Below are 57,671 nucleotides of genomic sequence, written 5' to 3'. Positions count from 1 at the left end.
TCGCAGCGCTGGGCGATCAAGTTCCTGTGCCTGGGTATAGGCGGGTTATTCGCTTTCGACCTCGTAATTTACGCCAAAGGCATCATGTTCCGCGGGCTGGATCCGGACTTGTGGAGTGCGCGAGGCTACATACATTTGCTGGTGACCCCGCTGATTGGCCTTTCCGTTGCACGGTCAGAGCAGTGGTCGGCGGAATTGATGGTTTCGCGGCAGGTTGCCTTTTACACAACGACGCTGTTCGCCGCTGGAATGTACCTGCTGGCGATGGCGGCAGGCGGATACTACGTACGGATATGGGGTGGTGACTGGGGTGCGGTCGCCCAGGCAATCTTTGTGTTTGGTGCAGTGGTGCTGCTGGCGGTCATGTTTGTGTCCGGTCAGTTCCGTGCCAGGCTCCGGGTATTTCTCAACAAGCACTTCTTCCGTTACAAGTACGACTACCGCGAGGAATGGTTACGACTGACCCGCTTGCTTTCGGCAGCTGATGCCAGCGAGCCGCTGCCTGACCGTGCGATCATCAGCCTGGCCGATCCTGTAGAGAGCCCGGGTGGGGCTTTGTGGCTTAAGAAGGAGCCTGATTCATTCGACCTGGTCGCGCGCTGGAATTTCAAGGCCGGGGATGCTGCCAGCGTCGGTGCAGACGACTCCCTTGTTTTGTTCCTGGCAGAGCGAAACTGGGTCGTCGATATTGGTGAATACCGGCGCAAGCGCAGCTTGTATGGGTTGTTTAAGTTGCCACACTGGCTGGCTGCGCTCGACGATGCCTGGCTGGTGGTGCCATTGATGCAGGCCGAGGAGTTAACAGGTTTCGTGGTCCTGGCAAAGCCACGGGCGCCGCAGGCGCTCACCTGGGAAGACCTGGACTTGCTGAAGACTGTCGGGCAGCAGGTCGCCGGGTATCTGGCGCTGGACCGCGCAGCCGGCATGCTGGCAGAGGCGCGGCAATTTGAAGCATTCAATCGCTTTACCGCGTTTATCATGCATGACCTGAAGAACCTGATAGCGCAGCAAAGCCTGGTAGTAAAAAATGCTGCGCGTCACAAGCACAATCCGGAGTTCATAGAAGACGCGATTTCTACGGTCGACAACTCGGTGCGCCGTATGAGCCGCCTGCTTGAGCAGCTGCGTCAGGGCGGAGCGGTCGACCTGAGCCGGCGTATTGCGATTGCAGATTTGTGTGCCGAAGTGGCCGAACAGTGTTCTGCACGACAGCCACAGGTAAACGTCGAAGTGATCGCACCCGGGTTGCAGGTGCGGGCCAGCCGTGACGGATTGGCGACTGTGCTTGGTCACGTGGTGCGCAACGCTCAGGATGCAGCCGGTGCGCACGGCAACGTCAGCATTCGCGTGGCACAGAAGGGCCAGCAAGCGGTAGTAGATGTGGTTGATGATGGCACGGGCATGGACGAGCAGTTTGTGCGCGAGCGACTCTTCCGACCATTTGAATCAACAAAGGGAAGCAAAGGTATGGGTATTGGCGCTTACCAGGCACGTGAGTTTGTTCGCGCGGCCGGCGGTGACATAGCTGTGGACAGTACACCCGGTCAGGGCACGGTGTTCACCCTGATGATTCCGCTCGCCGAATCGGTATCTGATCAAACCACCCAGAAATCGGGAGCGATGCAGTGAGCGACGAGAAGAGGACCCTGCTTATAGTAGAGGATGACCCTGGTTTGCAGAGCCAGCTCAAGTGGTGTTTCGAGGGCTACGAGGTTGTAATCGCCGAGGACCGCGCCAGTGCCATAAAGGAGCTGCGTCATTGTGAGCCCGCCGTAATCCTGCAGGACCTCGGGTTGCCACCGGACCCTGAAGGGGTTTCGGAGGGTATGGCTACATTGCAGGAGGTGCTGGCAATTGCGCCGGATACAAAGGTAATCGTGGTGACCGGTAATGCCGATACCGATAACGCGGTTCGCGCCGTGGGGCACGGTGCCTACGATTTTTATCAGAAACCACTGGATACGGAAGTGCTGCAGCTCATCGTGCAGCGTGCATTCAGTATGTGGGACCTGGAAGAACAAAATCGCCAGCTGCTGAGTCGTGATTCACATTCCCCGCTTGAGGGGATTATCGCGTCGAGCGACAAGATGCTGCATGTCTGCCGGCTGATCGAGAAAGTTGCGCCGACTACTGCGACAACGCTGCTGCTGGGCGAGAGTGGTACAGGTAAAGAGCTGCTGGCCCGCGCGCTGCACACGCTGAGCCCCCGCGTCAGTAAACCCTTCGTCGCCATCAATTGTGCCGCCATTCCTGAGAACCTGCTGGAAAGCGAATTGTTCGGGTATGAAAAGGGCGCATTTACCGGCGCGACCAAGACGACACCCGGAAAAGTGGAATTTGCCGACAATGGCACACTGTTCCTCGATGAGATCGGTGATATGCCGCTGGCACTGCAGGCAAAGCTGCTGCGATTCCTGCAGGAACGTACTGTCGAGCGCGTTGGTGGGCGCAAGGAAATACCGGTCGATGTGCGGGTGGTCTGCGCGACCAACCAGGACCTGCAGATAGCAATCAAGGAAAGCCGTTTCCGCGAAGATCTCTACTACCGGATTTCAGAGGTAACTGCGGAAATTCCGCCACTACGCGAAAGGCCCGGAGATGCCGTCGTGCTGGCGCGCTCATTCCTGCATGAGTTTGCCGCCCAGCAGGGCAAGGTTTTACGTAACTTTACTCAAGATGCTCTGCGGGCAATCGGAAGTCACGAATGGCCGGGCAACGTGCGCGAACTGGAAAACAAGATCAAGTCAGCGGTGATCATGGCCGAAGGCAAGAGCGTCACGGCGGTTGACCTGGGTCTCGATGAGGTCGCCACCGGCGCCTACCCGATAAACCTGCGGGCGGTGCGGCTGGAGGCAGAGCGGCAGGCTTTGCGTCAGGCCTTGTCGATTACTGACGGCAATATCTCCAAAGCTGCCGAAATGCTCGGAGTCAGCAGGCCCACACTTTACGATTTAATGCAAAAACATGGGGTTACTGAGCCTGCTTAACGCGCTTGCTTGCGCCCGGACGGCGGCACGCGGCAAGATAGCGCGATGACCAGTTCAATCAACAGGCGGTGGGCGGCGGTGCTGCCCGTATTTCTGCTGGGCTGCAATGTGGCGATCGACAACGAGTCGCGGCTGGAACGTGCACAACAGGCTGTGGCCGCTGGCGAGTTGCGACCGGCGGCAATTGAGCTGAAAAATGTGCTGCAGTCAGACCCGACCAATGTCGCGGCCCGCGTACTGCTTGGTCGTGTCTCACTGCAGGCCGGTGATCCGGTAAGCGCCGTCAAGGAGTTGCAGCGTGCACTCGAACTCGGCGCAGCGTATCAGGAAGTAGCGGTACCTCTGGCGCGTTCGTTGCTGGCTACCGGAAACCCGCAACAGGTGCTGGAGATGGAGACGGCTGACCTGGCCGATCTGCGCGACCGGGCAGACCTGCACGCAGCACACGGCAATGCATGGTTGCAGCAATCCGATATGGGGCGCGCCGAAACGAGCTTTCAGCAGGCGCTGCGCGATTACCCGGGTCATGTTGAAGCACTGGTGGGCATGGCGCGGGTACACGTGGATCGTGGCAACAACGCGGCTGCCGAGCGCGCACTCAATCGTGTGATTACACAGCACCCCGACACGCACGCAGCCTACGCTGTGCTGGGGAGACTGCAGCTGAACGCTGCTGAATTTGACGCAGCAGAGGCAAGTTTCCGCAAAGCCATGGAGCATTCGCAGGACGAGTCCCTGGCGTTACGACGCGTCGAACATATGTCCGGCCTTGTTGATGTGCTACTGATACAAAAGCGGGCAGGCGAAGCCCAGGACGTCGCTTCACGGATGCTCGATATCGCCCCGATGCACCCGTTCGCACTGTTTCAGGCTGCCCGGGCCGACTTCGAAGTTGGCGACATGGATGCAGCCATTGAAAAAACCCAGTCGGTAATTGCCGCGTATACGAATTACCAGCCCGCACGGCTGCTGCTGGCCGCTGCCGCAATGTCGAAGGAAAACTTTGCGCTGGCCGAAATGCATCTGCAGTCGCTGGTGGCCAGCGAGCCGGATAACGTCGAGGCACGAAAACTGCTGGCGCAGGCGAAATTGAGCATGGGTAACCCTGACGAAGCGTTTCGTGCGCTGCAGCCATTGCTGGAAAGTGGTGCGGCTGACCCGCGCCTGCTTGCGATGGCCGGTTCAGCGGGGTTGCGCAGCGGCAAACGCGAGCAGGGCCTCGAATATCTGACCCGGGGAGCGCAGGCTGGTCTGGACGACCGGGGCGTGCAGTTGCAAACCGCGCTGAGTTTTATCGAAGCGGGGACCACGGAGCGTGCGCTCGAAGTCCTCAATGCAATGCCTGAATCGATGCATGGCAACGAGCGCAATAACCTGCTGATGCTGGCGATGTTGCGCAGTGGCGATACCGATTCAGCAGGCGAACTGGCGCGCAGTATCGTGGCCAGCCAGCCGGACGACCCGGCAGCGCACAAGCTGCTCGGTAGTTACCAGCTTGCGGTGAAAGACCGGGCGGCGGCCCGGGTGGCGTTTGACAGAGCACTCGAACTGGATCCGGATGATACGGCAGCGGCAATGCATCTGGCACGTATAGACACGCTTGATGGCAATGTGGCCCGCGCCGCGCGTAGATACGAGCAGCTGATCGACAATGACCCGGAAGATATTGCGGCCTATCTCGGGCTAGCCGAAATTGCAGAAAAGGGTGGTGATCAGGAACGAGCGGTAGCATTGCTGGAAACCGCCCTGAAGGAGAACCCTCGCGTGCTGCAGCCGGCATTGCTGCTGGCGCGTTATTACCTCAATAGCGGAAAAAATGCGTTGGCACTCGCCCGTGCCGAACAGGCCGTGGAAATTTCACCAGGCAGCGTCGCGGCGTTGAACATGCTTGGTGCAGTACAGCTTGGAACCAATCGTCACAGTGAAGCGCTGGGAACATTTGAGCGGGCGCTGCAGAACCAGCCAGCGGATACCCTGTCTACATTCAACCTGGCGCAGGCCCAGCTGAAACTGGGAATGGCCGATAGCGGGCGTAAATCGCTGGAGCGGGTGCTGGAGATTCAGCCGGACCATCGCGCCGCGCGTGTCGCGCTTACCAGGATCGAAAGCCTGTCCGGTAACTATGCGGCCGCGCTGCAGATCGTAGAGGGACTGCAGGCTGATGACTCGGAAAATGCAGACCTGCTGGTACTGGAAGGGGATATTCACGTAATGCGGAAGCATTACAACGACGCGATTGCGGCCTACGATACCGCTGGCACGCTCAAACCCAGCGAGTCCATCGCGCTGAAGCGCCACCAGGCCCGCGTCGTTGCCGGCCGCAGGGACGCGGACGAGGTGTTGGAAGAGTGGTTACAGGAACATCCCGGGAGCGTGGCAGTCCGGGTAGCACTTGCCCAGTCATTACAGAACACCGGTCGGAGTGAACAGGCGATCGCAGAGTATGGACGCGCACTGGAAATCGATCCGGCAGATGTCGTGGCGCTCAATAACCTGGCGTGGCTCTACGCGGAGATGGGCGGGCCGGAGAACCTGCAGCAGGGCCTGGCGATAGCCAAACGGGCGCACAGGCAAATGCCGGACCTGGGCCAGGTTACCGATACTTATGGCTGGTTGCTGTTGCTACAGGGAGAAATTGACGAAGCAGCAAGAAAGCTTCGCGAAGCAGCCCGTCAGGCGCCGGAGGATCCGGACATACGCTATCACCTGGCAGTGGCACTGCAGCGGCAGGGCGCCGACGCCGAGGCCAGGGATCTGCTCGATGCAATCCTGCAGGACAACAGCGGCTTCAGCAGTCGTGATGCCGCGCGCAGCTTGCGTGAAAGTCTCTAGCTGCTGCGTTACTCGTTCAGCTGATCCAGCATCTTTCTGACGCTCTCATCGCCGGGATGCGCCGCGAGCCATTGCCGCAGCAGGCGACCCGGTTCTGCTGAACCGGCTTCACGGGCAGCAATAAAGGTCTTCAGGGCAATCACGGGGTCGTCACTGCGTTTCATTGCGCTTTCGTAAGCCGTGAGCGCCTCGCCAAACCTCTGCTGTGCCATGTGCAGGTCGCCGACAGCAGCATAGCCATGCGGCAGGTTTTCGGCGACGCTTTGCAAGTGATCGGCCAGCTGCAAAGCGTCTGCGCGACGCTTGCTGCCGGCCAGCTCCAGCACGATCGCGACAGCCTGTGGCATCAGCGATGCATCGAGCGTGATCGCTTTGCCAACCAGGTCGCGGGCCTGATCGATATCGTCGCGCAGCACCGCGGCACGCGTCATGCCGAGGTAGGCAGCCGCCGATTCGGGAGCCGCACGCAAGGCCTCGGCGAAAGTAATATCGGCCTGTTGCAGCTGACCGAGTGCAAGTTTTTCCATCGCCAGCGCCACGAGTGCATCGGCCTGGTGTGGCCGGATCTGTACTGCCTCAACGGCAATGTCGTGGGCACGCTGGTGATTGTCACGCTCGCCGTAGTACCTGACCAGCAGCAGGCGCGGTTCAATTGCACCCGGGTTGCGGCTGCGCGCCATTTCCAGCCACTCTATGGCCCGTACCGGGTCGTTGCGCGATTCCGCCAGCTCGGCGAGCGCCAGCATGGCATGCAGGCTGGTTGGTGCTGCCTGGCGCAGCTGTTTGGCATACAACAGCGCGCGTTCGCTTTCCGCCTTGCGCATAAGCAGCACCAGTTCAAGCAGCGAGCGTGCCCGGCGCATCGTGTCTGTATCCGGCAGCATTGCAAGGTGGCGTTCAGCAGTCTCGGTCTGGCCGGTTCCGATCAGGGCAACAACAAGGCTGACCCTTATGCTGTCGTCTTCCGGAGCCTTTTCCACGGCACGGTTCAGGTAGGCAGTGGCGCTGCCCGCGTCACCGCTGTAGAGGCTCGCCCGGCCGAGCAGGGCGAGCAGTTTTTCGTCTTCCGGTGCCAGTTCGACCACCGGTAACAGGGCCGCCATTGCGCCTGTCGGGTTGCCCATTTTCAGGTGAGTACGCGCCAGCAGACGACGCATTTCGACGTCGCGCGGGACGGTTGCGAGATACTCCCGCAGTATGAGTTCTGCATCGCTGAAGTTGCCCAGCTCGAACTCGCACGCAGCCAGCAGCTGAAGGGTTGGGCGGTGTTGCGGTACTGACAGCCGCACCTCGCGCAGATAGTCGGCAGCGAGCAGGTATTCGCCGTCATCATAAGCCAGTAGTGCGCGCAGGTAACGTGGCAGCGGGTGCCACGGATAGGCATCCAGCAGATCCTTTACGTTGCCGAGGGCTCGGCCAGTCTCGCCCATACGCCATTGCGATTCGGCCAGGCCGACACGAGCGAGTAACAATTCGTCGGCAGCCGGTCGTACGGCGGTTGCCTCGACGGCGCTTGTGAATGCCTGTTCGGCCTCCTCGTACCGACCCTGTTCATGACGTAATGCGCCAAGAGCGCGAAACGATGAAACAGAGAACGGGTCCCGGTCCAGTGCAGCCTCGATCAGGCGTTCAGCCTTGTCGAGTTCGCCGCGAATCATTGCAACACGCGCCAGACCACTGAGCCCCTGCGCCTTGCTGCCCCGGGTTTCACTGGCGAGTCGGAAGGCCCGTTCAGCGTCGCCGAGTTGGCCCAGACCAATAAGCGCTTCTCCGCGCAGCAGCAGGCCGTCACCGTCGCCGGCCTCGCGCAGTGACTGTTCCGGTAGTTCTTTCAGGAGCCGTTCAAACTCCCCGTTGGCCAGCAGCGCATGTGCCAGTGGGCCGAGCACCCGGGTGTCAGCTGCGCCTTCCTCACGTGCCCGGATCAGGTAGCTGACAGCGTCGGCTGAGCGGCCGACCTGCAGTGACAGGCGGCCGGCGGCCACGAGCGAGGGCAGGTGCTGCGGATCGGATTGCAGAATGTTCTTCAGCTCGAGAATTGCCGCGATCGGTTCACCGCGCCGCTCGTTTTCGAGCGCGATCTGCAGCCGTGTTTCGGTGTCGACTGATGGTGCGCATGCTGTAGCCAGCAAGATCACTGGCAACGCGAATCCGGTGAGAAGTAGACGGGGCATCTTAGGCTATTATTCTGGCTTGAATCCGGTAGGGTACATTACTACAGTCGAGCTGGCGGCGACGGCCAATTTGACGAAATGACAGACGCCATAATGCGACCGGGGCCCGTACGACCCGGAGAGCCTTATGCTACAGTTTGCGCTGATTTTTATGGACCGGAAGGATATGCACCCAGTACGGGCAGCCAGGATTTTTCTTGCCATTGTCGGGACTTGTGTGCTGGCGGGATGCGCCCCATCTGTCGTGCCGTCGACCGGTGCCCCTGGCCCCGTGGCCTCGGCAGCGGATTCGACTACCGACCCGGCCGCAGCCCCGCAGCGGCCTGGCGAGGAGTACCAGATCGGTCCCGGCGACAGTCTGCAGATTTTCGTCTGGCGCCATGGCGATGTCTCGACCACCGTTCCGGTGCGTCCTGACGGCAAGATCTCCACGCCACTGGTCGAGGACATGCAGGCTGCCGGCAAGACACCTACAAGCCTTGCCCGCGATATTGAAGAGGTGCTTGCCGAGTACATCAAGAGCCCGGTTGTAACAGTGATAGTCACCGGTTTCGTCGGTGACCTTACCGAGAAGGTGCGTGTAGTCGGGCAGGCCATGCAGCCACGATCACTGTCGTTTCGGCAGAATCTTACCCTGCTGGACGTGCTGATAGAGGTCGGCGGGCTTACTGACCTGGCGTCAGGTCGTCGCTCGAAGATAATCCGCCGTCAGGGTACCGAGCTGATCGAAATCGACGTTCGGCCCGACATCCTTCTGGACAGGGGAGACCTTCGCGCCAACATCAAGATGATGCCGGGAGACGTGCTGATTATCCCGGAAGTCCGTTTCTAGCCAATTTCCCGGTCCCCGGCCCAGACGTTACAAATCTGTGACCTGTGTCACTGGCAGTGGCGCAGCATTCTGCGATTATCGGAGACTGGGAGTGTATAATTCAAAGACTTAGCGATGCACGACCTCATTACACAGATTCTCAGTCACGCCCGCGGGATGTGGCGCTACCGCTGGCTTTCGCTGCTGGTTTCCTGGCTCATCTGCATGGTGGGCTGGCCGATCGTCTATTCATTGCCCAATGTCTATGAAGCCTCCACCCGTGTCTATGTCGACACCGATTCGGTGCTGCGGCCATTGCTGGCAGGTCTGACCACCGAAACCAACGTGATGGGCCAGGTCAATATCATGACGCGCACGCTGCTAAGCCGGCCACACCTTGAGGAGGTGGCCCGGGAAACCGACCTGGACCTGCGCGCAGCCACTCCGCGCGCGATGGAACGGCTTATCGACAGGCTGCGTGAAAGTATCCAGATTCGTGGCACAAAAGATCAATTCTATACAATAACCTTCACTGACCGTGACCCGCGCATGGCACACGCGATTGTACAAACTCTGCTGGCAAACTTTGTGGGTGACACCCTGCAAACCAATCGCAGTGATTCTGAAGTGGCGATGCGTTTTCTCAACGAGCAGATCGCCGATCATGAAGCCAGGCTCGTGGAGGCCGAGGAGCGGCTCGCGCAATTCAAGAAGGACAATGTCGGTGTGATGCCTAATTCGACGGGCGACTATTATGCGCGCCTGCAGCACGCGACCGCTGCGCTGGAACAGCTCCAGGTCGACCTGAGCCTCGCCGAGCGTGCCAGGAATGAGTTGCGCCGGCAGATTGCCCAGGAAGAGCCTGTACTGCGCGGTGACAGTGTAACTGCCGAATATGATGCAAAAATTGCAGCAGTCGAAGACAATCTGCAAAGCCTGTCGCTTTCGTACACCGACAAACACCCCGACGTAATCGCCACTCGCGACACGCTGGAGCGTTTGAAAGAGCAACGTGACGAAGCGCTGGCATCGGCGCCTGCCGGCGGGACTTCAGATCCGATGGACCTGAATCCGGTTTACCAGAGTATGAAAATTGAGCTGAACGCGACCGAGGTTTCGATTGCGAGGTTGCGTGCACAAATACAGCAGCAGCAGGAAGACGTGCTCGAACTGCAACGCTCGGTCGACACAATCCCGGTTGTCGAAGCCGAGCTTGCAAAGCTCAACCGGGACTATGGTTTAACCAAGGCCCGTTACGAGGCGCTGCTCGAACGACTCGAGTCAGCCAATCTGACCAAGGATGCGGAGCAAAGCAATGAAGACGTGAAGTTTCGCGTACTTGATCCACCCACAATTCCGCTGCAGCCGGTCGGGCCGGATCGGATCTTGTTTCTCGGTGTGACCATGCTTTTTGCGCTCGGCGCCGGCGTGCTTTTTTCCTACGCAATGAACCAGGTCAATCCGGTTTTTGTAGGTCGGTCGAGCTTTCGTGAAGTTACCGCTGTTCCGGTGCTTGGAACAGTTAGCGTGATCCTGACGCCGGGACAGAAGTTTGCTCGTAACGTGCAGATGGGTGTGTTCCTGTTCGGTGTCGGCCTGCTGTTGAGCGCCTATGTCGCGGCAGTGGTTCTTCGGGTGCCGGCAGTTGCCATGGCGTCCAAAATTGCAGCGCGGGTGGCGGCATGAGTATTGTCGAAAAGGCAGTAGACAAGCATCGGCGCGCTGAACCGATACGCTCACCCAAGGAGCAGGCAGCGCAGAATGACGCCCGTGTTGCCAAGGGTCGCCCGCTCAAGACGCCACGCAAGCCCGGGTCAGTGGATATCGAGCTTGATCACGAAAAGCTGTCGCGCGAAGGAATAACACCGTACACCGACATTTCGGAAACGCTTGTCGACGAGTTTCGTCGTATCAAGCGTCCGTTGCTGCGTGCCGCCTTCGAGGAGAAAGCTGAAGGCGTAGCAAGCACGGCGAAGAATATTGTGCTCATCGCCAGCGCGCTGTCGGGCGAGGGCAAGACCTTCACGGCAATGAATTTAGCCATGAGCATCGCGATGGAGCGCGACAGAACAGTAGTGCTGGTGGATGCCGACGTCGCCAAGCCTCATATCAGTCGCATGCTCGGAGTTGCTCACCAACCCGGCCTGATGGACCTGTTGCAGGATCATAGTGTTGATATTGGCGAGGTTCTGTTACAGACAGACATGCCATCACTGAAAATCATACCGGCCGGGGAAAGGCACAGGCAGGCGGCGGAGTTGCTGGCCAGTCAGCGCATGGAAGCGATTATTGAGGAACTTGGTACACGCTACTCGGACCGCATTGTGCTTTTCGATTCACCGCCGGTGCTGCAAACCAGCGAAGCACAGGCTCTGGCTTCGCTTGTCGGGCAGGTATTGCTTGTTGTTCAGGCGGGACAGACCCCGCAACGGGCTGTCCTGAGTGCGCTGGAGCTCATGGCGGAGCAGGATGTGAAAATGGTACTCAACAAGTGCCGCCTGCCAGAAAGTTCTCCTTACTATACTGGTTACTATGGTTACAAATAGAGCATGTTTGCTGCTTGCCGTGGTTGTGATTGGTCAACCGGCACTCGCAGCTGAATGGGATGTGGAGCCTGCAGTCTCGGTTGCGGCTACCTACACCGATAACCTCCGGTTACGTGCGCCCGATGAAAGTGTCGATGAGCTTGTTACGGAAGTGTCTCCGTCAATCTCACTGACCGCAACCGGCGATCGCCTGAAAACCGAATTCAGTTACCGGCTGCAGGCGTTACGCTACTCCGACAGGGAAGACTTTGACGAAGTTCTGGACTATTCAGCTCTGAACGGCACGGCAAATCTGATTGGCAAAAATCTTCTGCTTGATTTCTCCGGCAGTATCAGCCAGCAGACCATCGACGCCAGCCAGAGGAATGCAATAAGCGGCATCAGCCAGGCGGATAACCGGTCTGAAGTGGGCGTGTACTCAATCAGCCCCCGATTCTGGCGTCAAATCGGCAACACCAGCAGCCTTTCTGTCGGTGTTCGTTTTGGCGGGGTCGAATATGACGATCCGGTGCTGACCGACAGCGAGAGTACAGGAATATTTGCAACTGTCTCCGGTGCCCCACCGAGTACGCCGTTGTCCTGGCGTCTGAACTTTAACAAATCAGACATCGATTACGATACTGGCTCCAACGTACAGTTACAGCGGGCCGGCGGGGAGTTCGCCTGGGCGTTCAATCGCAGCCTGTCGGTCGTGGCCAGTATCGGCGATGAGAACAACACGTTCGCGCAGCTGTTCGGTCCACGCAAGATTGATGGCTCTTACTGGTCGATAGGTGGACGCGGCCAACTCGGTCGTCTCACCAGTTACAGCTTTTCTGCGGGTGAGCAACACTTCGGGGATTCCTACGGCTTCAGTCTGCAGCGCACTGCCGGAAAACTGACAACAGATATTTCCTATGCCGAGGAGACGACGACGCGTGGCGCGCAGCAGCTACAGTATGAGGCGTTGTTTCAGTTCCTGACCGAAATAACCGGCGTCGAGTTACCTACGCCAGGCGCTGAAGTCTATGTGCGCAAAAGACTGTCGGCAGTCGCCGCCCTGAAGCTGGCGCAAAGCAATATTAAGCTGAATGCATACAACGAAGATCGCGATTACCTTACTTCAACCAGCTCGGAGTCCGATAGCGTCTTTGGCGTGGCCCTGTCGTATTCGTGGAATGCGCGAGCGAAGACAAAGGTCACCTTTGATGCGGGCTGGCAGCAAATCGAGTCAATCAACAGCCTGGAACAGCCCGAAGACGTTCGTTTGCAGTTGCGTATCAGGCAGGATCTGACTGATACCATCAGCATGAGTCTGCGGGCGTGGCAGAACAGCAGATTTGCCACCACCGCTGACAAGGAATACGAAGTAAATGCAGTCAGCCTTGGCATCAGCAAGGTATTCTGACGCGTGTACCTTGATACTTACAATTTCAGCGCCCGACCGTTTCAGTTAACTCCTGATCTGCGCTTCCTGTTTCCCAGCCGCAGTCACAAGCGAGCGCTAAGCTACCTGCGTTTCGGGCTCGAGCAGGCCGAAGGCTTTGTCGTGATTACCGGCCACATCGGCACCGGCAAGACGATGCTGATCCAGACCCTGCTGGCCGAGATGGCAGACCAGGATATCGCCACGGCCAGGATCGCGGCGGCAAACCTGACCGAGGACAACATTCTTGCCGCCGTGGCAGCGGCTCTTAACCAGCCGTATGAGGGCAAGAGCAAGGTCGCTTTGATGGCCAACATGGAAAAGTCTCTGCGTCACGCGCGCGATCGGCTGGCTGGCGTAATGTTGATTGTCGACGAAGCCCAGACCCTGACTCCGGAGGCGCTCGAAGAGCTGCGTATCCTGTCAAACCTCGAATCGCAGGGGCGCGCCCTGATGCAGATTTTCCTGGTCGGTCAGACAGAGCTGCGGGTGACGCTGCAGTCACGCCGCATGGAGCAGTTGCGCCAGCGCATTGTGGCCTCGTATCACCTGGAGCCGATGTCGCCTGAGGAAACCAAACGCTATATCGGTTTTCGCCTGGTGGCGGTGGGCTGGAACGGTGATCCGTCGTTTGCACCAGAGGTCTACGAGCAAATCTTTAAGTCGACCGGCGGGATACCACGCAAGGTCAATATCGTTATGGATCGCCTGTTACTGTTTGGTTATCTCGAAGATATTCGAGACTTCGACGGCGAACATATCGAACAGGTAATTGGCGAAATGCGCCAGGAGCTTTCCGGCGACCTGGTAACGACCATCGATGAGCAACCGGTCGATTCGGAAGGTCAGCCGGTCAGCCGGGTTGAGCTCGAAGAACGGCTGCGCCTGCTCGAGTCAAAGCTGGATGAGCTGGTAGGCACAGCCGGCACCGGCTAGTCATTGGGCGGGATCTGATCTTGATGCCGGCACCGGACCCGATACCTGCGCACGAAGCGTTTTCCAGCGAGCAACCTGTCAATGCAATGACGGTCGATGTCGAGGACTATTTCCAGGTTTCAGCCTTTGAGGAGCAGGTAAGCCGTGACACCTGGGATCAATGGCCATTACGCGTGGCGCACAATACAGACGCCTTGCTGCAGCTGTTCGATGACACCGGGGCAAAAGCGACGTTTTTTATGCTGGGGTGGGTCGCGGAACGCGAGCCGGGTCTGGTGCGAGCAATAGTGGATGCCGGGCATGAGCTTGCGAGTCACGGCTGGTCGCACCGACGCGTATACAGTCAGCAGCCGGAAGAGTTTCGCGCCGATGTCCGGCGTACCCGGGACGTGCTGCAGGAAATGTCCGGGGTCGTCGTGCGGGGATATCGAGCAGCCAGTTACTCGGTGTCTGTCGACACCCTTTGGGCACTGGATATCCTTCGCGAGGAAGGCTTCGCATATTCCTCGAGTATTTCTCCGATCAAACACGACCATTACGGGATTCCCGGTTTTCCACGTTTTGCTTTTCGCTTGCAGGATGACGGCATTCTGGAAATCCCTGCGAGTACGATTACATTTGGCCAGCGGAATTTACCGTGTGGAGGCGGGGGCTGGTTTCGTCTCGCGCCGTATGCTTTTACTCGTTGGGCATTGCGGCATATCAACAATGAAGAGAATCAGCCGGTGGTGTTCTACATGCATCCATGGGAAATCGATGTGGACCAACCGCGTGTTCCCGGAGTCTCGCGCCGGGCACGCCTGCGCCATCACCTGAATATTTCCCGTACGAGGCCGCGGCTGGAAAATTTGCTGCAACAATTCCGCTGGGACCGTATGGACAGCATATTTCTTGGTACACAGGATTGTCATGACAGAAACGCCGCCTGATCTGGCGCCAGACATCGCCACACCGGACGTACGTCTTTGTACTTCTGCCGATGAGCAGGCGTGGGAGAAGTTTGTCGGGCAGTCGGCGGCCGCCACGTTTTTCCATCGTTTTGGCTGGCGGAAAGTTATCGCTGAGGCCTTCGGGCACCAGCCTTTCTACCTGGCTGCCGTTAGCGCAGATGAAATCAGGGGTATCCTGCCGTTATTCCATATCCGCAGCCTGCTGTTTGGTAATTCACTCATCTCTGTTCCTTTTTGTGTTTATGGTGGCATCGTGGCGCAGGACGAGCAGGCAGCTGCAGCGCTGGCCGATGCGGCGATGGATCATGCACGCCGGCTTGGTGTCGATTACCTGGAATTGCGCCACGAGCAACCCGTCCTGGCGTGGCCTGCAAAAAGCGATCGCTACGTTACCTTCCGCAAGGCGATAAGCGCGGACTCTGATGCCAACCTGCTGGCAATCCCGCGCAAGCAGCGCGCCATGATACGCCGTGCCATGAAGGCAGAGCTAAGCAGCTACCAGACGACCGATACCGACGCTCTGTATTCGATGTACTCCGAGAGCGTGCGAAATCTCGGTACCCCGGTGTTTGCAAAACGCTATTTTGACTTGTTGCAGCAACAGTTTGGCGACGACTGCGAAACTACTATCGTTGTCAGTGATGGCAAGCCGGTAGCGGGAGTGATGAGTTTTTATTTCAAGGACCAGGTCCTGCCGTACTATGGTGGCGGCACGGCGGCAGCGCGCCGGGTCAGCGCCAACGACTTTCTTTACTGGCAGGTCATGTGCCTGGCGGCAGAGCGCGGTACTGGCGTCTTTGACTACGGCAGGAGCAAGGTAGGGACAGGTTCGTACCGCTTCAAGAAGCACTGGGGTTTCGATGCAGAACCGCTGAATTACGAATATGGCCTGGTAAAGGCGGCAGAAATTCCCGATCTCAGCCCGGCAAACCCGCGTTACAGCCTGTTTATCAGGATGTGGAAAAAGCTGCCTCTTGCAGTAGCGCAACGGATTGGTCCCATGATTGCACGCAACCTGGGATGACCAGCAACATACTCATGCTGACCCACCGGATCCCATGGCCCCCGGACAAGGGGGACAAAATTCGCTCATTTCAGGTGCTGCGCCACCTGACTGACAAACATAACGTGCATCTCGGCACGTTTGTCGATGACCCCGACGACATGCAGTACGTGCCGGAGCTCGAGCGGCTGTGTGCCGGCGTTTGTGTCAGGCCGGTTGGCCGGGCACGGCGGTTTACCCGCGGCGTGCAGGCGCTGTTGAGCAGAAAACCTGTGACAACGGCCTATTATGCCGACAATTATTTGTCGCGCTGGGTCGACGAAATAGCTCGCAAGCATCGTATCGATGCGGTTTTCGTGTATTCGGCGGGTGTGGCGCAGCATGCCGAGGCACTCGCCGGGACGGTGGTGACAGTGCTTGATATGGTCGATGTCGATTCGGCCAAGTGGCGGCAATACGCGCAGATGAAGTCCGGCCCCACGCGCCTGGTATACCGGCGTGAGGCACGCCTGCTGGCACGCGAAGAGGCACGGCTGGCGGCCCTGTTCGATCGTACCTTGCTGGTGTCAGAGCAGGAAGCGGCAGACCTGGCTGCGGCGGTTCCACAGCTGGCCAGCCGAATAGGCGTGATGCCGAACGGCGTTGATACGAAGCTGTTTTCGCCGGAGCAAGTCTACGACAACCCGTTTCCTGCCGACGTTGTGCCGGTGGTTTTTACCGGCGCAATGGACTATTGGGCCAACGTAGAGGGTGTGCAGTGGTTCGCGGATTCGATACTGCACCGGGTGCAGGCCCGGATTCCGAACTGTCGTTTCTATATAGTGGGCTCGAGGCCATCGCGGGAAGTACGGCAGCTGGGCGAAAAAACAGGGGTCGAGGTAACCGGCAGAGTGCCGGATGTGCGACCGTACCTCGCCCATAGTCGCGTCGCAGTAGCGCCATTGCGAGTTGCCCGTGGCTTGCAGAACAAGGTGCTCGAGGCCCTGGCAATGAACTGCTCGGTCGTTGCAACGCCGGCCGCGGCGCGGGGAATTGGCACAGTCCCCGGTGGGCTCGGTGTGGCATTAACGGCAGAGGAATTTGCACGAGAGGTTGTCGATCGGCTCGGCCGGTCGCGTCCAGTCGAAAACAGACGCTTTGTCGAGCGGCACTTTTCATGGCCCGCGGCACTGCAGCGGCTCGACCAGGCGCTCGCCGGAGATTATGCAGGAGTTAAAGTTGTCTGAGATCTTCCGTAGCTGGTTTGGCAAGCTTATCGACGGGCTTGACAGCTGGCCTGCCGCCATCATTGCTCTTGTCTTTGCCTGCGTAATCGTTGCTTACCACAGCACTTTTGCGGCGATGGCGGATATCTGGTTGCGCTCCGACACTTTCGCTCACGGGCTAATCGTTGTTCCGCTAACGCTGTTCCTTATTTACCGGCAGCGATTCGCCCTGCGCCAGGCACAGCTGAAGCCAGCGTGGTATGGGCTGGGGTTCCTCGCCTTGCTGGTGCTGGCGTGGCTCGTGGCGCAGCAACTGAGTGTGAATGCCCTGGAGCAGTTTGCGGCGGTTGCCCTGATTCCGGTCGCCATCGGCACTATCTGTGGTGTTGCCGTCTTACGTCCCATTGCTTTCGCGCTGGCATTTCTTTTCTTTGCGGTGCCGTTCGGGGAGTTCCTGATTCCGGGTCTCATGGAAATTACGGCTGATCTGACCACTTTGATGCTGCGCATGACCGGTTTTCCTGTTTATCGTGAGGGCTTGTACCTCGCAGTGCCCGGTGGTGATTTTGAAATCGCAAAGGCCTGCAGTGGCATTCGCTACCTGATCGCGTCAGTCGTGCTGGGAGCAATATTTGCATACCTGACCTACACCTCGTGGCGGAAGCGACTGATCCTGATCTGTTTCGCCATTCTCATTCCCATTCTCGCCAACGGGATACGCGCCTACATGATAGTGGTGCTGGCTTCGCTGAGTGGCATGAAGCTTGCGGTAGGGGTAGATCATTTCATTTATGGCTGGTTGTTTTTCGGCCTCGTCATGTTTCTCTTGTTTGTAGTGGGTGTGCGCTACCGGGATCCGGAGAGGGCGCGCCCGCTCGATGCGGAACGCCCTGCAGGCAAGCCCCGGCTGACGGTGCTGGTGGCCGTGCTTGCGCTGATCGCGATCGGGCCGATCGCGCAGAGTATTTTGGCCGGTTCGCCACCAGGGCCGCTTGATGCGCGGTTCATGGCGGTGCCTGAAGGCTGGGCCGAGATAGAGATTGCTGACAGCTACTGGCAGCCGGCCGCGTTTCAGAGCGACCGGTCGCTACGCCGCGCGGTGGTGCGCGACGGTACCGTCATTCTCGAGTTTCTGGATATATTCGACGGCGTGGGCGTCGACGCTGCGAGCAGCGGTAACCGGCTGGTCGATAACGAGTTATGGCGGCTCGTTGGCGAGATCGAGGTTGAAGACGCCGGGATGCGTGTCGTTGCGGCAAAATCAGGTCGGCAGGTCATTCATATCGCGAGCTGGTATCAGATTGGCAGCCAGCGGGCGGCTTCATCGGTTCGCGCCAAGCTGGCTGAAGTCTGGAATACGCTGCTCGGCCGCAATGATGTTACGGCCATAGTCACGGTTGCCACCGTGGACGAAGAGCATCTGGATCAGCTGCTGCAGTATGTACAGAGGTATCAGCCGCAGATCTCTGCATGCCTGACGAACGCGATCGATAAAGTCTGTGCTGACTAGGGCGACCAGATTTCAATGTGCGGTATCGCAGGTGTAATTAACTTTGAACCGGGTCGTCCGGTAGAGCGGCAGCTGCTCGCTCGCATGTGCGATGCAATCGTGCACCGCGGGCCGGATGGCAGTGGTTATTTTGTATCCGACGGGGTAGGCCTCGGTCACAGGCGGCTGTCTATTATTGACCTCGAGGGCGGCGCGCAGCCAATGGCTAACGCCGACAACAGCGTCGTCGTTACCTACAACGGCGAAATCTATAATTACCGCGAATTACGTGCACAGCTGGAAGCGCGCGGCTATGTATTTCGAACACAGTCGGATACGGAAGTCGTTGTTCATGGGTGGTCCGAATGGGGCGCCGACTGCGTCAGGCACTACAACGGAATGTTTGCCTTTGCGGTTTGGGACGCACGCAGGAAATGCCTGTTCCTGGCACGCGACCGTCTCGGGATAAAACCGCTGCACTACGCGGTTGTTGATGGCGATGCGCTGATTTTCGCTTCTGAACTGAAGGCGCTGCTGGCACATCCACGGTTGCAACGACAGCTCGATGAGCGTGCCGTCGAGGATTACATGGCTCTGGGGTATGTGCCGGAGCCACGCACTATTCTGGCGTCGGTCAGCAAGCTCGAACCGGGCCACACCCTGCTGGTGGATCAGCGTCAGGGGGCATCCCTGCAGCCGCAACGCTACTGGGACCTGCCTTGCACGCCGCTGGCCGGCGCAGGTGAGGCAGAGTTGGGCGAGGAGCTTTTGCGACAGCTGGATCTGGCGGTGCAGCGTCGTATGATTGCCGACGTGCCGTTGGGGGCGTTCTTGTCAGGCGGAGTCGATTCGAGCGCCGTTGTTGCCTCGATGTCGAAGCTGGCTGCAGAGCCCGTCCTGACCTGTTCGATTGCCTTCAGGGACAGAAATTACGACGAATCCATCTATGCGCAACGCGTCGCAGAGAAATTTAACACTGATCACTACAGTCGCGAGGTCGCGGCAGACGATTTTTCTCTTATCGACGACCTGGCGCAGGTTTATGATGAGCCGTTCGCTGATAGCTCGGCGATACCGACCTTCCGCGTATGCGCGGTTGCCCGGCAAAAAGTCAAGGTTGCCCTTTCAGGGGACGGTGCCGATGAGTCGTTTGCCGGCTATCGCCGGTATCGCTGGCATTGTCATGAAGAGCGTGTACGCCGGTCATTGCCACGACGCCTGCGTCAGCCGCTGTTTGGTACGCTGGCCCGGGTCTACCCGAAGCTTGACTGGGCGCCGTCGTTCCTGCGTGCAAAGACAACTTTCAGCGCGCTGTCATCCGATTCGGTTGACGCATATTTCGACAGTGTCTCGCGCTGTGCGCCGGCAGTCCGCGCCGCTCTTTACGAACAGTCTTTTGCCAGGCGGCTGCAGGGGTATTCGGCAGTTGAGAACTTTCATTCTCATGCGGCCAGGTCTCCTGTAGCCGACGGCCTTGGCCTGGTGCAATATCTCGATTTCAAAACCTGGCTGCCGGGCGATATTCTGACCAAGGTAGACCGTGCCAGCATGGCCAACAGTCTTGAAGTACGGGTTCCGTTTCTTGATCACGAGTTTGTGGAGTGGGCGTCCGGCTTACCGGCTGCTTACAAGCTGCGCGGTCGCGACGGCAAATACCTGTTGAAAACGGCATTGCGCAGCCGATTGGACAAGGACCTGCTGTATCGCCGAAAAATGGGTTTTTCTGTTCCTCTCGCCGAATGGTTGCGCGGTCCGGCGCGAGCGGAGGCCGGCGAGCGGCTGGGCGAGTCACGGCTTGGTCAACTCGGGGTATTCGACGTCGATCGGGTGCAGAATTTGCTCGAAAGGCACGCAAGCGGCCAGCAGAACAACGCCACTGTGCTGTGGTCGCTATTGATGTTCGAGAACACAGTCAGTCGTATTTTCAGCCTGCGTTGATCGGGATATAGAACCATGCGGATTCTTTATCATCACCGTACCGCATCGCGTGATGGCCAGTCGGTGCATATCGACGAGCTGATTGCTGCATTTCGCCGTGCTGGTCACGAGGTAATGATCATTGGCCCGAGCATGGCCGAGGAGATGGAATTTGGCGGCGAGAGCGGACTGATAGCAATGCTTAAGAGCAAGCTTCCGGGTGCTCTCTACGAGTTGCTGGAGCTTGCGTTTTCTCTGCTCACTGCCGTTCGCCTGTGGCGCGCTCACCGGTCATTTCGACCGGATCTTTATTATGAGCGATACAATCTGTTTTCTCCTGCCGGGGCATGGCTGCGTGGCCGTTTCGACGTGCCGTTTCTGCTCGAGATAAATTCGCCGCTGGCAGAAGAACGTGAGCGTTATGGCAGTCTGCGACTGAAACGGCTTGCCAAGTGGTCGGAGAACTACGCGTGGCGCAGGGCAGATCGCGCGTTGCCGGTAACAAACGTGCTGGCCGGGTATCTGCGTGCCGCTGGCGTTCCTGATGAGCAGATAGTGATAATTCGCAATGGCATAAATCGCGCCAGGTTCGCCGGGGCGCGGGATTCCGCGACCACGCGCGCAAAGCTCGGGCTACAGGATGCCCTGGTACTCGGTTTCACTGGCTTTGTCAGGGAGTGGCACGGACTGGACGAGGTAGTCGAACTGCTGGCGCGGCTGGAGCGTAGCGATGTGCACCTGCTGGTGGTGGGCGATGGCCCCGGGCGAGCAGCGCTCGAGGCGCAGGCGAGGGAGTTGCAGCTTATCGAGCGCGTGCACTTCACCGGTCTGGTCGACAGGGATGATGTGCCAGGATTTACGGCCTGTTTTGATATTGCCCTGCAACCATCCGTAACGCCGTACGCATCGCCGCTAAAACTGTTTGAATATATGGCCATGGGCTGTGCGATCGTTGCGCCACGCACCCCCAATATTGAAGAAGTTCTGGACGATGGTGTGTCAGCGAGGCTATTTGACGCCGGGCAAACCGGCGCGTTGGCGGCGGCAATCAGTGAGTTGTGTCTGAATCGCCAGCTGCGTGAGGCACTGGGCAGCAAGGCGGCAGCAGACATCGAGGCAGGACGGATGACCTGGGACGACAATGTTGATCGCATCACGCAACTGGTGCACGAAGTGACGGCAGGAATACCCAGTGGCAGCAGTTGAGACAATAGACAAGACGATTGCCACGCTGCGCAGCGTGCTGCAGGTGAGCCCGGCGACGATACTCGATGCCAATACCCGGCTGCTTGGCGGCATACCCGAATTCGATTCCCTGGCCGTGGCTTCGGTGCTGCTGGCGCTGGAGGAGCAGTTCGAAATTGAATTCGCTGACGACGAAATCAGCGCGGAAATGTTCACTACGGTGGGTACGCTCGGCGATTACATCGAAGGGTTAGCCAGTGCTGCTCAGCCTGATCTGCAGGCCGGGTTTGTGGCAGCCCGCTCTGGACGGCTGTTTGTGCTCAGGCGCCAGCCTGCTGGCGCGGCCAAGCGGTGCGTGGTGATAGTCCCGCCATTTGGCGAAGAAATGAATCGCGCCAGGCCGCTCATGGCAGCCACAGCCGAGGCGCTGTCAGCGCGCGGCCTGGCCTGCTGTTATTTTGACCTGCACGGCACCGGGGACAGCGACGGGGACTTTTCCGCCGCCCGCTGGGACACCTGGCTGGACGATCTCGACGATGTGATTTCTTCGATTGCGGCCGCCGGTCGTGTCGCCGTTGACATCATTGGTGTTCGACTCGGGGCATTGCTGGCGTTGCAATACGCTGCCGACAACGCGGCAGGACGGCTGGTGTTGTGGGATCCGGTGCTTGATGCCGGCGGCTACCTCGACCGTTTCCTGCTGACCCGTTCCATGGCGGCAATGATGTCGGGCCGGGATGAGTCGGTGGCGACGTTACGCCAGCGGCTGGAGAACGGCGAAACACTGGAGGTGGGCGGCTATGCGCTGCACCCGGATATGGTTGCACAGCTGGCTGCCCTGCAGGTGCCACGTAGCACACTCAGCCAGTCTGTATGCGTGATCAGTCGCAGTGCCAAAACCGAGGCGGTTGTGCGCGAGGCGGGCCTGGCGCCGGACCTGGTCTGCACGGCAGATTACGAGCCCTACTGGTCGGCGGTAGAAGTCGTCGCCGCACCCGGGCTGGTAGACGCAACCTGCGACCAACTGGGTGCTGCAAATGCCTGAGCAAATCGGGCGACAGGCAATAGTTTTTCCGTGCAACGATACCAGCCTGGTCGGGGTGGCGGACATTCCGTCGCACCCGCAAGCAACAGCATTGCTAGTTGTGACTGGTGGTCCGCAATATCGGGTTGGCAGTCATCGGCAGTTCGCGCTGCTGTGCCGGACGGCCGCACAGGCCGGTTTCGCTGCCATGACTTTCGATTTTGGCGGGAGTGGCGACTCCACGGGCCCGCGCAGGCACTTCGAGAAACTCGACGCAGATATTCGCAGTGCCATCGATACGCTGCTGCTGACCGTACCGCAGGCCAGGCAGGTGGTATTGCTCGGGCTGTGTGACGGGGCCTCTGCAACAATGATGTATGCAGCCAGCGACCCGCGTGTGGTCGGCCTGGTTCTGCTCAACCCGTGGGTGCGCGGCAGCGGGACACTCGAGCAGGCGCGAGTTGTTTCGTATTACCCGTCGCGTCTGACCAGTGTTTCTTTCTGGAAAAAACTGTTTACAGGAAAGGTAAAGCTGGGAAATTCCTTGCGATCGTATTTTGCCAACCGTCGTGCGGCCGCCCGTGCCGGCAAGGCTGTGCCAGATTACGTGCAGCGGATGCAGACCGGTTTGGAAGGCTTTACCGGCCCGGTCCTGCTGGTGCTCAGTGGCAACGACATGACGGCCAGCGAATTCAGCGAACTGCTGGCAACGTCCGCTGCCTGGCGCAAGCGATTTGCGCGGCCAGACTGTGCCTTGCATGAAATTGAATCGGCTAATCACACGTTTTCGCGGGCGCAATGGCGCGATGAAGTGGCCGGCAGGACGGTGACATTCCTGCAGCAGCTGCGGGCAGGGTCAGACCAGTAGTTCCGCTACCGGTGGGTGCCCGAGAAATGCCTGCGGGCTGGCGCTGGCGCCGTAGGCGCCGGAATGAAATATAGCGACCAGGTCGCCAGGTTCGGCGACTGCCAGGTCCATGTCGTTTGCCAGCAGGTCCAGCGGCGTGCACAACGGTCCGACGACGGAAGCTTTCTCGGTTTTTGCTGATCCCATCCGGTTTGCGACAACGACCGGGTAGTTCTTGCGCAAGATCTGGCCAAAATTACCGCTTGCGGCCAGGTGGTGGTGTAATCCGCCATCAGTAACAAGGAACGTCTTGCCACGCGAGACCTTGCGGTCAATTACGCGGCAAATGTATACGCCCGCCTCACCGACCAGGTAGCGTCCCAGCTCGAGGACGACCTGGACCCCCGGCATGGCTGTTTCGACCCCGGGCAGTAGTGCCGCCAGGTTGTTGCTGATTGCTTGCAGGTCGATCGGCTTGTCATTGGGAAAATACGGGATGCCAAAGCCGCCGCCAATGTTGAGTTTCCGCACCGGTCCGGGCGCGTGCCGGGAAAGCTCGATGGCCAGTTCGCAGGTGCTGCGCTGGCCCTCGCAGATAGCTGCGGTATCGAGATTCTGTGACCCGGTGAAAATATGGAAGCCGACAAAGTCGACGGCATCAGGATCGATCTGGCGCAACAGCGCCGGGACCTGTTCGGAATCGATGCCGAACTGCTGGGCACCACCGCCCATTCGCATTCCGGATGCGCGCAGCTGGAATGGAGGGTTCACGCGGATTGCCACCCGCGGCCGCAGGTCCTGGCTGGCGCCAAGGCGCTGCAGCACGTCCAGCTCTCGCGGCGATTCGATGTTGACTGTGATACCGGCGCGCAGGGCAAGCTCCAGCTCGCTGTCACGCTTGCCAGGGCCGGCAAAGCTGACGCGGTCTGCCGCCACGTTGCAGTTCATGACCAGCCCCAGCTCACCGGCGGAGGCCACGTCCAGCCCGTCAACCAGTGGGGCAATAAATGACACGAGTTGCTTTAGCGGATTGGCCTTCACGGCATAATGGATATGTACCTGCGGTATTGCAGAACGCAGCTGCTCGACGCGTTGCCGGATCAGCGCGCTGTCATAAAGGTAGTAGGGTGTCTGGCCGAGCTTCCCGGTCCAGTGTGAAAGGGACTCACCGCCAACACACAGTTCGCCGTCACGAACCTCGAAACCCGTGATTGGTGCATGTGTGCCACAGAGAATTTCAGTCATGTCGGGGCCTGGTCTGAGTGGTTACTGTTGTCCGGCCAGCTTGCGTTCCCACGCAAGCGAAGTGCTGACAATAGTTGCCAGGTCGTCATAGGCAGGTTGCCAGCCAAACAGCTTCCTGATGCGTGCCGCGTCGGCTACCAGCATTGGTGGATCACCGGCGCGACGACCCTCCGTGATGATGTTCAGCGGGCTTCCCGCTGCTGCCTCTACGGCAGACAGGACTTCCCGCACGCTGTAGCCATGCCCGTAGCCGCAGTTCAGTGTGGTCGATTCGCCGCCGCTGCGCAGGTAGTCCAGCGCCAGCAGGTGCGCTGAGGCGAGGTCTTCCACGTGTATATAGTCACGTACTCCTGTGCCATCAGGAGTCGGGTAGTCGGTACCAAAAATAGCGACACGGTCGCGCTTTCCGGTTGCCGCCTCACAGGCGACCTTGGTAAGCAGGGTGGCTTTGGCCGTTGACTGGCCGATGCGCCCGCCGGGGTCGGACCCGGCAACATTGAAATAGCGCAGGGTGACGTGCCGCAAATCTGTCGCCGCGGCCAGATCACGCAGCATCAGTTCGCTCATCAGCTTGGACTGGCCATAAGGATTTATCGGTGCAGTAGCGGTTCCCTCAGCAATCAGCTCGTCAGTATCCGGAATGCCGTAAACCGCTGCTGTGGAGGAAAATACAAAGTGCTTCAGCCTCTGCCTGGCGCATACCTCCAGCAGATTTCGGGTCTTGCAGGTGTTGTTGCCGTAGTACTTCAGCGGGTCGGCGACTGACTCCGGTACCACTGTATGCGCAGCAAAGTGCATTACGGCATCGAATCTATGGCGCTCGAACAACTGATCCAGCAGGGCGCTGTCGCCGCAGTCGCCCTCGACGAATGTTCCATGCAGGACGGCGGAGGAAAAACCGCTGTAGAGGTTATCCAGGACCACTACATCGTGGCCGGCCTCTCCGAGCTGACGCACGACGTGACTGCCTATGTACCCGGCACCTCCGGTGACCAGTATTGTCTTCGGCATTTTGTAAACTCCCGTTTGGCGGCCGAATATTAGCAGCTGCCGCGCGCAGCGCCACGGACCCCGGTCACGCACTGCCTCTGACTGTGAACCGGTTCCGGGCCTATGGCTGCGAGAGTCGCCAGAATAGCGAGTTTGTGCCCCGTTCTGCCGGGGTTCAGCTTGCTATCGTTAGGATATTCGTGAATGAAAGCGCATCGTGAAAAATCCGCAGCTCGCCTGCTGCCACTGGTCCTGGTGCTGCTGCTGGGCGCCGCATGTGGCGGCGGAGGCAGTGGCGGCGACAGCGGCCTGACGAACAAGGACTCCGACAACGACGGTGTCATGAATACGTCGGATAATTGCCCGGCCATGGCCAATGTGGCGCAGGCGGATTCCGATAATGATGGCGTCGGGGACGCTTGTGACAACGATGATGACAATGACGGCACGGCAGATGCAGCAGACAATTGCCCGCTGGCTGCGAACCCGAACCAGCGGGACACGGACGGCGATACCTCCGGCGACGCCTGCGACAGCGATGATGACAATGATGGCATCGGCGATGCGACCGACAACTGTCCGCTGGTGGCCAATGCTGCTCAGGCCGATTTCGACAATGACGGCTTTGGCGATGCCTGCGACTCAGTCGGAAATGTGACAGTCAGCGGGAAGGTCACGTTCGACTATGTGCCGCATAATGCGGTCAACGGGCTCGACTACGCTTCGACTTTTGCGGCGCCGGTGCGCAATGTGCAGGTGCATGCAATTCGCGCCAGCAGTAGTACCATAATCATGGCGTCGAATACCGACAGCATGGGTAACTTCTCGCTGCAGGTGCCCGGCAATACCGACGTCGTGGTCCGTGCCCGCGCGGAAACTACCAATACCGGTGGCGCCTCCTGGAATATCCGGGTGGTGGACAATACTCAGTCGGACGCGCTTTACGTGCTGGACTCGGCGGTATTCAACAGCGGTGTAGCAGACCTTACGCGTAATCTGCACGCAGGTTCCGGCTGGAACGGCAGCAGCTACAGCGGGTTTCGTGCAGCTGCGCCGTTTGCGATACTCGACGCGATTACCGATGCCGTGGCCAGCGTTGTTGCGGTTGACCCCACTGCACAGATTCCCGTGCTGCAGGTCAAGTGGAGCCCGGACAACCGGTCGGTCAGCGGTGACGAAAGTATCGGCGAGATAGGTAACAGTTTTTACCGCCGTCTTGCCAATGGTCAGCGCGAGATCATGTTGCTCGGCAGTGAGGATGCCGATACCGACGAATACGATCGGCATGTGGTTATTCACGAATTCGGGCATTTTTTCGAGGACGCGCTGGGACGAACCGACACTATCGGTGGCCCACACTCCAACGGCGATCGTCTCGATCCGCGTGTGGCGTTCAGCGAAGGCTGGGGCTATGCGTTTGCCGGCATAAGTACCGGCGATCCGGTTACACGGGACGCGCTCGGTTTTGGCCAGGCCAGCGGCTTTCAAATCGACGTCGAGTCGAACAATAACCTGAATCCCGGCTGGTTCAGTGAAGGATCAGTTCAGAGCATTATCTATGACGTCGTGGACGCGGCCGACGATGGAGTTGACTCCCTGACGCTTGGCTTCAGCCCGGTCTATGAGCTGTTTACCGGACCGCTGCGCGGGGCCGCCTCCCAGGTAACCATATTTACCTTTGCTTCTTTGCTGAAGGCAGCAAACCCGGCTTCTGCCGCTGCGATCGACGCGATTGTAAAAGACCAGGATATTGACGGTACGACCATTAACGAATTTGCTGTCGGTGAAACCAATGACAGCGGGCGAGGCAGTTCTGTCCTGCCGGTGTACAGCGATATTGCGCCCCATGGTGATGCTGTGCGGGTATGCACCCTGGGCGGCGATAGCGGATTTGGTACGTACAACAAGCTGTCAGTGCGTCGCTTTTTGCGCCTCGATGTGACCAATGCAGCCAACTACCGCATAACGGCGGTCGGACCGTCCAGCAGTGACCCCGATATCGTTCTGCATGCAGGTGATTTGCTGAGCACATCGGAAGAGGTGGGCAGCAGCGAAGTCTATGATGTGGGATTGACGCCTGGAACCTACGTAATAGAGGTTTATGAATTCAGCAACCTGGGCGATACGCCACGTGGCAGGACCTGTATCGATGTCGCGGTGGAAGAAATTTGATGGAGATGCCGATGAAAACTGCTCTCGCCGGTGTGTTACTGCTTGCACTGGGAACCACGGTTCCAGGGGCTACCGGAATTGCTACCACCATGGCCAGCCAGGGCGTCAAGGCCCGACCGGTTGTGACCAGCCCCGGCAAGAGAACTGCTGCGGTCACGATGCAGCATAAGTTCGACCGGGTCCCGGCTGCAGGGGAGCCGCTCGTCGTAACGATGGAATTTACGGCTGGCATCGGTGAGGTGACACGTGTAGAGGTTGGTGCTGCAACGGCGCTCGGCCTTGATCGACGCGTTCTGCGCCGGGTGCGTGCCGCAGAGCCGGTAGAGCTTTCACTGCTTCCGCAGCGGGATGGCCGGCACTATCTCAGTGTCGTTGCGCAGCTGGATAGCAAGCAGGTGAGGGTATTCCAGGTGCCGGTACAGGTCGGCAGTGGAAAGACTGCAACTCCGGCCACACGAGCCAAGGCTGTTGCCGGGGCGGACGGGGAACTCGTCGTGATCCTGCCAGCCAGCGAAAAGTAAAAGCTACCGCGCCGGCTACCCGGCGCCGCATCAGCCTGATGCCCGACTCCCGCGCAAAAGTGTGACGTGAGTCACATTCCCCTGAGGAACCATCATTGCATCTTGTGACATGTTCCGCAGCGCCGGCATTGGCTGCGGACATAAGCTTGCGCGAGAACGGTTCAGCACGGAGCGCTGGGCGCCCGGTTCTTTCAGAGACACTTGGAGCGGTATAATTATGAAAGTCGAGCAGTCCTTATTCGATTCAGATGGCGGTTGGCGAATACTTCCTGATTCAGATCAGGTCAACGAACCGCAGCTGGTTCTGCACTTCGGTGCAAAAGAGCTGCTTTCCACACCGTATTACTTCGATATCCTGCGCAACAGTTACCCCAACGCGCATATCGTCGGCTGTAGTACAGCCGGAGAAATAGTCGATACCGATGTGCATGACAATACGGCGGTAGCATGTGCCGTAGAGTTCGACAGCACCCGAGTCAGGGTCGCATCGCGGCACATGGAGAATGTTGTCGACTCGTTTTACGCTGGTGTCGAGCTGGGGTCAGAGCTTGCCGATGAAGATCTGCGCTGCGTGCTTGTCATATCCGACGGCATACTGGTGAATGGCAGTGAGCTCGTGCGTGGTCTGACCAGTGCCGTGGGTGGTGATGTGCCAATCACCGGCGGACTTGCCGGCGATGCCGATCGTTTCGAGAGCACCCTGGTGAGCTGTGATGCGCCGGCAGAAGCTGGCTGTGTTGCCGCGATCGGCTTGTACGGTGCCAATGTAACCGTCGGGCATGGCTCGGTAGGTGGCTGGGATCCATTCGGCCCGGAGCGGACAATTACGCGTGCCGAAGGTAACGTCCTGTATGAACTTGACGGCAAGCCGGCCCTTGATCTGTACAAGCGCTACCTTGGCGATGAAGCAGCAAACCTGCCCGGCAGCGCACTGCTGTTCCCGTTGATGGTGCGCGCCAGCGACTCGGACGGAATCGGCCTGGTACGAACGATACTCGCAGTTGACGAAGCAGAGCAGTCAATGACTTTTGCCGGCGACATGCCGCAGGGTTTCAAGGCGCAGCTGATGCGCGCAAATTTTGAGCGGTTGATCGATGGTGCCGGCGAGGCTGCCCGAATCGCCGGTGCACGCGGTCTTGACGGGCGCAAGCTGGCAGTCCTGATCAGCTGCGTCGGGCGCAAGATGGTGCTGGGACAGCGCACCTCGGAGGAGGTTGCTGCCGTTGCAGAATTGCTGGGCAACAAGGTCTGCCAGCTGGGGTACTACTCCTACGGCGAAATCTCGCCGCACGTGCAGCTGGGCAGCTGCGAGCTTCACAATCAGACGATGACCGTTACCGTCCTGGCCGAACGCGAAGACTGAAAAAGACCTGCCAATCAGTGAACGAAGTTCTTGTCCGGCAGCTGCGCAAAGCGGCGCAAAAGAGCAGCGACGGGCAACCTGATCTGGAAGAACTGTGTGTGCTCATATCCGAGCACTACGAGGCGATCGAGCGTGAACGCCGTCTGACCGACCGCGCGCTGCGGCTGATGTCCGACGAGCTGCAAGACCTGAACCGGCGCACGCTGGAGCAGGGCGAGGGCCGGGTCCGCGCGATCATGGAAAACATGGCCGACCCGCTGTTCTCCGTAAATGACGCTGGTGTGATTGAACATTGCAATCCAGCCGCCGAGACACTGTTCGGTCACTCAGCGGACGATATGGTCGGGCGAAGCCTCTCGATACTGATACCGACTGTCACACAGGCACTGCCGGCAGAATTTCTTGAACGGCTGACCGATCGTACCGACCGCAAGGATCCCGTCGCCGATCTGCTGGCCCGTCGTGCTGACGGCAAGATGTTCCCGATCGATGCGACGGCCAGCGAAACCATGCTGGAAGAGCGGCGGCTGTTCATGGTGAGTATCCGTGATATCACTGTGCGCAAGAACAAGGAAAACGTGCTGCGCGAGAGCGAAGAACGATACCGCATGCTGGTCGAGCACGCGCCCGAGGCAATTATCGTGCTCGACGCCGACACCCGGATGATTACGGACGTGAATCGCCACGCTGTCGAGCTGTTCGGGTTCAATCGGTCCGAATTGCTTGGGAAGGCCTACCAGGACCTCAGCCCGGAACATCAGCCCGACGGCAGCCAGTCTGAGCTCTCGGCGCTTACTTTCCTGGCCCGAACGATGTCAGGTGAGAGCCCGGTTTTTGAATGGCACTGCCAGGCGCAGGATGGCAGCCGCTTTCCCGCCGAAATAAGCTACGTGCGTTTTCCGTCGGCATCACAAAACCTGATCCGTGCCAGCATAGTAAACATCAGTGAGCGGAAGGAAGCAGAACAGCGCCTGCGCTACAGCGCGGAGTTTGAACGATTTCTCAGTGATCTGTGCGCTAACCTGATCGAGGCCAGTCTCAAGGGCATCGACAAGTCCATCATTGATGCAATTGAACGCATCTGCGAGTTCCGCGAAGTAGAGCGCGGCAGTGTGTACCAGTTCTCTACCAACTCGGCCGATCGCCCTGACCTGGTTGAATGTACCCACGAGTGGGGCCGTAAGTCCGAGTACGCAGAGCGTCTGCTGCTTGATACCGAGCTGCCCTGGCTTGCTGCAAATGTGCGCCAGGTGCGGGTGTTTCACGTTGCTGACACTGCAACTTTGCCGCCCGAGGCCTGGCGCGAGCGCAAGCGCTGCCAGGAAAACGATATTGGTTCTCTTGCAGTAGTGCCAATGCTGGCTGACAGCAAGCTGGTTGGCTTCCTGATGTTCGAATCCTCATCCGCCGCAGGCCAGTGGCCGCAGCAGGTGCTGGACCGGCTACGTCTTGTTGGCGACATATTCGTATCTCAGCTGCAGCACGGGCGCGCCGCGAGCGATCAGCAGCGGCTGATGTCCTTGCTGGAGGCAACGCCGGATCTGGTCGTGATGAGCGATCGTTCCGGAGCGGTCAGCTATCTGAACAGCAGCGGTCGCCGCCAGCTCGGGCTGAGTGCTGACGAAGATCTGTCCGGCATGAGCCTCGCTGATTTGTGTTGTGAATCAGACGCGCAGGTCGTGCGTGAACAGGGATTGCAAAAAGCAGTCCGGGACGGAGCCTGGCAGAGCACTCTGCAAATGCAGGATGCAAACGGAGAGGCTTTTCCCGTTTCGCAAATCACCATTGCCCACCGCCAGGACAACGGCGCGGTGGACTACTTTTCCACGGTCGCCCGAGATATCACCCAACAACAGGCGGCAGCTGCAACCCTGCGCAGCAAGGAAGAGCAACTGCGCATGGCCCTGGCTGCAGCGCGTATGGGTACCTGGGTCTGGTACATAGAATCGAACAAAGTAGTCTGGTCCAGCCGGACCGCAGAATTATTCGGGGTGCAGCCGGATGAGTTCTCCGGAACCTTCGAAGCATATTTTTCGTGCGTTCACCCGGATGACCGTGAGTTAGTCGAACAGACTATTTCGCGGGCGCTGGCCGGCGGCGATGAGCACTACGCTGTCGAGCACCGTATCGTGCGGGACGATGGCGCGATCAGCTGGATCGAGGGCAAGGGCAAGATCCATCGTGACAACAACGGACGGCCGCTGCGGATGATGGGGACAGTGACCGATATCTCTGCACGCAAAGATGCTGAAAGGGCCATATTCCAGGAAAAGGAGCGGGCACAGGTCACGCTGCAGTCAATCGGCGATGCGGTAATTACGACCGATGAGCACGGGCTGGTGGAGTATCTCAATCCGATGGCAGAGCAGCGACTCGGCTGCACGGCAGGCTCGGTCGCAGGACGACTTGTCGACGACCTCCTCACGCTGGTGAGTGATGACAGCGGCAGCGTGATTGAAAATCCCGTGCTGCAATGCCTGCGCGAGGGGCGCACTGTCGAGGGCAAGAGCGGTACCGTGTTACGCAGCGGAAATGGAGAGGAGTTCGCCATACAGTTTTCCGCGGCACCAATCCGTAGTCGTGAAGGCATCGTCATCGGCTCGGTCATGGTTTTTCACGACGTGAGCCAGGAGCGCAGCCTGTACCAGCGCATGTCGTACCAGGCCGCTCACGATGCTCTGACCGGTTTGATCAACAGGCGCGAGCTGGAGAACCGCCTGACCGAAGCGGTTCAGGGAGTATGGCAGGATGAAAAACTCGAGCATTGCCTGCTGTATTTTGACCTTGATCAGTTCAAGGTCGTCAATGACACCTGCGGTCATTCAGCCGGCGACGAGCTGCTCAAGCGGGTAACTGCGTTGCTGCAGGAACAGATTCGCTCGACTGACTGTCTCGCACGTCTCGGGGGCGACGAGTTTTGCCTGTTGCTGATAGATTGCCCCCTGCAGCGCGCCGAACGAATTGCTGAAAAAATCAGGTCCAGCGTTAATGATTTTCGCTTCATCTGGCACGACCGGACCTTCGGAGTCAGCGCCAGTATTGGTGTTGTGCAGATCGATGCGCGCAGCGAGAGTATTTCGAGCGTCCTCAGCGCCGCGGACGTCGCATGTTACGCCGCAAAGGATGCGGGGCGAAATCGCGTCAGTATTTATCGGGCGGAGGCGGCGCCGTCGCAGCACAAACAGATGCAATGGGTGTCGCGTATAACCCAGGCTTGCGAGGATGACCGGCTGACCCTGTTCTATCATCCGATCATCCCGCTGGATGAGACTGACAGCAAGCAACACTTCGAGCTGTTGCTGCGGATGCGTGACCCGTATGGCAAGCTGGTGCCGCCCAATTCGTTTATCCCGGCGGCCGAGCGTTACAACCTGATGTCGGTTATTGATCGCTGGGTGGTCAGGCACGCACTGGCAAACCTGGTCCAGCGTAACAAGCTGCCTGATGGCAAAGCCTACACGCTGTCAATCAATCTTTCGGGCTCGTCACTTAGCGATCCGTATTTCCTGTCCGCCCTGCGGACTGAACTCGAGTCACATCATTACGAAAAGGGAGCCATCTGTTTCGAAATAACGGAAACAGCAGCTATCTCAAACCTGGATGAGGTAGTGCACTTCATGCACGAGATCCGCAAGCTCGGATGCGAATTTTCGCTGGACGATTTCGGCAGCGGTCTGTCATCTTTTGCATATCTCAAGGATCTGCCGGTTGACTATCTGAAGATTGACCGTCATTTCGTCAAGAATATTGCCCACGACGTTGTTGATCACAGCATGGTTGCTGCGATCAACCAGGTTGGTCATGTAATGGGACTGAAGACCATTGCCGAGGGTATCGAGACAAACGAGGTGTTGGCCAAGGTCCGCGCTGCCGGCGTCAATTACGCGCAGGGCTTCCTGTTTGCGATGCCTGAAGAGGCGACCGGGCGCGAGGTATTCGCGCCGCAGGAGACGGCAACAATTATCGAGTTCAACAAGGCCGAGGCCGTCTAGCGGTCGTTGCTGTGAGAGCGAACGCCCGGGCTGCGGTGGACCGGTGTCGAAGTGGCACGACGTGCCGGGCCGGTGACAGGCCGACCTGAGGAAACAGAGGCCCCTGAATTATCCGTGGTGGGACGTGCATCTGGCTGGCGCCGGTAGGCGGCAGCAGGAATGTACCCTGGTCGGGCGGCACGGTAGCTGCTGGTGTACGCCTGCGCCAGGATATCGCGATCGATGAGTACGACGATGTGGTCATCGTAGCCATCAGGTACAACATCTGACGACACCATGCGCACTGCCATCCCCTGCCGGACGTCCGGCAGGTACAGTTGGGAATCACTGGATGGGGTATGAGCGCAGGCGGCAAGTCCGAAAGCGACTGCGGCCGCAAGCATTCGAGCAGAAGACATGGAGAACGTGTTGGCTACCTCTAGGAATCCCGCCTGATCACTACGCGACCGCTTCAGGAATCGCCCGTTTAGGACCCATCTGCCGCCTGCGCCTACCCTTGGACTACTTTACTAGGGCCCGGTTCATTCGACCAGAGGCAATAAATATAAGTAATTACTTATACAATACGGGTGGCGTATAACAAGCTGAAAAGACAATAAAAAACATTGAGTTAACGGAATATCCAACATTGGGTGGGGCCGTGAAACACAGGCTAATCAAGCAGTTTCACGGCCTGAGCGCGGCACGGGAGATATTTCCCAAACAGCCTGGCCGCAGCGTAGCGCCCCCGGGCCGCGCGCGCAGGCGCGGCAAGGGCGGGTTGCCAGCCGGGGGGTTATACGTTGCATTCGGTGACTGTTTCTTGGATTCTCCGGTACATCAGCCACACGAGGCCCGGGGATCCCATGGCGTTAAAGGAACCGCCCTTTACAGTCGGAATCGAGGAGGAATATCTCCTTGTCGACAAACAAACGCGTGATCTGGCCAATGATCCGCCCCCGGACCTCATGCATGAGTGTGAGGAGCAGTTATCCAGCCAGGTCGCGCCGGAATTCCTGCGGGCGCAGATCGAGATAGGCACGAGGGTATGTGCCAGTATCGATGAGGCCCGCAGCGATCTGAACCGGCTGCGCCGTACCATAGTGAATGTGGCCGACAAGCACGGGCTGGCGCCAATCGCCGCCTCGACCCATCCGTTCGCCCTGTGGCACGAACAGAAATACACCGACAAAGATCGCTATCGCGACCTGAATCGTGACATGCAGGCCTCGGCCCGGCGCCTGCTGATCTGCGGAATGCACGTGCACATGGGTATCGACAGCGACGATATGCGGGTCGACCTGCTGGACCAGCTGGCGTATTTCCTGCCGCATCTGCTTGCCCTTAGCTGTTCCTCGCCGTTCTGGCGCGGACAAAATACCGGGTTGCAGTCGTATCGGCTGACGGTCTTCGACGGGCTGCCGCGAACACGGTTGCCAAGTTATTTCACCAGCTACGCCGAGTATCAGCGGCACGTTCAGATACTGATCGATGCCGGCATTATCCAGGATGCGTCCAAGATCTGGTGGGACCTGCGACCGAGCAGCCGTTATCCAACGCTGGAGATGCGTATCACCGATGTGTGCACGCGGGCCGACGACACAATTACCGTTGCAGCCCTGACCTTGTGCCTGGCGCGTATGCTCTGGCGCCTGCGCTCCCGCAACCTGCGCTGGCGGGGGTACAAGAAGATGCTGATACAGGAAAACCGCTGGCGTGCCATGCGTTATGGCTGTGACGAAGGGCTGATCGATTTCGGCAAGGCGGCCGTCATTCCCTACGACGAGCTACTTGAGGAACTACTCGATATGACGCGCGAAGATGCAGAGTATTTTCAGTGCGTTGATGCGGTCAATGGTGCGCGTGACATAGTCCGGCGGGGTAACAGCGCAAAACAGCAGGTGGCCGTTTATGAGCGCGCAATTGCTGAAGGAAAAAACACCGAGACCGCGTTAGCCGACGTGGTTGATCACCTGATCGCCGAAACACGCTACGGCCTGTGACGCGCTTATTGCATCGATGATTGCGGTGGCTGTTCCAGGCCGGGCGCGACTCGACCGGCGCCTGTGTGTGGCGCCGATGATGGAGTGGACCGACCGCCACTGCCGCTACCTGCTGCGTCTCATCGCGCCTGGCGCCTTGCTGTATACCGAAATGGTGGTTGCCGCGGCAATCGAGCACGGCGATGTAGACAGGCTGCTGGCATTTGATCCGCGTGAACGCCCGCTGGCGCTGCAGCTGGGTGGCAGCTGCCCGCAGCAGCTGGCAATGGCAGCCGCCGTCGGCGAGAAATTCGGCTACGATGAAATAAACCTTAATGTCGGCTGTCCCAGTGGCAGGGTGCAAGCGGGCCGGTTTGGCGCGTGCCTGATGCGTGAGCCACAGCTTGTTGCGGATTGCGTCACTGCTATGCGCGAGGCTGTAAGTTTGCCGGTGACGGTCAAGACCCGTATTGGCGTTGATGACGACGACAGCCCGGAGTTTCTGCTGCAGTTTGCAGCGGCAGTCACGGGGGCCGGATGTGATGCGTTGATTGTCCATGCGCGCAAGGCCTTGCTTGAGGGACTAAGCCCGAAGGAAAATCGCGAAGTGCCGCCGCTCAACTATCCAGTGGTCAGTTGGTTACAGCAGCAGCTTGACGAGGCAGTTCCGATCATCGTCAATGGCGGTGTGCGTGACGCGCAGCAATTCGGCACGATGGTGCAGGAGTTCACCGGGGTAATGATTGGCCGGGCGGCCTACCAGTCGCCAATGGTGCTGAACAAAATGCAGCGCATGGTTGATCCGGTTGCTGCTGAAATTACACGCCAGCAGGTCATCACCGCCTATCTTCCTTATATTTCCGCGCAACTTGAAAGGGGCGTGCGCCTGCACAGCATGACCCGGCACATGCTGGGCATCTACCAGGGGCAGCCCGGTGCACGCCAGTGGCGGCGCCGACTGAGCCAGGCAGCGGGCTCGGCTGACGCATCTGCTGCAATAGTCCGGGCCGCAATGGACAGCATGCCGCAAGCTGTTTAAGTCAGGCGTCGGCCAGTTGCTCCGACAGGAACGATTCATGCACCCAGCCGCGGTGGGGCAGAGACTCGCTGCTGTCATCGTTCCAGTACATCACGTAGGCCCAGTCGCCCTCGCGACGCAGGATCTGCACCGCGCGCCCGCGCGGAAGCCGGTCGAGGATTATGCCTGTTTCGTTTGACCGGGCGCGTACATTCAGCACGTCAGCCAGCACGTATCGTCTAACCAGCGAGTCCTCGTCATTTGCCGGGGTTGTGAACGCATTATTCTCTGCTGGCACAGGAATGGGTTCAGAACTGACGACCGGCACCTTAACTATGCTGGTGGATCCGCCAATATATTGGCCTGCTTTTGCCGGGTCTTTACGGGTTGCGCGTGACCGGTTTCGGGCCAGGTTGTCGTGTGCCAGGGCATAGTACGATGGAGACAGCGCGGTGGCCTGCTGGAGATAGCGTTCCGCGCACTCGTGACGGCCGTCGAGCATGCACAGATAGCCAACGTCATTGCTGGCCTCGGCCGGCGTCGATGCCTGGCGTAATAACGCCAGCGCACTATCATGATTGCCGCGGCGCACCTGAACCAGGGCAAGATTTCGCACGGCAGGGGCATGCTTCGCATCGATCCTCAGCGCCTCGCGGTAGTGGCGTTCGGCGGCGTCCCAGTCGCCGGCCAGGTAGCGCGAATAACCGAGGTTGTTGAAAATATCTGCCGACTGCGGTTGCAGGGTCAGCGCAACTTCAAATTTACTGGTTGCCAGGTCGTGGTTGCCCAGCAGATCAGCAACGATGCCGAGGCCGACGTGTGCCCGAGCGCGATCGGGGGCCGAAGTAACAGCTCGCTGCAGATAGTCCCGGGCCTGTTCAAGACGCTGTTGTTTCAGCATGATCAGGCCCGTTTCTTCCAGGGCGGCCGCGTGCTCCGGATCGCGTTCGAGGGCATATTGGAGCGCACGTAATGCCATGCTGTTGTTGCTGCGCCGGGTGTGTATTGCCCCGAGACGATAGAAGGCGTCTGGACCGCTGTCATCGAGCTCGAGCGAGTGAATATAGTGATACATCGCCCGGTCGATATCGCCTTCAGCCAGAGCGGCGTCGCCGGAACGCAGCGCGGCCTGCGCCGAATCTGGCGGAACTTCGGTGGCAAAAACCGTTTGAGGCCGGCCGGAATACAGCTCGGAATAGTCGCCCGGCTGGGTAGTAGGGGCAGTGGCGCAGCCCGTGACTGCCGCGCAAATCATCAATGGCAGGTAACGCATCATATTCTTCCTACGGCGGCGAGTACTTTCAGTATCGCCGGGCCTATCGTTACGACAAAAAACGCCGGGAACAGGCATGTCACCAGCGGAAAAATCAGTTTGGTGCCGAGCTTGGCTGCCTGCTCCTCGGCAGCCTGCATGCGTTTGTCACGAAACTCCTCGGAGTAGACCCGCAGAGTGTCGGCGATGCTGGTGCCAAAGCGCATGCTTTGCGCCAGCAATGTCACCAGGCCGCGTATGTCTTCCAGTCCGGTGCGCGCAGCCAGGTTCTTCAATGCGGTGACGCTATCGACACCCGCCCGTGTTTCGCAGGTTACCAGCAGGAGGTCTTCGCCGAGCTCAGGGTGACTTACGCAAATTTCTGCGGCGACACGCTGAACCGCCGCGCTGAGGCCGAGCCCTGCCTCGACACACACGACCAGCAGGTCGAGCGCGTCCGGAAAGCCATGACGCAGCGCTCGCTGACGTCGCCTGACCTGTCGGCGCAGGTAAATATTTGGTCCGGCGACGCCGGCAGCAGCAGCCGACATCGTGATAAATATGATGACTGATGTCTGCAGCTGCGGGAAAAACGGCGCGAGTAACAACACAATGAACGGCAGCGACAGTGCCAACAACGCCTTCAGGGCATAGAAAACTGAAACAGCGTTTTGCGTACGATAGCCTGCATGCACCAGGTTGGCGCGAACTGCGTTCAGTTCTTTTTCTTTGGTTGGAAGCAAGAAGCCGGAGACCGGTTCGATAGTCTTGGCCAGCTTGTTGGCGGCGCTTGCCGGCGCCGGCGACTGTCCGACGTTGAGGCGCCGCCGCAATGGGCTGGTGGCGCTTGCCGCCAGCATGGAAACTGATATGCCGATTCCGAACACGGCCGCGGCAACCAGCAGCACGAATACGATGCGGACAACGTCGGTGTCCTGTATTGTCGTTTTCAGTATCGCAAGTAGATAGTCCATACTATGCCTCTATCCTGATGATCCTCCTGATCCAGATTGTCCCTATTAGCATCAACACTGCCGCACCCATAATGAGTTTGCGGCCCAGTGGCTCCTCCAGCAGGGTGGGCAGGTAACTGGGCGTGGTAATCCATACGATTGCGAACAGCACTAATGGAATCATTCCCAGTATCCACGCCGACAGTCGGCCTTCGGCCGAGAGCGTGCGCACCTTGCGGTAGAATCGGAAGCGGGCCCGAATCAGTCGGCTCAGCTGATCGAGGATTTCGGCCAGATTACCGCCGGTTTCTTTCTGGATGAGTACCGCAGTAACAATTGCAGTTACGGTCATGCTCGGCACACGCTCGACCAGACCTAACAGCGCATTGCGCTGGTTGTTGCCATAGTTGATGTCGGCGAAGGTGAGCGCAAATTCGCGTCCCACGGGGCCCTCCATTTCCTGGCCGACCATATTCACGGCGTCACTGAAGGGATGGCCGGCCTTCAGAGCGCGCTTGATAATGTCGACGGCATCTGGCAGGCCTGCTTCTATAGTTGCGATACGCCTGGCGCGGTCGCGATTTATTTTCATAAACGGCAGCCACAAGCCGAAGGCAGCAAAAGCTGCAGTAGTGCCCGGCATCCTGCTGAGCGTCCAGGCGACGGCCGCGAACAGTGCTGCCAAAGCTATGCTGAGGAAGACGAGTCTATAGGCGAGCATCGTGTGCCCGGCCTGCTCGATTTTTCTTGCCAGACCCTCCATTCCCGGCAGCGACTCGAGAAAACGCTCTGGCCCTGACAGCCGATGCAGGTATTTATCGCGCAGCAATGAGCGCAGTTGGACACGTTGCATGGTGGAGGCGACCTGCGCCAGGCGGCGGTGAATTCGCCGTTCGGTTTTCCTGGCATCGCCGAAGGCCGGCACAATCACTCCCTGCGAGAGCATGAAGACGGCGGCAAACACCATGATCACGTAAAGACTCAAACCCGGCTGTATGAATTGGTCTAACATTCCTCACACCTCTCGGGATCAAATAGTTCCAGCGGGCACGGAATGGCGCGTCGTTCGAGGTCCTCACGGAAGCCGGGTACTACGCCGGTGGCGCGAAAAACTCCGTGTACATTGCCGTCCTCGTCCACGCCGGTGCGTTCAAAACGGAATAACTCAGACATCGTTATGACGTCTCCCTCCATTCCGACGATTTCCTGCAGGCTCACGAGACGTCTTCTGCCATCTTCCTGCCGCTCGATCTGCAGCACTAGGTCAATCGCCGAAGCAATCTGTGTCCGCAGTGCTTTTGGCGGGAAATTGATGCCCGTCATCGATACCATGTTCTCAATGCGGGAAAGCGCATCGCGAGGAGTATTGGCATGAATTGTTGTCAGTGAGCCGTCATGACCAGTGTTCATTGCCTGCAGCATGTCCAGCGCCTCACCACCACGCACCTCCCCCACCACTATGCGATCCGGGCGCATGCGCAGGCTGTTGCGTACCAGGTCACGCTGGGTTACCTGGCCTTTGCCCTCAATGTTCGGCGGGCGCGTTTCGAGCCTGACGACATGCGGCTGCTGTAGCTGCAGCTCGGCCGAATCTTCGATGGTAACGATGCGTTCGGTTTCCGGGATATATCCGGAGAGAATATTCAGCATGGTGGTCTTGCCAGTGCCGGTGCCACCTGAGACCAGCACGTTCAGCCGCGCTTTTACGATTCCCTGCAGTAATTTTGCTGTGCTGGCGGTAAGCGATTTGAGCCTGACGAGATTGTCCATGCTCAAAATTTGGATCGTAAAGCGTCGAATTGAAACTGACGGCCCATCCAATGCCAGTGGCGGAATAATGGCATTAACTCGGGATCCGTCTTTCAGTCGGGCATCCACCATGGGTGAAAGCTCGTCAATGCGTCGACCGACGGCAGAGACAATGCGGTCTATAATGTTCAGTAAGTGCTGGTCGCTGTCGAAGGTGACATCCGTTGGATGCAATTTACCAGCTCGTTCCACGTAAACATTGTCGTAACGATTGACGAGGATGTCAGAGATGCCCGGGTCAGCCAGCAATGGTTCGAGCGGCCCCAGCCCCAGTACTTCATCCTCAATTTGCTGTACGACTCGCTGCCGTGCGGAGCGGTTCAGCGGCACTGACTCGTCGATCATCAGCTGGGAGCAGAGATTGCGAATCTGTGATCGCGCATCCTGTTCCGGCAGCGTGCCAATCAGCGACAGGTCCATTACGCTGAGCAGACGCTGGTAAATTTCCCGCTTCCAGTGGTTTTCCTGGTTGCTGCCAGATTTATCTGTAAAGGTATGGCTTGTTCCATTGCCGCCGAGTACCGTGGCGGCTTCGGCGGGCTGTCTCAGGTATTTTTTTTCGCGCATTGTCTTAACTCCTGAACATGCTGGTCAGCGATCCGACCAGAGAGTGGCGCTCCGGCTTTTTGCCAGTTACCAGTTCACCCAGACGCCGCAGGGATTTCGCGGCTGCCGAGCCGCGCGCATGACTGACCACCGGTACGCCAATATCGAGGCTTTCGCTGACCGATCGGAAGTCGTTGGGAATGCACGCGATCTCAAACTCACCCAGGTTTTTTCTGATCTGCCGTTCAGAAACACTGGCGTTCTTCCAGTGACGATTGATCACGACACGAATCTGCGTGTCGCCTATGCCAAATTCGCTGCCGAGCAGGTCGAGGAGCCGCAGCGTCTCACGCAATGCCGCTACCGACTGCTCCATAACGACTAGATGCTGGTCAGCCTGCTCGATGGCTGCAGCGACGATGTAGTCGAGATGGCGGGGCAGGTCAGCGAATACATGCTGATAGTTAGTGGCGATGAGTTCAAAAAGCGCTGAAACATTCTCGATCGGGATATGCTCTGGCAGCAAAATGTCATTGTCCGGCGCGGCCAACAGGTGCAGCCCGCTGCTGGTCCTGGTCATGTAACCGGATAGCGCCAATGAATCCAGGTCGTGTGCCGACAGGCTGGCTTCGCGAAATGTGTGGCGTGGCTCGACATCCAGATAGCCAGCCAGGCTTCCTGCCTGCAGATTAAGGTCGATCAGGGCGGTGTGTTTTGCGGCATCGGTGGTAAGTTGCGCGAGGTTAGCGGCAACCATGCTCGCGCCGACACCGCCTTTCACTCCAATGACGGAAGTCCAGGTGCAATTGTCCGGTTGCTGTCTGATGCCATCCTGTTCGAGTTGTTGCAGGGCTGCCAGCAATTCGTCGCCCGCAACCGGCCTGGGCAGGTAATCGCGGGCTCCGGCCCGCATGGCCAGCCGCATTGCGGACGCCTGGCTGGCCGGACCGATGACGATCATGTTCGGCCGGGCCGAGGCTGGTCGGTCACGAATCGCATTGAGCTGTTCTTCCCAGTCCATTGCCAGGTCCAGGATCAACAGGTCCGGAAGATCTACATGACCATACAGGGGGTCGGCGTGCCCGTTGGTAATGTGTTGCAGCTGCGGATCGGACCCGGTGTACTTGCGGGATGTCGCAGCGATATTCTGAAGCGACTGCTTGTCTCTTCCGGCGATTACTACTTTCAAGTACTTTTTCACCGTCTATTCCTCAACTCTGGCTCCCGAAGCACACTGCATCTTCACCCTCGCGCGGTACACCCAGACTTTCCCGCGGCAGCGTTGCAGCAAAGCCGGGTGTGGAAAAAATCCTGTCCGCACTGAAAAACGGTATGAGCGTGGTGTACCGGAAACCGTTTATTGATACCCGCACAAAACGAATATCGGAGTAATTGCCTGTCGGGTCGGCGACTATCTCGCCATTCTCGTTCAGGTACTGAATGAGGATGTGCTCAGTTGTCAGCCCGTGGACAAACGGACTCTGCGATTCGCCCGGTTCGCTGATCAGAGCAACGCTGCCGATTGCCGAATGATTCAGCGGGCACACTGCGGCAACGCGGGCACCTCGCCTGGCCACCTCGCTGAGCGTATTCCACGTGTACAGGGCGCGGCCGAACTCCACCACGCCAAGCAGGACCATGAAAAACAGTGCGCCTACAATCGCAAATTCGACTGTGGTAGTACCGGTATATTGCCTGATAGTTGTCACTACAGGGCCCTCATTACTACGCTGGCACGCAACGGAATAGCGATGTCGATATCGCTGCCAATGCCGAACATTGGCATGGTCTCCGTGCCCAGCATGGGCTGGTATTCATATTCCACAGCAACGCGCACGTGAGTGCTGTCGATTGCTTCGACGTCGACATCGTCAGTTACCAGGCCGGGTAGAATCGCAGTGGATGATGCACCAGGTCTGCCGTAAACAAGTAGCTGCTGCGTCTTCGTTACTAGCTCTTCGTTGAGCTGGATGACATCGGTGGTGCCGGCAATGGCGTAGCTGGCAAGATAGCGCGCAGCATCGCGGCTTGCCTTGGTCAACTCGTTGTATTGCACAATTGCACGCCCCAGTTCAGCGATAGCAAGCATCATGAGCAGCAGGACAGGCAGCACGATCGCCAGCTCTACTGCTGCTATGCCTCGCTGCCCTGATTTATAACGTGTGCCGTTCATGAGTCGATACTGTCCGGGTCCTCGTAAAGCTGGATGACGTAGGGGCCGGCGCCTGCAGTCCCGCCGCCGCCGCCGGGCTCGGGGCCGGGTGTGCCGCGCGCGCGACAGCCTTCGATAAACTGGCCGTATACATGCGATTCGTTGCCTTTCTGCTTGACTTTCTGCAGCAGGAAAAAACAGCCGTAACCAAGCAGCGGTACATAACCGTGCCCGCTGGTTGTCACGCTGCAGTTACCTATTGGAACTGCGAGCAGGCGGCGCTGGAAGTGGCCGGGACCCGCGGGCGCCGGCGTATAGTCGAATTCACCTGACGAAGTCTTCTGCTGGTAAGTGGCGTAGGTGAAATCCAGATCGCTGCTTTCGGTTTGCAACCCACCCTGATCGTCAAATTCGATTTCAACAGAGTTTTCGGTGACTACTACATCGGGCGGGTAGAGATACTGGCTGCCATTCATCGGTCCGGTGTATTTGCCAAAGCGGGTATTCAGGCCCTGCACAACCGGCCCGACGGTATTGCCAGGTTCTGTTTCGATTTCGTTTTCTTCCGACATGCACCCGCCGTAGCTCCCGGCCATTGCCCGGCGTACGTCGGCCCCGCCCTGACCATCGTCCAGCCTGACCAGCTGGAAATTGCCGGGACCAACCTCGAAGTTGCCATTCTGAGACGCCGTCTTGAGTACCTGCAGTTCATTCAGCGCATAGCCAAAATGAGTGCCCTCGGTCGCCGCGGGGTCGCCACAAACCATCATGGGTGCCAGGTTGCAGGTATCGCCCTCCGGGCCCAGCGGCGGGCTGGGGCCGGCGACGGCGGAAGCGCTTACGTTTTTTTCGACTATACCAATCGCGCTGGCCAACCACATATCCAGCGGCATACCCTGCACCCGTACGCGCACATAGTCAGGTGGCGTGGTGCCGGCAGCAAACGGGTGCAGCGTCGCGGAAAACTGCACGCTGACGCCGCCGCCGTTGTTGTAATACTCAAGCAGGTCGTGATTGCCGTTGCTCTCGGCGTTTCGACGGAACGCGGTTCGGGCGGCGGTGGTGGCTTGTACGATGTCGCCCGAGCTGTCGATTTCCTTGGCGCCACTGAGTGCGGCCGCATCTACGGCGTTCTGCAGGCGGGTCTTGCTGAGCACAATATGACCAACGTCGAATGCCAATGCGCCCGCTCCGATCAGTGCCAGGCCACCAATTGCCACCATTACGACGATAATTCCGGACTGGCGAGCCCGCGGGTGCTGGTTTTTGCAATTTCGCCTTTTCATTGCCTACACCCGTTATCGCCCTATATTCAGATGTATTTCATTAGAAATCTGCTCCGGCTTGGTGACGTTGTCCTGGTATTCGTGCAGGACAACCTCCCCCTTTTCGCCGTCAAAGCCCTCTACAGGGGCAGGATCGGGATTGGCTGCGACCGCGGGGTCGGCAATCTGGTTGTAAACCATACTGCGCACTGAATCGCCGAAGTTATTGTCTAGACGTGACGGCGCTCCGGCGCATGCCGTCAGTGCAGCGAGGCTGATAAGCAGCAGAATATTGATAAGTCTCATTGTTAATAACCCTCTGGTATTGAATGGCCAAAATTGCCTTCGGCGCCGTCCTGGCCATCGTCATTATGGTCACGCGTCGTTGCCATTGCGGGGCTGCGCGCTTCCATGCGGCCCATCAGGTAGAACTCGAAGTCGCTAGGTTCGACAAAATTGTCAGTTGGCAACTCGATGGGGCCTGGCGGCAAGGGTTTTGCCAGGTGTGGTGTCACGAGTATGACCAGTTCGGTCTCACCCTTGATGAATTCCTGGCTACGGAACAGGTGCCCGATGACCGGAATGTCGCCCAGCCCGGGGAACTTGTTGATCACTTCACGCAAGTCCTCGTTGAGCAAACCGGCAATTCCGATTGTCTGTCCATCGGACAGCTCGACCGTGGTGTTTGCGCTGCGTTTTCTGAGCGCGGGAATAAAGAAACCCTGTGACACCAGGCTGGGCTGGAAAGTCACCGCGTCGGCGCTGACCAGGTCGCTGACACTTACGCTGAGCTGCAGGTTTATCAGGTCCTTGTCGAGCACGACGGGCAGGAATTTCAGCCCAACACCAAATTCCTTGAATGTAATCGTGATGGTATCCAGCCCTTGCGGCACTGGTATCGGGAACTCGCCACCGGACAGGAATTCTGCCTGCTTGCCGGACTGGGTTGTCAGCGTAGGCTCAGCCAGTATGCGCGCCAGTCCTTTCTCTTTGGCCGCATCGAGCACAACATTGAGCAGGAAGTTCTCCGTCAGGAAGCTGGCAAACAGGCCGGACTCTGAAATTGACAGGTCGTTGGGACGAAACTCGTCAATGGCCGGTCCGACCACGCCATGTTCGCCGGAGCCGTCGCCAAAGATTGGAATTCTGAGACTGCCTGGATCAAACTCTGCGTCCGGAAAATTTGCGCCGCCGCTGGCGCCGCCCATGATCCAGCGTGTGCTGCTGCCGTTATCAATGGCATTAAAATTCATCTGGAAGCGTTTCAGCACGGTGCGTGCGATCTCAGCCACTTTCACTTCGAGCATCACCTGGTGATTACCGGTGACGGTCATCATGTTGATGATCTTTCCTGCAACCTTGTCTTTACCGCCCGCCGGTGACTGCTCGAAAGTCTGTTTGGTCTTGGCGGTGGCAATCTGCTGCAGAAAACTTTCCGCGATACGCAAGGCTGATTCCATGCGGCCGAGGCTGGAGACCTGGCCGCTCAGTACCAGAGAACGCAGGGCGCTTCGCACCTCTATATTTTCGCCCGGGAGCAGCTGATGCAGCAGAGCCTTGAGCCCCTCGAGGTCGTGGGTAACTTCGACATTGATAGCCCGGATTAGCTGGTCGCGGTTGTCCCACAGCAGCACATTGGTGGTGCCGATATCCTTGCCGAGTATGTATAGCTGGCTGGATCGAAGGATCAGGATGTCGGCAATGTCCGGGCTGCCGATTGAGACCCGCCGGGCCGGTCGGTCGAGCTGGATTACCCGTGACTTGAATACGGGCAGGCGGACGAAATCGCCGTTGCCATCCTGCATGCCACTCAGTTCATTGGCAATAAGCGGCTGGCTTATCGCCGCCAGCAAGGCCGCGCAAACGAGTGCCGGTATTGCCAGGGTCGTTGTTCTCTTTTTGTTCATCGCTCACGTCCTTTTGTTACTGCGTCTGTTTGACAGTGGACACGGCGGTGCCGCGAATGACGGTCACTTTCTGGACGGGTGGCCGCCTGGTTGATGCGACACGCACCGGTTGTGCCGCCGGCTGCGGCGGCGGTCCGCTCTGAACCAGGTGAATGCTGTCATCCAGCGGATTGCGCAAGGTCAGCTGGATCTTGCCTTCCTGGCGTGCTTTCACCAGTTCGACTGCCTGCTCGGGGGTCATTTCCAGCGTCACCGCGCGCACGATGATCGGCTCGTTCTTGTCGGTCGATGTAGTTTGGTCGACGGCCAGGACTTTCAGGTCGCTGAGAATGATGTCGGCAACAGCGCGTTGCTTGATCTTGCGGCTGGCAACGATATCGACGCGGTTGCCGGGCAGCAGGAAGCCGGCAACCCCGACTACGTCGTCGACGCGTATCGTGACTGCCCGCATATTGGGGCTGACGATCGCTGACAACGTGCTGCCGCTCAGGTGCTCGGCGAAGCGATCCTGCAACAGGATCTCGCCGCGCAGCGTGGTGCGGGTCGATACTTTGCCGGCGAAGGCATTCAGATTTCCGCTGCTGCCGTCAGGCGCGCTGTCGGGCGGCATTGATATATAGCGCAAGTGACGGTCTTCAACTTTGGTGCCGTACGGAATTTCCATTGCGGCAACGACGACCTGGTCAGCGCCGGTGTTGGCCTCTGCCTTTGGAAGCAGGCGCATGGTCACCCAGTTATTGGCGACCCAGGCAGCGCCTACTCCCATCATCAGGGAGAGAACCAGGAGAATTATTCCTCTGCGTGTGGCCATAGTTACAACCTCTGTGGGTCATCTGCCCACTGGTCTCGAGTGTTCAGGGGCACAAAATAGTTATCCCATGCCCAGTCAATGTGTGCGCTGGTCAGCTCGCCTGCTGTGCCGATATAGTCGGCGTAGTCAATTGCCATCCCCAGCAGATCCCTCGGGTGGCACGGGAGCAGCGGCGTGTTGTTCCGATGGTGCAGTTCATCGATCGTGTAACGTACGAGTTCCGGGTCGCAGTGAACGCCCCGCTTGGTGCACACCTGGCGCCAGATCTGCGCATACGCCGCCGGTGACAGGTAATCGAAGCGAATCTTGTAACCGATGCGGCGCAGGAAGGCTTCGTCAGCCAGTTCGACCGGGTTCAGGTTGGTCGAAAAAACAACGATGACGTCGAATGGCACGGCAAAATGCCGGCCATTGCCAATGTGCAGATAGTCGCGCGCTTCTTCCAGCGGTACGATCCATCGATTTAGCAGCTCCTCTGGCTGCACAAGTTGCCGGCCCATGTCGTCGATGATCAGCAGGCCGTTGTTGGCGCGAAACTGCAGTGGGGCACGATAGGTCTTGTGAGCCGGGTCGTACTGCACCTCCAGCATGTCGAGCCGGAGTTCGCCGCCGGCAAAAGCTACCGGGCGCTGGCAGTCGACAAAACGAGTATCGTTGCCGTCATTCAGTGCCAGCCCGTCAGTCGGCATCGTGCGGACAGGTTTGTGAAATACCGGGTCGAATACTTCCAGCACTATTTCGCCGATGCTTACCGCATACGGCACCAACACCGAGCCGGGTAGAATGTGCGCCAGCCGGCGCGTGATGTAGGTCTTGCCGGTGCCGGCCGGGCCATAAATAAAAATCGCGCGGCCGGAGTTCATGGCGGCACCAAGCTGGTCCACAAGGTGCTGCGCCAGCACGATTTCTTCAAATGCTGTCGCCATTGTGGCGCGATCGGTTACATGGCGGTGAATGGTTTGCGCCGCGCTGACCGCGCGATAGAGCTCCAGCGGTACTGGAGCCGGGCCAACGTACCCGCTGCGGGCAAGAGCCTCGAGCGCCGCGGCACGGCCTTTGTCGGTAACTGCGAAACGCTGCGCGGTTTCGATGCCCGCGCGGATCTCAATGCGCGCTTCGCGCCGCATGAAAGTAATCAGCTGCTCCAGCACCGTGCCCGGTAGCCTGATACGGGCGACGAGCTGTTCCAGCGTCAGCACGCCGCCCTCGTACAGGTGTTTCAGAATCAGCTCAGCCAGGAGTGCCTCACTCAGGCCGGTTTCTGCAATGGTGGTCGGGCGCGGCGCAACTGTCTGGCCGACCGGGGCGCGGTGGCGGGACTTTGCGAATACGCTGTGAGCCGCCGTTGTCATGACTCATCCTGTTAGTGTTGGCATTATGCCGGGAATTGGCGCAAACACCGCGACAGCTGCGCCAGTTGCTATCGCAGCTGCGTAAGGAAAGTGTGCTGGTTTTGTCCCCGGGTAAGCAGGGCGCAGGCTTCGTGGCAAGTGGCTGCGCAGCTGTGCCAGCGCGACCAGTCCGGGTGCTGAGCGCAACAGGAGCCAGATGCCGACGACGGACAATCCCAGGACCAGGCCCGCTACCAGCGTCACGACTACCGCGACTATGGTTGCAGCTGGCCCGAGGAATGCACCGGCCATGGCCATCAATTTGACATCGCCGGCACCCATTCCGCCGAGCACGTAGAAAGGAAGCAGCATCAGGCCGCCGAGCAGCAGGCCGCTAATTGCGCCGATAAAACCGACGTGGCCGCCAGTCAATCCGCCAATGCCGAGGGCCAATACTATTCCCCAAAGGACCACCGCATTGGGAATGCGGTGCTCGATCAGGTCGTCGCAGGTCGCGATGGTCAGCAGCACCAGCATCAACGGCGCACTCAACAAATATGTTTCGGCCAGCGGGTTCATGCCATCTCCTCGGTCCAGGCGGGCGGGGTTCCGGGATGCAAAGGAGCATCCCGGAAAACCGTGATCCCGGGACTACGGGGCGGTACCTCCGCCGGTGTCGATCGTTACTGTCTCGAGAGCTGTGAACATGTCACCGATTACTCGGGCGACTTCTCCACCCAGGTTGCTGAAAGCCAGGATGGCGCCAGCTCCAACCAGACCACCGGCGATTGCATATTCGACAGTCGTCAGGCCTTCTTCATCGCGCAAAAACGCGAAGATTTTGCTTTTCAAAGTAGCCATGATTCCTCCTGGTGCGTGTTAACGCGGTACCTAATAATTCGCGGGCATCGTCACCCGCCGACTTCCATGTCAGCCCATCCTGAATCTCAATATAGGAGTGGCGCGGGTGCAGCCGTTAGAAGTAACTTGATGACTGACTGGTTTTATCTTGCTGCCGCGCGCATTTTGGTACTCTGTTGCTGTCTGGCTGGGATTTTCTTGCCACCGCTCGTAAGTTGCTGGTCAGTCTGAATATATTATGTAGCCCGATTGTCAGGAATTGTTGCGCAAACCAACAGAAGCGACTATCGTGTTAGTCGAGAGTTGATGAACAATAGTCATGTTAAGGACAACACAAAACACGAAGCCGGAGGTTCCTGGTGGCCGATCGGACGTTATTGTGGGTAGACCTGGCACTGCAGGAATGTGCCGATTCGACACGGCATTTTGCGGAATTCTTCCGCATTCGCCGGTCGTCGGCGCAGCTCGAAGCAGACGCCGCTGAATGCCCAGTTGCCATTTGTTTTGAGTATGATTTTCCCGACAAGGCCGGGCTAAAGCTGCTGCAGGAAACCAAGCGACTGCATCCGTCGCTTCCTGTCCTGATGTTGACGCTGCAGCATTCCGAGGATCTTGCAGTGTGGGCCTTTCGTGCCCGGGTATGGGACTACTTCGTCAAGCCGGTTGACCGTCGCGATGTCGAGCGTTGCAGTGAATCGCTGCTGCGCATTGACCACCGCCGCGGCGACGACAGGATGTCGGTGCGTCAAATTCCGCCGGTGCCGCAGGAGACCCGGCTGCGTCGCTTTACCGCCGGCAGCCAACAGGCGCTGGCACCCGCCGTCTCCTACGTTCAGTCGCACTACGCCGATAAGATCATGCAGGCTCAGGTGGCTGAGTTGTGCAGCATGAGTTCATTCAGTTTCAGCCGTCAGTTTCATTCCGCATTCGGGCTGACCTTCCAGGAATACCTGCTTCGTTACCGCGTTGAGCGTGCTGAAGAGTTGTTGCTCAATCCGTCAGTGGGCGTGAGCGATGTCGCCTTTGCCACCGGGTTTCGCGATCCGTCGTATTTTGGCCGGGTATTTCGCCGGCTGCGCAATATGAGTCCCAGTCAATGGCGGCAGCATCAAATGGAAGACGCACGTCCCAGCTTGCCAGCTCCGACGCTAATCGCAATGTAGATACCTGAAGCCTGGCAATGCCGCTGTCTGTGGTATCGTTCGCGCCGCATAGATACTCCCTTTATTGAACGGTGCTCATCGCAAAGATGAGGCCAGCACACTGACGAGCTGAGGCATGGGTAAAAAGAACCGCAAGCAGAAAGAAAAAGCACGCAAGAAGAGCAGACTGACTGCCAGTTCGGCAGATCGACATCTTCTTTACGAAGAATCGGTGCAGAATGTCGAAGAAGAAATAAAGTTTCTCGACAAGGCTTATCGTGATCTTCGTGGACGGCCGGCACTGACATTGCGAGAGGACTTTGCCGGAACCACGGCCGCTGCCTGCGAGTGGGTTGCCAATGGCGATGAACGGCGCGCGTGGGCTGTTGATTTTGATCCTGAGGTACTTAACTGGGGGCGGCAGCGCCACGTTCAGCGGCTTTCGGTAGAGCAGCAGCAGCGGATCGAGCTGATCGAAGGCGACGTGCGCAATACCAACACGCCGCTGGCTGACCTGATCATCGCGTTCAACTTCAGTTATTTCGTTTTCAAGACCCGTGACGAACTGCGCGGGTACTTCGAGCAGGCGCGTCGTAACCTGCAGCCTGACGGTTTATTCATGATTGACTGCTTTGGCGGCTCGGAAGCGCTCGAGGAAGTCGAAGAAGAGACCGAGCAGGATGAATTCACCTATGTATGGGACCAGGACAGCTATGACCCGATCAGCGCCCAGATGCAGTGCCACATCCACTTTCACTTTCCTGACGGAACCAGGATGCGCGAGGCCTTTAGCTATGAGTGGCGGCTGTGGACCCTGCCAGAGCTGCGCGAACTGCTGCATGAGGCCGGTTTTCGCACGTCCACCGTCTACTGGGAGGGCAGCGATGAGGACGGCGAGGGCAACGATGAATACGAGCCGGTCGAGCGTGGGGACGCCGATCCGGCCTGGATCGCCTACGTCGTGGCCGAGCGTTAGTATCGCCGGCGACGCTTTTCGTTATAATGCATTGATCTGAGCTTGTTTTTCGGCGATGACAGATCAGACTGAACTGGCAATACTCTTTGCGGATGTTGTCGGTAGCACTAAGCTTTATGAGCTGATGGGCGACCTCAAGGCAAGGGAGACTGTAGCCCGCTGCCTTGATGCGATGACCCGCGCTACCGAGAAGCATGACGGCACAGTAATCAAGACCATGGGCGACGAGGTCATGGCTACGTTCCCGCGTGTCGACAATGCTGTCGAAGCAGCCGCGCAAATGCAGAGTTTCATCAGCAACGAGGTCGACGCTGAAGATGTGCCCGTGGCGATTCGTGTCGGATTCCATTTTGGCCCGGTCATGGAAGAAGACGGCGATGTGTTCGGTGGTGCGGTGCATATTGCCAACCGCATGAGTAACCAGGCCAAGGCGGCTCAAATCGTTACCAGCGGCAACACGGTCGCAAAAATGTCGCCGGAGTGGCAGGCCTCGACAAGGCAGATTGACCTCACACCAATGCGCGGCACTTCGGATGAAATCGCGCTTTACGAAGTGTTGTGGCAGCAGGGTGAAAACACCCGCATGCTCCCGACCATCGACTGGGCCGAGGCCACTGGCGTGCGTAACCAGCGCCTGCGGCTGCGCTACCGTGGTCAGGAAGTGGTCGTGAACGAGCAGCAGCCAAATGTATCGATTGGCCGTTCCGAAGACAGTGACCTGGTGGTAAAGGACACGCTGATTTCACGTATGCACGCACGCATCGAGTTTTCGCGCGGCAAATTTATTCTCATCGATGAGAGCACCAATGGCACGTGTGTATTGTTGTCCAGCGGCGAGGAACATTTTGTCCGCCGCGACAGCGTGCAGCTGAAAGGCGAGGGCGCAATCGGGCTCGGCCGGGTGCCGCAGGCCGACTCACCACAGGCTATACACTTCATCTACGAAGAGTAGGAGCGGCTCCTGTGGGGGCGGCTCCTGTGGGAGCGGCTTCCAGCCGCGACTGCTGCGACCTGTGTGGGAGCGGCTTCAGCCGCGACTGTTGCGACCTGTGTGGGAGCGGCTTCAGCCGCGATTGCTGCGACCTGTGTGGGAGCGGCTTCCAGCCGCGACTGTTGCGACCTGTGTGGGAGCGGCTTCCAGCCGCGACTGTTGCGACCTGTGTGGGAGCGGCTTCCAGCCGCGACTGTTGCGACCTGTGTGGGAGCGGCTTCAGCCGCGAATTGCTTGCGACAAAAGTCGCGAAACCTGGTCATGCCGGGGTTGCGACCGACGTCGCGGCTGATTGTCAGTCGGCCAGCGCCGCGCTGACCCGGGCATGTTCATCGCGCAGTGCCTGCGGCAGTCGGTCGCCATAGCTTTCGAGATATTCACCCAGATGAACCATCTCCTCGCGCCAGCTGGCGTTGTCCACTGTAAGCAGCTCGCGCAAGGCGCCGTCGGCGATGTCCAGCCCGCCGATATCCAGCGCGTCGGAAGTCGGCAGGTGGCCAATCGGCGTTTCAACCGCGGCACCAGCGCCGTGGCAGCGGTCGACGATCCACGACAGCACGCGCAGGTTGTCGCCAAAACCCGGCCACAGGAACTCGCCGGCATCATTCTTGCGAAACCAGTTGACATGAAACATAGCCGGCGGTTGCTTCAGCTTTTTTCCGATTGCCAGCCAATGGCTCCAGTAATCAGCGAAGTTGTAGCCACAGAACGGTTTCATCGCCATGGGGTCGCGGCGCACGACGCCGACCTCCCCGGTCGCTGCGGCTGTTGTTTCCGAGGCAACGCCGGCACCGATAAGCACGCCGTGCTGCCAGTCACGTGCCTGGTATACCAGCGGGGCAAGTTTGCGTCGGCGCCCGCCAAAAACGATGGCTGAAATCGGAACGCCGCGTGGATCATCCATTATCGGTGTGTAGTCGCGGTTCTGCCGCGCCGATACGGTGAAGCGCGAATTGGGGTGCGCGGCGGGCCCACCGTTCATTGGCTTGCCCTGCCAGTCGAGCGCCGGTTCGCTGTATTTTCGCCCCTCCCACCATGGTTCGTTATCAGCCGTCACGCCGACGTTGGTGAATATGGTGTCGTGATGGATCATATCGAAGGCATTGCGGTTGGTGCTGCGCGACGTACCCGGCACCACGCCGAAAAAGCCCGATTCCGGGTTTATCGCGTACAACCGGCCATCTTCGCCGGGATGCAGCCAGGCGATGTCGTCGCCTACCGTCCAAACGCGCCAGCGCTCCAGCGACTCCGGTGGCACGAGCATCGCAAGGTTGGTCTTGCCGCACTGTGACGGGAACGCGCCGGCGATATAGAAAATGCGGCCGGTCGGATCCTGTAGCCCGAGAATGAGCATATGTTCGGCCAGCCAGCCCTCGGTGCGGGCCTGGTGGCTCGCAATACGCAGGGCATGACACTTTTTTCCCAGCAGGGCATTGCCACCATAACCTGAACCGATGCTCTTGATCGTCAGTTCAGCAGGGAAATGCATGATGTAGCGTTTATCCGGGTCAAGCTCACCGATCGAATGCAGACCCCTGACGAAGGTGCCCTCGCGCTCGATGCGCTCCAGCGCCGCCTGCCCCATGCGCGTCATGATGCGCATGTTGGCAACCACATAGGGACTATCGGTGATTTCAACCCCACAGCGGGAGTAGGGCGAATCGATCGGGCCCATGCAGTAGGGAATGACATACATGGTACGTCCGCGCATGCAGCCGGCGAACAGCCCGTCGACCAGCCGGTGTGCTTCGGCCGGCGCCATCCAGTTGTTGTTCGGCCCTGCATCGGTTTCGTTTTCGGTGCAGATATAGGTCAGGTGTTCAACCCTCGCGACATCGTTTGGATCCGACCGGTGCAGGTAACAGTTTGGAAATGTCTCTTTCAGCGGCAGCAGCGTGCTGTCAGCCAGCATGGCGCTGATCAGAGTGTCGTTTTCTTCGCCAGACCCATCACACCAGTGAATGCGTTCCGGCAGAGTGTGTTGTGCGACTTGGTTGACCCATGCGCTCAGCGCACTATTGCTGGTCGTCATTTAACGGTTTCCTTCGCTTCGCGGCTGGCGCCACATTATACGGGTTCCGGGCAAAAAAAAGCCCCGGTGCGTCAGCGCCGGGGCAGTTTAGTCTCGTTCAATGTCAAAGACGTTTAGTGCGCGGTGGCTTCTTCGACTTTTTCGTCGAGCTTGCTTGCTGCGGTGGTGACTTTTTCAGCAGCGTCTTCCGCCGCATCGCCTACTTTTTCAGCGAAGTCCCTGCCGCGCAGGTCATCGAGCGTCTCGCGGAACAGCTGCACCAGGTCGGTGCGGGTGTCGCCGAGAATCTCGAACGTCTTTCGTACGTCCGTTACGACGCGATCGCGCGATTCGGGCATTAGCTTGATCTGGCTGTCGATCAGGCCACGGAAGCTCTCGGCGGTCGCCGCAGCTGTCAGCCGCGTCGCCATGCCGTCGACGGTTCCTTCGACGAAATCGGCCTGCTGGCGTACCAGCCGGGCAGCGCTGTCGTGCGAAATACCGTTGAGCTTGAGGGTCTTCTCAGTCACCACATCAAGCGGCCCTTTGCGTTCCTGCATCCAGGACGAGCCGTGGTCCAGGCCGTCCCGCAGTCTCTGAGAGATCTTTCCGATCATGTTGGGTTCCTGCATCACTTTCTCCTCTTGTGCAGTGCAATAAACTTCAATGCCATCCTAATGCCGCACTGCAACAATGTCAACATCCCCAGGCGGGCCCGACCGTCGAAAACTTGACGCAAGTCACACTATTAGAAGCGATTTACCATAATTTTCATACACTTATGTGGAATTTGTGAACACAATCACGCCGATTTTTTGACGCTTTCCCTAACATTTCCGGCTATTGGCGATGGCGCCCACCGGGTCTTCCAGGAACGGATTCAGCCGTCGCAAGGGATTGTTTTTACAGGCACTGCAGCCGCACCGGCGCAGCACCATCGCCCACGCCCGCCGTCCTGAGGGTCTCCGGTCCGGCGGATCAGTACGAATTTGTGATGGAGCGAGCGACGCGTGCGCAAACAATTCTTTCTGCCCTTCCTGGTGGCTGTCGGACTGGGTACGGCACCGGCAGCCAACGCGGTTGGCACCCTCGCCGGAACCGACATCGACAACACTGCGGAAGTGACGTACGAGGTTTCCGGCTCCGGTGTAACTGAAGTCTCCAACACGCTCACGGTTACGGTGGCGGAAATACTCGATGTCGATGTGACGCTGCAGAGCCCGCCGAGCCCGGTGACGCCTGGCGATAGTGCAGAAGAGCTGCTGTTTACGGTAACGAACGTCGGTAACGGCTCTGAGGCTTTTTCCCTGGTGCTCGACAGTGCGCTTGCCGGCGACGACTTCGATCCCGTGCCGTCGGCGCCTTCTGCAATCTACTTTGATACCGATGGCAGCGGCGACTTGTCTGCGGGCGATACCCCGTACAATCCTGGTGTGAACGATCCGGTGCTGGCTGCGGATGCATCCATTGATGTGCTGATCGTCAACGATATACCAGCGACTACCGCCGATGGTGACATCGGTCGCAGCCTGCTCGACGCGACGTCGGTTACCGGCAACGGTGCCCCGGGAACGGTGTTTGCCGGCGCTGGTGACGGCGGAGTCGATGCGGTTGCCGGCAACTCGGGCGCAACTGACAACGACACCGGTGAATATGTGGTCAGCGACATCCAGCTGGCTGTCGTCAAGTCAGCCAGTGTGGCTGACCAGTTTGGTGGAACCGAGCCCGTTCCCGGTGCATCGATCATCTACACAATCGTTGTGACACCTTCGGGTGGCGGCACTGCCGCCAACGCTGCGTTCACCGATCCGGTACCCGCCAACACCACTTATACGCCAGCAACCATCACGCTCAACGGGGCGCCGCTGAGCGATGCTCCGGATGCCGATGCCGGCGAACTGGTAACGATCGCGGGTGTGCCGACGATCAGCGTTGCGCTGGGCGACCTTACCGCTGCCAGCGGCCCGCAAACCGTAGTTTTTACAGTCACCATAGACTGATCGAGGAAGGCAAGCATGAAGAAAATTCTGCTGATATTAATGGCCCTGGTGCCGATGATCGCACTGGCTGACGGGGCGGTACATGTGCAAACAGTGGCACAAACCGAGGAGATTATCGTCAATGAGCGAGGCGAGACAGCGACCCGGCTGGTACCGGTAACAACTGTCGTGCCGGGTGACGAAGTGATCTACACCATCACCTTCACCAACCAGGGTGAGGCCGATGCAAGCAGCGTGACAATTACCGACCCCGTCCCGCAGGAAATGCGTTACGTCGAGGGTTCGGCATTTGCCGGTGGTGCGGATATCCGCTTTTCGGTCGATGGCGGCCAGACTTTCGGTACCGCCGAGGAACTGATGGTCGTGGCGGCGGACGGTAGCGCGCGCGCCGCTCGCGCTGAGGACTACACACACATTCGCTGGAGCATGCGCAACCCGCTCAAGCCCGGCAGCCGTGGTTATGCCCGCTTTCGGGCGCAATTGCGCTAAGGATTGTTTTTTCTGTATTGCGGCGTCGCGAGAGCGCCGGTTTTGGAGAGTAAGTCATGAGAAACTTTGGTCGCCTGCTGCAACTGGCACCGGTTATTTCCGGGCTGCTGGCCCTGGCTGCCGTGCAGCCCGCGTTGGCCGCTGGCACTGATCCCGGCGGCACCCGCGCGGGTACTTCGGTTTTCAACCAGGCCCAGGTCCAGTACCGGGTCGGCGGGGTGGACCAGACGCCGGTGCTGAGTGACAACGATGCTGACCCGAACAATGGTATCGGGGCGACGGAGTTTGTTGTCGACCGCAAACTTGATGTGCTTGTTGCAGAGCGCAGCACAGCCTACAACAGCGCTACCACGCTGAGTGTCTCACCCGGGCAGACCGGGGCGGTTCTGGCCTGGACGGTGACCAACGAAGGTAACCAGACGCAGGATTTCCTGCTCAGCGCATCGGCGACGGGATTTGACCCGTTCGGGGGCACGGATAACTTCGATGCCACGGGTCTGACCGTGTTCGTCGACGCTGACGGCAACAATTTGTATGATCCGGCTGTCGATACGGCGACCCATGTCGATGAGCTGGATATCAACAGTTCTGTTACGGTGTTC

At 58.9% G+C, this 57,671-nt stretch carries 48 protein-coding genes (2 of these 48 running past the window's edge); 28 read left to right on the top strand and 20 right to left on the bottom strand.

The window, feature by feature from the left end:
- The 3 genes in view from prsK to prsT are tightly spaced (at most 45 nt apart) and all read left to right on the top strand, a layout consistent with a single transcriptional unit that may run on beyond the window.
- Positions 1-1,629 carry the 3' portion of a PEP-CTERM system histidine kinase PrsK gene (gene prsK / locus HKN06_01080; protein ID NNF59901.1) on the top strand. 447 nt of this gene lie to the left of the window's left edge, so only the last 1,629 of its 2,076 coding nucleotides appear in the window; its start codon lies off the left edge, out of view; its stop codon occupies positions 1,627-1,629.
- Complete coding sequence (gene prsR, locus HKN06_01075) at positions 1,626-2,987, top strand: PEP-CTERM-box response regulator transcription factor (protein ID NNF59900.1); 1,362 nt, start codon at positions 1,626-1,628, stop codon at positions 2,985-2,987. Before prsK ends, prsR begins: the two co-directional genes overlap by 4 nt.
- 45 nt (positions 2,988-3,032) lie before the next feature.
- On the top strand, positions 3,033-5,819 hold the full coding sequence (prsT, locus tag HKN06_01070) for a PEP-CTERM system TPR-repeat protein PrsT (GenBank protein NNF59899.1): 2,787 nt from the start codon (positions 3,033-3,035) through the stop codon (positions 5,817-5,819).
- An 8-nt stretch (positions 5,820-5,827) separates the two neighbouring features.
- Here the strand turns inward: prsT and HKN06_01065 are convergent, their stop codons facing one another.
- The gene (locus tag HKN06_01065) at positions 5,828-7,993 is read right to left on the bottom strand and encodes a tetratricopeptide repeat protein (protein NNF59898.1); all 2,166 of its coding nucleotides are present in this window, start codon (positions 7,991-7,993) and stop codon (positions 5,828-5,830) included.
- Positions 7,994-8,159: 166 nt separating this feature from the next.
- Here HKN06_01065 and HKN06_01060 point away from each other — a divergent pair, with 166 nt between their 5' ends.
- The 13 genes from HKN06_01060 (at position 8,160) to HKN06_01000 (ending at position 23,332) form a co-directional block, all read left to right on the top strand.
- Positions 8,160-8,825: a sugar ABC transporter substrate-binding protein gene (locus HKN06_01060; GenBank protein NNF59897.1), complete on the top strand. Its 666-nt coding sequence runs from the start codon at positions 8,160-8,162 to the stop codon at positions 8,823-8,825.
- A gap of 114 nt (positions 8,826-8,939) precedes the next feature.
- Positions 8,940-10,490: a chain-length determining protein gene (locus HKN06_01055; GenBank protein ID NNF59896.1), complete on the top strand. Its 1,551-nt coding sequence runs from the start codon at positions 8,940-8,942 to the stop codon at positions 10,488-10,490.
- Positions 10,487-11,350 carry an AAA family ATPase gene (locus HKN06_01050; protein ID NNF59895.1) on the top strand — a complete coding sequence of 288 codons (864 nt, stop codon included), beginning with the start codon at positions 10,487-10,489 and terminating at the stop codon, positions 11,348-11,350. The genes HKN06_01055 and HKN06_01050 overlap by 4 nt, the downstream gene beginning before the upstream one ends.
- Before the next feature lie 61 nt (positions 11,351-11,411).
- Positions 11,412-12,737, top strand: a complete 1,326-nt coding sequence (locus tag HKN06_01045; GenBank protein ID NNF59894.1) for a TIGR03016 family PEP-CTERM system-associated outer membrane protein — start codon at positions 11,412-11,414, stop codon at positions 12,735-12,737.
- Positions 12,738-12,740: 3 nt separating this feature from the next.
- Positions 12,741-13,691, top strand: coding sequence for an AAA family ATPase (locus HKN06_01040; GenBank protein ID NNF59893.1), 951 nt, complete (start codon positions 12,741-12,743; stop codon positions 13,689-13,691).
- Positions 13,692-13,777: 86 nt separating this feature from the next.
- The gene (locus HKN06_01035) at positions 13,778-14,620 is read left to right on the top strand and encodes a DUF3473 domain-containing protein (protein ID NNF59892.1); all 843 of its coding nucleotides are present in this window, start codon (positions 13,778-13,780) and stop codon (positions 14,618-14,620) included.
- Positions 14,601-15,665, top strand: coding sequence for a FemAB family PEP-CTERM system-associated protein (locus tag HKN06_01030; GenBank protein ID NNF59891.1), 1,065 nt, complete (start codon positions 14,601-14,603; stop codon positions 15,663-15,665). Before HKN06_01035 ends, HKN06_01030 begins: the two co-directional genes overlap by 20 nt.
- A complete protein-coding gene (locus tag HKN06_01025) occupies positions 15,662-16,870 on the top strand; it encodes a TIGR03087 family PEP-CTERM/XrtA system glycosyltransferase (protein ID NNF59890.1) in 1,209 nt (402 codons plus the stop codon). Before HKN06_01030 ends, HKN06_01025 begins: the two co-directional genes overlap by 4 nt.
- The gene (xrtA, locus tag HKN06_01020; GenBank protein ID NNF59889.1) at positions 16,863-18,359 is read left to right on the top strand and encodes an exosortase A; all 1,497 of its coding nucleotides are present in this window, start codon (positions 16,863-16,865) and stop codon (positions 18,357-18,359) included. The genes HKN06_01025 and xrtA overlap by 8 nt, the downstream gene beginning before the upstream one ends.
- A 15-nt stretch (positions 18,360-18,374) precedes the next feature.
- Positions 18,375-20,276, top strand: a complete 1,902-nt coding sequence (locus HKN06_01015) for an amidotransferase 1, exosortase A system-associated (protein NNF59888.1) — start codon at positions 18,375-18,377, stop codon at positions 20,274-20,276.
- Between the two features lie 15 nt (positions 20,277-20,291).
- Positions 20,292-21,461: a glycosyltransferase family 4 protein gene (locus HKN06_01010; protein ID NNF59887.1), complete on the top strand. Its 1,170-nt coding sequence runs from the start codon at positions 20,292-20,294 to the stop codon at positions 21,459-21,461.
- Complete coding sequence (locus HKN06_01005; GenBank protein ID NNF59886.1) at positions 21,448-22,485, top strand: hypothetical protein; 1,038 nt, start codon at positions 21,448-21,450, stop codon at positions 22,483-22,485. Before HKN06_01010 ends, HKN06_01005 begins: the two co-directional genes overlap by 14 nt.
- Positions 22,478-23,332: a hydrolase 1, exosortase A system-associated gene (locus tag HKN06_01000; protein ID NNF59885.1), complete on the top strand. Its 855-nt coding sequence runs from the start codon at positions 22,478-22,480 to the stop codon at positions 23,330-23,332. Before HKN06_01005 ends, HKN06_01000 begins: the two co-directional genes overlap by 8 nt.
- Here the strand turns inward: HKN06_01000 and HKN06_00995 are convergent.
- Positions 23,321-24,556 carry a pyridoxal-dependent decarboxylase, exosortase A system-associated gene (locus HKN06_00995; GenBank protein NNF59884.1) on the bottom strand — a complete coding sequence of 412 codons (1,236 nt, stop codon included), beginning with the start codon at positions 24,554-24,556 and terminating at the stop codon, positions 23,321-23,323. The two genes, HKN06_01000 and HKN06_00995, sit on opposite strands and share 12 nt — an antisense overlap.
- A gap of 21 nt (positions 24,557-24,577) precedes the next feature.
- Entirely contained in the window at positions 24,578-25,567 is a 990-nt protein-coding gene (gene galE, locus HKN06_00990; GenBank protein NNF59883.1) for a UDP-glucose 4-epimerase GalE, read from the bottom strand.
- 183 nt (positions 25,568-25,750) lie between these two features.
- On the opposite strand from galE, the gene HKN06_00985 reads away from it, so the two are divergent.
- The 4 genes from HKN06_00985 to HKN06_00970 all read left to right on the top strand — a co-directional run bounded on the left by HKN06_00985 (position 25,751) and on the right by HKN06_00970 (position 33,594).
- Positions 25,751-27,718: a hypothetical protein gene (locus HKN06_00985; GenBank protein NNF59882.1), complete on the top strand. Its 1,968-nt coding sequence runs from the start codon at positions 25,751-25,753 to the stop codon at positions 27,716-27,718.
- A gap of 11 nt (positions 27,719-27,729) precedes the next feature.
- The gene (locus HKN06_00980; GenBank protein NNF59881.1) at positions 27,730-28,239 is read left to right on the top strand and encodes a hypothetical protein; all 510 of its coding nucleotides are present in this window, start codon (positions 27,730-27,732) and stop codon (positions 28,237-28,239) included.
- Between the two features lie 217 nt (positions 28,240-28,456).
- The gene (locus HKN06_00975; GenBank protein NNF59880.1) at positions 28,457-29,602 is read left to right on the top strand and encodes a hypothetical protein; all 1,146 of its coding nucleotides are present in this window, start codon (positions 28,457-28,459) and stop codon (positions 29,600-29,602) included.
- A gap of 17 nt (positions 29,603-29,619) precedes the next feature.
- Positions 29,620-33,594 (top strand): PAS domain S-box protein, encoded by a 3,975-nt coding sequence (locus tag HKN06_00970; protein ID NNF59879.1) that lies wholly within the window; start codon positions 29,620-29,622, stop codon positions 33,592-33,594.
- On the opposite strand, the gene HKN06_00965 is transcribed toward HKN06_00970, so the two are convergent.
- Positions 33,591-33,992 (bottom strand): hypothetical protein, encoded by a 402-nt coding sequence (locus HKN06_00965; GenBank protein NNF59878.1) that lies wholly within the window; start codon positions 33,990-33,992, stop codon positions 33,591-33,593. The two genes, HKN06_00970 and HKN06_00965, sit on opposite strands and share 4 nt — an antisense overlap.
- A 447-nt stretch (positions 33,993-34,439) precedes the next feature.
- Between HKN06_00965 and HKN06_00960 the strand changes: the two genes are divergently transcribed.
- Positions 34,440-35,576, top strand: a complete 1,137-nt coding sequence (locus HKN06_00960; GenBank protein ID NNF59877.1) for a carboxylate-amine ligase — start codon at positions 34,440-34,442, stop codon at positions 35,574-35,576.
- Positions 35,577-35,592: 16 nt separating this feature from the next.
- Positions 35,593-36,594, top strand: coding sequence for a tRNA dihydrouridine(20/20a) synthase DusA (dusA, locus tag HKN06_00955; protein ID NNF59876.1), 1,002 nt, complete (start codon positions 35,593-35,595; stop codon positions 36,592-36,594).
- 1 nt (position 36,595) lies between these two features.
- On the opposite strand, the gene HKN06_00950 is transcribed toward dusA, so the two are convergent.
- The 14 genes from HKN06_00950 to HKN06_00885 all read right to left on the bottom strand — a co-directional run bounded on the left by HKN06_00950 (position 36,596) and on the right by HKN06_00885 (position 49,460).
- Positions 36,596-37,849 (bottom strand): tetratricopeptide repeat protein, encoded by a 1,254-nt coding sequence (locus HKN06_00950; GenBank protein NNF59875.1) that lies wholly within the window; start codon positions 37,847-37,849, stop codon positions 36,596-36,598.
- Positions 37,846-38,799, bottom strand: a complete 954-nt coding sequence (locus HKN06_00945) for a type II secretion system F family protein (GenBank protein ID NNF59874.1) — start codon at positions 38,797-38,799, stop codon at positions 37,846-37,848. Before HKN06_00945 ends, HKN06_00950 begins: the two co-directional genes overlap by 4 nt.
- 1 nt (position 38,800) lies before the next feature.
- Positions 38,801-39,790, bottom strand: a complete 990-nt coding sequence (locus HKN06_00940) for a secretion system protein (protein ID NNF59873.1) — start codon at positions 39,788-39,790, stop codon at positions 38,801-38,803.
- On the bottom strand, positions 39,784-41,154 hold the full coding sequence (locus HKN06_00935) for a CpaF family protein (protein ID NNF59872.1): 1,371 nt from the start codon (positions 41,152-41,154) through the stop codon (positions 39,784-39,786). The genes HKN06_00940 and HKN06_00935 overlap by 7 nt, the downstream gene beginning before the upstream one ends.
- A gap of 4 nt (positions 41,155-41,158) precedes the next feature.
- Positions 41,159-42,334 (bottom strand): AAA family ATPase, encoded by a 1,176-nt coding sequence (locus HKN06_00930; protein ID NNF59871.1) that lies wholly within the window; start codon positions 42,332-42,334, stop codon positions 41,159-41,161.
- A 10-nt stretch (positions 42,335-42,344) separates the two neighbouring features.
- The gene (locus HKN06_00925) at positions 42,345-42,842 is read right to left on the bottom strand and encodes a pilus assembly protein (GenBank protein NNF59870.1); all 498 of its coding nucleotides are present in this window, start codon (positions 42,840-42,842) and stop codon (positions 42,345-42,347) included.
- Complete coding sequence (locus HKN06_00920) at positions 42,842-43,306, bottom strand: pilus assembly protein (protein ID NNF59869.1); 465 nt, start codon at positions 43,304-43,306, stop codon at positions 42,842-42,844. The genes HKN06_00925 and HKN06_00920 overlap by 1 nt, the downstream gene beginning before the upstream one ends.
- Positions 43,303-44,571 (bottom strand): pilus assembly protein, encoded by a 1,269-nt coding sequence (locus HKN06_00915; protein ID NNF59868.1) that lies wholly within the window; start codon positions 44,569-44,571, stop codon positions 43,303-43,305. Before HKN06_00915 ends, HKN06_00920 begins: the two co-directional genes overlap by 4 nt.
- Positions 44,572-44,583: 12 nt before the next feature.
- Entirely contained in the window at positions 44,584-44,856 is a 273-nt protein-coding gene (locus tag HKN06_00910; GenBank protein ID NNF59867.1) for a hypothetical protein, read from the bottom strand.
- A gap of 2 nt (positions 44,857-44,858) precedes the next feature.
- On the bottom strand, positions 44,859-46,457 hold the full coding sequence (locus HKN06_00905) for a type II and III secretion system protein family protein (GenBank protein ID NNF59866.1): 1,599 nt from the start codon (positions 46,455-46,457) through the stop codon (positions 44,859-44,861).
- A 16-nt stretch (positions 46,458-46,473) separates the two neighbouring features.
- Positions 46,474-47,268: a Flp pilus assembly protein CpaB gene (cpaB, locus tag HKN06_00900; GenBank protein ID NNF59865.1), complete on the bottom strand. Its 795-nt coding sequence runs from the start codon at positions 47,266-47,268 to the stop codon at positions 46,474-46,476.
- Between the two features lie 2 nt (positions 47,269-47,270).
- A complete protein-coding gene (locus HKN06_00895; GenBank protein ID NNF59864.1) occupies positions 47,271-48,620 on the bottom strand; it encodes an AAA family ATPase in 1,350 nt (449 codons plus the stop codon).
- Positions 48,621-48,623: 3 nt separating this feature from the next.
- The gene (locus HKN06_00890; GenBank protein ID NNF59863.1) at positions 48,624-49,178 is read right to left on the bottom strand and encodes a prepilin peptidase; all 555 of its coding nucleotides are present in this window, start codon (positions 49,176-49,178) and stop codon (positions 48,624-48,626) included.
- A 72-nt stretch (positions 49,179-49,250) separates the two neighbouring features.
- The gene (locus HKN06_00885) at positions 49,251-49,460 is read right to left on the bottom strand and encodes a Flp family type IVb pilin (protein NNF59862.1); all 210 of its coding nucleotides are present in this window, start codon (positions 49,458-49,460) and stop codon (positions 49,251-49,253) included.
- Between the two features lie 359 nt (positions 49,461-49,819).
- Here HKN06_00885 and HKN06_00880 point away from each other — a divergent pair, with 359 nt between their 5' ends.
- The 3 genes from HKN06_00880 (at position 49,820) to HKN06_00870 (ending at position 52,530) form a co-directional block, all read left to right on the top strand.
- A complete protein-coding gene (locus tag HKN06_00880) occupies positions 49,820-50,623 on the top strand; it encodes a helix-turn-helix domain-containing protein (GenBank protein ID NNF59861.1) in 804 nt (267 codons plus the stop codon).
- 115 nt (positions 50,624-50,738) lie between these two features.
- Entirely contained in the window at positions 50,739-51,578 is an 840-nt protein-coding gene (locus HKN06_00875) for a methyltransferase domain-containing protein (GenBank protein NNF59860.1), read from the top strand.
- Between the two features lie 55 nt (positions 51,579-51,633).
- Positions 51,634-52,530 (top strand): adenylate/guanylate cyclase domain-containing protein, encoded by an 897-nt coding sequence (locus tag HKN06_00870; GenBank protein ID NNF59859.1) that lies wholly within the window; start codon positions 51,634-51,636, stop codon positions 52,528-52,530.
- Between the two features lie 334 nt (positions 52,531-52,864).
- Here the strand turns inward: HKN06_00870 and HKN06_00865 are convergent, their stop codons facing one another.
- Both HKN06_00865 and HKN06_00860 read right to left on the bottom strand, forming a co-directional pair.
- The gene (locus tag HKN06_00865; protein NNF59858.1) at positions 52,865-54,601 is read right to left on the bottom strand and encodes a phosphoenolpyruvate carboxykinase (GTP); all 1,737 of its coding nucleotides are present in this window, start codon (positions 54,599-54,601) and stop codon (positions 52,865-52,867) included.
- Between the two features lie 113 nt (positions 54,602-54,714).
- Positions 54,715-55,212, bottom strand: a complete 498-nt coding sequence (locus tag HKN06_00860; protein NNF59857.1) for a hypothetical protein — start codon at positions 55,210-55,212, stop codon at positions 54,715-54,717.
- A gap of 378 nt (positions 55,213-55,590) precedes the next feature.
- Here HKN06_00860 and HKN06_00855 point away from each other — a divergent pair, with 378 nt between their 5' ends.
- The 3 genes in view from HKN06_00855 to HKN06_00845 are tightly spaced (at most 56 nt apart) and all read left to right on the top strand, a layout consistent with a single transcriptional unit that may run on beyond the window.
- The gene (locus tag HKN06_00855) at positions 55,591-56,580 is read left to right on the top strand and encodes a hypothetical protein (protein NNF59856.1); all 990 of its coding nucleotides are present in this window, start codon (positions 55,591-55,593) and stop codon (positions 56,578-56,580) included.
- Positions 56,581-56,595: 15 nt separating this feature from the next.
- The gene (locus tag HKN06_00850; GenBank protein NNF59855.1) at positions 56,596-57,069 is read left to right on the top strand and encodes a DUF11 domain-containing protein; all 474 of its coding nucleotides are present in this window, start codon (positions 56,596-56,598) and stop codon (positions 57,067-57,069) included.
- 56 nt (positions 57,070-57,125) lie between these two features.
- Positions 57,126-57,671, top strand: partial view of a hypothetical protein gene (locus HKN06_00845; GenBank protein ID NNF59854.1) — the start only. 666 nt of this gene lie beyond the right edge of the window; only the first 546 of its 1,212 coding nucleotides appear in the window; the start codon lies at positions 57,126-57,128; its stop codon lies off the right edge, out of view.

The sequence above is a fragment of the Gammaproteobacteria bacterium genome (assembly GCA_013003425.1).
Lineage (GTDB): Bacteria > Pseudomonadota > Gammaproteobacteria > Steroidobacterales > JABDKV01 > JABDJB01.
The sequence above is the reverse complement of the archived record's forward strand: the minus strand, read 5'-3'. Positions and strand labels throughout refer to the sequence as shown.

Excerpts from the sequence above, each read along its gene's own strand:
- prsT (NNF59899.1), top strand. The coding sequence starts at position 3,033 with ATGACCAGTTCAATCAACAGGCGGTGGGCGGCGGTGCTGCCCGTATTT.
- HKN06_01065 (NNF59898.1), bottom strand. The coding sequence starts at position 7,993 with ATGCCCCGTCTACTTCTCACCGGATTCGCGTTGCCAGTGATCTTGCTG.
- HKN06_01060 (NNF59897.1), top strand. The coding sequence starts at position 8,160 with ATGCACCCAGTACGGGCAGCCAGGATTTTTCTTGCCATTGTCGGGACT.
- HKN06_01055 (NNF59896.1), top strand. The coding sequence starts at position 8,940 with ATGCACGACCTCATTACACAGATTCTCAGTCACGCCCGCGGGATGTGG.
- HKN06_01050 (NNF59895.1), top strand. The coding sequence starts at position 10,487 with ATGAGTATTGTCGAAAAGGCAGTAGACAAGCATCGGCGCGCTGAACCG.
- HKN06_01035 (NNF59892.1), top strand. The coding sequence starts at position 13,778 with ATGACGGTCGATGTCGAGGACTATTTCCAGGTTTCAGCCTTTGAGGAG.
- HKN06_01030 (NNF59891.1), top strand. The coding sequence starts at position 14,601 with ATGACAGAAACGCCGCCTGATCTGGCGCCAGACATCGCCACACCGGAC.
- HKN06_01025 (NNF59890.1), top strand. The coding sequence starts at position 15,662 with ATGACCAGCAACATACTCATGCTGACCCACCGGATCCCATGGCCCCCG.
- HKN06_01015 (NNF59888.1), top strand. The coding sequence starts at position 18,375 with ATGTGCGGTATCGCAGGTGTAATTAACTTTGAACCGGGTCGTCCGGTA.
- HKN06_01010 (NNF59887.1), top strand. The coding sequence starts at position 20,292 with ATGCGGATTCTTTATCATCACCGTACCGCATCGCGTGATGGCCAGTCG.
- HKN06_01000 (NNF59885.1), top strand. The coding sequence starts at position 22,478 with ATGCCTGAGCAAATCGGGCGACAGGCAATAGTTTTTCCGTGCAACGAT.
- HKN06_00995 (NNF59884.1), bottom strand. The coding sequence starts at position 24,556 with ATGACTGAAATTCTCTGTGGCACACATGCACCAATCACGGGTTTCGAG.
- galE (NNF59883.1), bottom strand. The coding sequence starts at position 25,567 with ATGCCGAAGACAATACTGGTCACCGGAGGTGCCGGGTACATAGGCAGT.
- HKN06_00985 (NNF59882.1), top strand. The coding sequence starts at position 25,751 with ATGAAAGCGCATCGTGAAAAATCCGCAGCTCGCCTGCTGCCACTGGTC.
- HKN06_00980 (NNF59881.1), top strand. The coding sequence starts at position 27,730 with ATGAAAACTGCTCTCGCCGGTGTGTTACTGCTTGCACTGGGAACCACG.
- HKN06_00975 (NNF59880.1), top strand. The coding sequence starts at position 28,457 with ATGAAAGTCGAGCAGTCCTTATTCGATTCAGATGGCGGTTGGCGAATA.
- HKN06_00965 (NNF59878.1), bottom strand. The coding sequence starts at position 33,992 with ATGTCTTCTGCTCGAATGCTTGCGGCCGCAGTCGCTTTCGGACTTGCC.
- HKN06_00960 (NNF59877.1), top strand. The coding sequence starts at position 34,440 with ATGGCGTTAAAGGAACCGCCCTTTACAGTCGGAATCGAGGAGGAATAT.
- dusA (NNF59876.1), top strand. The coding sequence starts at position 35,593 with ATGATTGCGGTGGCTGTTCCAGGCCGGGCGCGACTCGACCGGCGCCTG.
- HKN06_00950 (NNF59875.1), bottom strand. The coding sequence starts at position 37,849 with ATGATGCGTTACCTGCCATTGATGATTTGCGCGGCAGTCACGGGCTGC.
- HKN06_00945 (NNF59874.1), bottom strand. The coding sequence starts at position 38,799 with ATGGACTATCTACTTGCGATACTGAAAACGACAATACAGGACACCGAC.
- HKN06_00940 (NNF59873.1), bottom strand. The coding sequence starts at position 39,790 with ATGTTAGACCAATTCATACAGCCGGGTTTGAGTCTTTACGTGATCATG.
- HKN06_00935 (NNF59872.1), bottom strand. The coding sequence starts at position 41,154 with ATGCGCGAAAAAAAATACCTGAGACAGCCCGCCGAAGCCGCCACGGTA.
- HKN06_00920 (NNF59869.1), bottom strand. The coding sequence starts at position 43,306 with ATGAACGGCACACGTTATAAATCAGGGCAGCGAGGCATAGCAGCAGTA.
- HKN06_00915 (NNF59868.1), bottom strand. The coding sequence starts at position 44,571 with ATGAAAAGGCGAAATTGCAAAAACCAGCACCCGCGGGCTCGCCAGTCC.
- HKN06_00910 (NNF59867.1), bottom strand. The coding sequence starts at position 44,856 with ATGAGACTTATCAATATTCTGCTGCTTATCAGCCTCGCTGCACTGACG.
- HKN06_00905 (NNF59866.1), bottom strand. The coding sequence starts at position 46,457 with ATGAACAAAAAGAGAACAACGACCCTGGCAATACCGGCACTCGTTTGC.
- cpaB (NNF59865.1), bottom strand. The coding sequence starts at position 47,268 with ATGGCCACACGCAGAGGAATAATTCTCCTGGTTCTCTCCCTGATGATG.
- HKN06_00895 (NNF59864.1), bottom strand. The coding sequence starts at position 48,620 with ATGACAACGGCGGCTCACAGCGTATTCGCAAAGTCCCGCCACCGCGCC.
- HKN06_00890 (NNF59863.1), bottom strand. The coding sequence starts at position 49,178 with ATGAACCCGCTGGCCGAAACATATTTGTTGAGTGCGCCGTTGATGCTG.
- HKN06_00885 (NNF59862.1), bottom strand. The coding sequence starts at position 49,460 with ATGGCTACTTTGAAAAGCAAAATCTTCGCGTTTTTGCGCGATGAAGAA.
- HKN06_00875 (NNF59860.1), top strand. The coding sequence starts at position 50,739 with ATGGGTAAAAAGAACCGCAAGCAGAAAGAAAAAGCACGCAAGAAGAGC.
- HKN06_00870 (NNF59859.1), top strand. The coding sequence starts at position 51,634 with ATGACAGATCAGACTGAACTGGCAATACTCTTTGCGGATGTTGTCGGT.
- HKN06_00865 (NNF59858.1), bottom strand. The coding sequence starts at position 54,601 with ATGACGACCAGCAATAGTGCGCTGAGCGCATGGGTCAACCAAGTCGCA.
- HKN06_00860 (NNF59857.1), bottom strand. The coding sequence starts at position 55,212 with ATGCAGGAACCCAACATGATCGGAAAGATCTCTCAGAGACTGCGGGAC.
- HKN06_00850 (NNF59855.1), top strand. The coding sequence starts at position 56,596 with ATGAAGAAAATTCTGCTGATATTAATGGCCCTGGTGCCGATGATCGCA.